The 57671-nt window shown below is 75.0% G+C and carries 49 protein-coding genes and 3 pseudogenes; 23 read left to right on the forward strand and 29 right to left on the reverse strand.

Features of this window, described 5'->3' with window-relative positions:
- A partial coding sequence (locus ABZ340_RS28520) for an FAD-dependent oxidoreductase (RefSeq protein WP_358784709.1) occupies positions 1-1415 on the reverse strand: 1415 nt, incomplete at its 3' end.
- 350 nt (positions 1416-1765) lie between these two features.
- Here ABZ340_RS28520 and ABZ340_RS28525 point away from each other — a divergent pair.
- Positions 1766-3205 (forward strand): MFS transporter, encoded by a 1440-nt coding sequence (locus ABZ340_RS28525; RefSeq protein ID WP_358784754.1) that lies wholly within the window; start codon positions 1766-1768, stop codon positions 3203-3205.
- A 70-nt stretch (positions 3206-3275) separates the two neighbouring features.
- Here the strand turns inward: ABZ340_RS28525 and ABZ340_RS28530 are convergent, their stop codons facing one another.
- Positions 3276-3422 (reverse strand): hypothetical protein, encoded by a 147-nt coding sequence (locus tag ABZ340_RS28530; RefSeq protein ID WP_358784710.1) that lies wholly within the window; start codon positions 3420-3422, stop codon positions 3276-3278.
- A gap of 151 nt (positions 3423-3573) precedes the next feature.
- Between ABZ340_RS28530 and ABZ340_RS28535 the strand changes: the two genes are divergently transcribed.
- The gene (locus tag ABZ340_RS28535; RefSeq protein ID WP_358784711.1) at positions 3574-3747 is read left to right on the forward strand and encodes a CsbD family protein; all 174 of its coding nucleotides are present in this window, start codon (positions 3574-3576) and stop codon (positions 3745-3747) included.
- Positions 3748-3987: 240 nt separating this feature from the next.
- On the opposite strand, the gene ABZ340_RS28540 is transcribed toward ABZ340_RS28535, so the two are convergent.
- From ABZ340_RS28540 to ABZ340_RS28550, 3 genes and pseudogenes are all read right to left on the reverse strand, one after another.
- On the reverse strand, positions 3988-6717 hold the full coding sequence (locus tag ABZ340_RS28540) for a SpoIIE family protein phosphatase (RefSeq protein WP_358784712.1): 2730 nt from the start codon (positions 6715-6717) through the stop codon (positions 3988-3990).
- 481 nt (positions 6718-7198) lie between these two features.
- A pseudogene (locus tag ABZ340_RS28545) lies at positions 7199-7833 on the reverse strand (PAS domain-containing protein); the annotation flags it as partial.
- Positions 7834-7971: 138 nt separating this feature from the next.
- A complete protein-coding gene (locus ABZ340_RS28550; RefSeq protein ID WP_358784713.1) occupies positions 7972-8337 on the reverse strand; it encodes a hypothetical protein in 366 nt (121 codons plus the stop codon).
- A 286-nt stretch (positions 8338-8623) separates the two neighbouring features.
- Between ABZ340_RS28550 and ABZ340_RS28555 the strand changes: the two genes are divergently transcribed.
- The gene (locus tag ABZ340_RS28555; protein ID WP_358784714.1) at positions 8624-9052 is read left to right on the forward strand and encodes an ATP-binding protein; all 429 of its coding nucleotides are present in this window, start codon (positions 8624-8626) and stop codon (positions 9050-9052) included.
- Positions 9053-9100: 48 nt separating this feature from the next.
- Here the strand turns inward: ABZ340_RS28555 and ABZ340_RS28560 are convergent, their stop codons facing one another.
- Positions 9101-9466: an STAS domain-containing protein gene (locus ABZ340_RS28560; protein ID WP_358784715.1), complete on the reverse strand. Its 366-nt coding sequence runs from the start codon at positions 9464-9466 to the stop codon at positions 9101-9103.
- Between the two features lie 146 nt (positions 9467-9612).
- Here ABZ340_RS28560 and ABZ340_RS28565 point away from each other — a divergent pair, with 146 nt between their 5' ends.
- Together ABZ340_RS28565 and ABZ340_RS28570 are read left to right on the forward strand one after the other, a co-directional pair.
- Entirely contained in the window at positions 9613-10623 is a 1011-nt protein-coding gene (locus ABZ340_RS28565; RefSeq protein ID WP_358784716.1) for a restriction endonuclease, read from the forward strand.
- Between the two features lie 66 nt (positions 10624-10689).
- On the forward strand, positions 10690-10965 hold the full coding sequence (locus ABZ340_RS28570) for a hypothetical protein (RefSeq protein WP_358784717.1): 276 nt from the start codon (positions 10690-10692) through the stop codon (positions 10963-10965).
- A gap of 205 nt (positions 10966-11170) precedes the next feature.
- On the opposite strand, the gene ABZ340_RS28575 is transcribed toward ABZ340_RS28570, so the two are convergent.
- Positions 11171-12787 (reverse strand): glycerol-3-phosphate dehydrogenase/oxidase, encoded by a 1617-nt coding sequence (locus ABZ340_RS28575; protein ID WP_358784718.1) that lies wholly within the window; start codon positions 12785-12787, stop codon positions 11171-11173.
- Entirely contained in the window at positions 12784-13344 is a 561-nt protein-coding gene (locus ABZ340_RS28580) for a TetR family transcriptional regulator (protein WP_358784755.1), read from the reverse strand. The genes ABZ340_RS28575 and ABZ340_RS28580 overlap by 4 nt, the downstream gene beginning before the upstream one ends.
- Before the next feature lie 263 nt (positions 13345-13607).
- Between ABZ340_RS28580 and ABZ340_RS28585 the strand changes: the two genes are divergently transcribed.
- Together ABZ340_RS28585 and ABZ340_RS28590 are read left to right on the forward strand one after the other, a co-directional pair.
- On the forward strand, positions 13608-15218 hold the full coding sequence (locus ABZ340_RS28585) for an FAD-binding oxidoreductase (RefSeq protein WP_358784756.1): 1611 nt from the start codon (positions 13608-13610) through the stop codon (positions 15216-15218).
- A gap of 68 nt (positions 15219-15286) precedes the next feature.
- Positions 15287-16168: a YegS/Rv2252/BmrU family lipid kinase gene (locus ABZ340_RS28590; protein ID WP_358784719.1), complete on the forward strand. Its 882-nt coding sequence runs from the start codon at positions 15287-15289 to the stop codon at positions 16166-16168.
- Between the two features lie 52 nt (positions 16169-16220).
- Here the strand turns inward: ABZ340_RS28590 and ABZ340_RS28595 are convergent, their stop codons facing one another.
- The 11 genes from ABZ340_RS28595 to ABZ340_RS28645 form a co-directional block, all read right to left on the reverse strand.
- On the reverse strand, positions 16221-16436 hold the full coding sequence (locus ABZ340_RS28595) for a hypothetical protein (protein WP_358784720.1): 216 nt from the start codon (positions 16434-16436) through the stop codon (positions 16221-16223).
- Positions 16437-16551: 115 nt separating this feature from the next.
- On the reverse strand, positions 16552-18825 hold the full coding sequence (locus tag ABZ340_RS28600) for a catalase (protein ID WP_358784721.1): 2274 nt from the start codon (positions 18823-18825) through the stop codon (positions 16552-16554).
- 138 nt (positions 18826-18963) lie between these two features.
- Entirely contained in the window at positions 18964-19212 is a 249-nt protein-coding gene (locus ABZ340_RS28605; RefSeq protein WP_358784722.1) for a hypothetical protein, read from the reverse strand.
- A 206-nt stretch (positions 19213-19418) separates the two neighbouring features.
- Positions 19419-21326, reverse strand: a complete 1908-nt coding sequence (locus ABZ340_RS28610) for a DUF2264 domain-containing protein (RefSeq protein ID WP_358784723.1) — start codon at positions 21324-21326, stop codon at positions 19419-19421.
- Positions 21323-22354: a hydroxyacid dehydrogenase gene (locus ABZ340_RS28615; RefSeq protein ID WP_358784724.1), complete on the reverse strand. Its 1032-nt coding sequence runs from the start codon at positions 22352-22354 to the stop codon at positions 21323-21325. Before ABZ340_RS28615 ends, ABZ340_RS28610 begins: the two co-directional genes overlap by 4 nt.
- An 82-nt stretch (positions 22355-22436) precedes the next feature.
- Positions 22437-23300 carry a carbohydrate ABC transporter permease gene (locus ABZ340_RS28620; RefSeq protein WP_358784725.1) on the reverse strand — a complete coding sequence of 288 codons (864 nt, stop codon included), beginning with the start codon at positions 23298-23300 and terminating at the stop codon, positions 22437-22439.
- Positions 23297-24286: a sugar ABC transporter permease gene (locus tag ABZ340_RS28625; RefSeq protein WP_358784726.1), complete on the reverse strand. Its 990-nt coding sequence runs from the start codon at positions 24284-24286 to the stop codon at positions 23297-23299. Before ABZ340_RS28625 ends, ABZ340_RS28620 begins: the two co-directional genes overlap by 4 nt.
- Positions 24287-24310: 24 nt before the next feature.
- Complete coding sequence (locus ABZ340_RS28630; RefSeq protein WP_358784727.1) at positions 24311-25642, reverse strand: sugar ABC transporter substrate-binding protein; 1332 nt, start codon at positions 25640-25642, stop codon at positions 24311-24313.
- Between the two features lie 118 nt (positions 25643-25760).
- Positions 25761-26921: a substrate-binding domain-containing protein gene (locus ABZ340_RS28635; RefSeq protein WP_358784728.1), complete on the reverse strand. Its 1161-nt coding sequence runs from the start codon at positions 26919-26921 to the stop codon at positions 25761-25763.
- Positions 26922-27172: 251 nt separating this feature from the next.
- Positions 27173-27826, reverse strand: a complete 654-nt coding sequence (locus ABZ340_RS28640; protein ID WP_358784729.1) for a methyltransferase domain-containing protein — start codon at positions 27824-27826, stop codon at positions 27173-27175.
- Between the two features lie 421 nt (positions 27827-28247).
- Entirely contained in the window at positions 28248-28841 is a 594-nt protein-coding gene (locus tag ABZ340_RS28645) for a TetR-like C-terminal domain-containing protein (RefSeq protein WP_358784730.1), read from the reverse strand.
- A gap of 100 nt (positions 28842-28941) precedes the next feature.
- Here ABZ340_RS28645 and ABZ340_RS28650 point away from each other — a divergent pair, with 100 nt between their 5' ends.
- The 3 genes from ABZ340_RS28650 (at position 28942) to ABZ340_RS28660 (ending at position 32834) form a co-directional block, all read left to right on the forward strand.
- Entirely contained in the window at positions 28942-29955 is a 1014-nt protein-coding gene (locus ABZ340_RS28650; RefSeq protein ID WP_358784731.1) for a zinc-binding dehydrogenase, read from the forward strand.
- 247 nt (positions 29956-30202) lie between these two features.
- A complete protein-coding gene (locus tag ABZ340_RS28655; protein WP_358784732.1) occupies positions 30203-30874 on the forward strand; it encodes a lytic polysaccharide monooxygenase auxiliary activity family 9 protein in 672 nt (223 codons plus the stop codon).
- Between the two features lie 193 nt (positions 30875-31067).
- Positions 31068-32834 carry a hypothetical protein gene (locus tag ABZ340_RS28660; RefSeq protein ID WP_358784733.1) on the forward strand — a complete coding sequence of 589 codons (1767 nt, stop codon included), beginning with the start codon at positions 31068-31070 and terminating at the stop codon, positions 32832-32834.
- A 72-nt stretch (positions 32835-32906) separates the two neighbouring features.
- Here the strand turns inward: ABZ340_RS28660 and ABZ340_RS28665 are convergent, their stop codons facing one another.
- Positions 32907-34214: a phytase gene (locus ABZ340_RS28665; RefSeq protein WP_358784734.1), complete on the reverse strand. Its 1308-nt coding sequence runs from the start codon at positions 34212-34214 to the stop codon at positions 32907-32909.
- A 152-nt stretch (positions 34215-34366) separates the two neighbouring features.
- A complete protein-coding gene (locus tag ABZ340_RS28670; protein ID WP_358784735.1) occupies positions 34367-35578 on the reverse strand; it encodes a helix-turn-helix domain-containing protein in 1212 nt (403 codons plus the stop codon).
- Positions 35579-35674: 96 nt separating this feature from the next.
- Between ABZ340_RS28670 and ABZ340_RS28675 the strand changes: the two genes are divergently transcribed.
- From ABZ340_RS28675 to ABZ340_RS28685, 3 genes are all read left to right on the forward strand, one after another.
- Positions 35675-36274, forward strand: coding sequence for a non-oxidative hydroxyarylic acid decarboxylases subunit B (locus ABZ340_RS28675; protein WP_358784736.1), 600 nt, complete (start codon positions 35675-35677; stop codon positions 36272-36274).
- A 91-nt stretch (positions 36275-36365) separates the two neighbouring features.
- Positions 36366-37790 (forward strand): non-oxidative hydroxyarylic acid decarboxylases subunit C, encoded by a 1425-nt coding sequence (locus ABZ340_RS28680; protein WP_358784737.1) that lies wholly within the window; start codon positions 36366-36368, stop codon positions 37788-37790.
- A 49-nt stretch (positions 37791-37839) separates the two neighbouring features.
- Complete coding sequence (locus ABZ340_RS28685) at positions 37840-38124, forward strand: non-oxidative hydroxyarylic acid decarboxylases subunit D (protein ID WP_358784738.1); 285 nt, start codon at positions 37840-37842, stop codon at positions 38122-38124.
- 142 nt (positions 38125-38266) lie between these two features.
- Here the strand turns inward: ABZ340_RS28685 and ABZ340_RS28690 are convergent, their stop codons facing one another.
- The 4 genes from ABZ340_RS28690 to ABZ340_RS28705 form a co-directional block, all read right to left on the reverse strand.
- On the reverse strand, positions 38267-38722 hold the full coding sequence (locus ABZ340_RS28690) for an NAD(P)H-dependent oxidoreductase (protein WP_358784739.1): 456 nt from the start codon (positions 38720-38722) through the stop codon (positions 38267-38269).
- 127 nt (positions 38723-38849) lie between these two features.
- On the reverse strand, positions 38850-39296 hold the full coding sequence (locus ABZ340_RS28695; protein ID WP_358784740.1) for a hypothetical protein: 447 nt from the start codon (positions 39294-39296) through the stop codon (positions 38850-38852).
- Positions 39297-39457: 161 nt separating this feature from the next.
- On the reverse strand, positions 39458-40321 hold the full coding sequence (locus tag ABZ340_RS28700; RefSeq protein ID WP_358784741.1) for a DMT family transporter: 864 nt from the start codon (positions 40319-40321) through the stop codon (positions 39458-39460).
- Between the two features lie 142 nt (positions 40322-40463).
- Positions 40464-41909: a glyceraldehyde-3-phosphate dehydrogenase gene (locus ABZ340_RS28705; protein ID WP_358784742.1), complete on the reverse strand. Its 1446-nt coding sequence runs from the start codon at positions 41907-41909 to the stop codon at positions 40464-40466.
- Positions 41910-42169: 260 nt separating this feature from the next.
- Here ABZ340_RS28705 and ABZ340_RS28710 point away from each other — a divergent pair, with 260 nt between their 5' ends.
- The 9 genes and pseudogenes from ABZ340_RS28710 to ABZ340_RS28750 form a co-directional block, all read left to right on the forward strand.
- On the forward strand, positions 42170-42688 hold the full coding sequence (locus ABZ340_RS28710) for a hypothetical protein (protein ID WP_358784743.1): 519 nt from the start codon (positions 42170-42172) through the stop codon (positions 42686-42688).
- 122 nt (positions 42689-42810) lie between these two features.
- Complete coding sequence (locus tag ABZ340_RS28715) at positions 42811-44457, forward strand: right-handed parallel beta-helix repeat-containing protein (protein ID WP_358784744.1); 1647 nt, start codon at positions 42811-42813, stop codon at positions 44455-44457.
- Between the two features lie 167 nt (positions 44458-44624).
- Positions 44625-45992, forward strand: a complete 1368-nt coding sequence (locus ABZ340_RS28720; protein WP_358784745.1) for an MFS transporter — start codon at positions 44625-44627, stop codon at positions 45990-45992.
- A 91-nt stretch (positions 45993-46083) separates the two neighbouring features.
- Positions 46084-47310, forward strand: a complete 1227-nt coding sequence (locus ABZ340_RS28725) for an ROK family protein (RefSeq protein ID WP_358784746.1) — start codon at positions 46084-46086, stop codon at positions 47308-47310.
- A 276-nt stretch (positions 47311-47586) separates the two neighbouring features.
- Positions 47587-49053, forward strand: a complete 1467-nt coding sequence (locus ABZ340_RS28730; protein WP_358784747.1) for an enolase C-terminal domain-like protein — start codon at positions 47587-47589, stop codon at positions 49051-49053.
- On the forward strand, positions 49050-49895 hold the full coding sequence (locus ABZ340_RS28735; protein ID WP_358784748.1) for an SDR family oxidoreductase: 846 nt from the start codon (positions 49050-49052) through the stop codon (positions 49893-49895). The genes ABZ340_RS28730 and ABZ340_RS28735 overlap by 4 nt, the downstream gene beginning before the upstream one ends.
- Complete coding sequence (locus tag ABZ340_RS28740; protein WP_358784749.1) at positions 49892-50644, forward strand: bifunctional 4-hydroxy-2-oxoglutarate aldolase/2-dehydro-3-deoxy-phosphogluconate aldolase; 753 nt, start codon at positions 49892-49894, stop codon at positions 50642-50644. Before ABZ340_RS28735 ends, ABZ340_RS28740 begins: the two co-directional genes overlap by 4 nt.
- The gene (locus ABZ340_RS28745) at positions 50641-51630 is read left to right on the forward strand and encodes a sugar kinase (RefSeq protein ID WP_358784750.1); all 990 of its coding nucleotides are present in this window, start codon (positions 50641-50643) and stop codon (positions 51628-51630) included. Before ABZ340_RS28740 ends, ABZ340_RS28745 begins: the two co-directional genes overlap by 4 nt.
- 386 nt (positions 51631-52016) lie before the next feature.
- A pseudogene (locus tag ABZ340_RS28750) lies at positions 52017-52562 on the forward strand (methyltransferase); the annotation flags it as partial.
- On the opposite strand, the pseudogene ABZ340_RS28755 reads toward ABZ340_RS28750, so the two are convergent.
- The 4 genes and pseudogenes from ABZ340_RS28755 to ABZ340_RS28770 all read right to left on the reverse strand — a co-directional run.
- Positions 52536-53258, reverse strand: a pseudogene (locus ABZ340_RS28755) (mannitol dehydrogenase family protein); the annotation flags it as partial. The pseudogenes ABZ340_RS28750 and ABZ340_RS28755 overlap by 27 nt on opposite strands.
- Before the next feature lie 18 nt (positions 53259-53276).
- A complete protein-coding gene (locus ABZ340_RS28760; protein WP_358784751.1) occupies positions 53277-54572 on the reverse strand; it encodes a HAMP domain-containing sensor histidine kinase in 1296 nt (431 codons plus the stop codon).
- The gene (locus tag ABZ340_RS28765; RefSeq protein WP_358784757.1) at positions 54569-55330 is read right to left on the reverse strand and encodes a response regulator transcription factor; all 762 of its coding nucleotides are present in this window, start codon (positions 55328-55330) and stop codon (positions 54569-54571) included. Before ABZ340_RS28765 ends, ABZ340_RS28760 begins: the two co-directional genes overlap by 4 nt.
- A 46-nt stretch (positions 55331-55376) precedes the next feature.
- Positions 55377-55949, reverse strand: a complete 573-nt coding sequence (locus ABZ340_RS28770) for a DM13 domain-containing protein (RefSeq protein WP_358784752.1) — start codon at positions 55947-55949, stop codon at positions 55377-55379.
- A 228-nt stretch (positions 55950-56177) separates the two neighbouring features.
- On the opposite strand from ABZ340_RS28770, the gene proS reads away from it, so the two are divergent.
- On the forward strand, positions 56178-57590 hold the full coding sequence (proS, locus tag ABZ340_RS28775) for a proline--tRNA ligase (RefSeq protein ID WP_358784753.1): 1413 nt from the start codon (positions 56178-56180) through the stop codon (positions 57588-57590).
- The last annotated feature ends 81 nt before the right edge of the window (positions 57591-57671 follow it).

Raw genomic sequence — 57671 nt, forward strand, 5'->3', positions numbered from 1 at the left:
GGTCGCCGCCTTCTGCTCCTCCGAGCCCGACGCCGGCTCCGACGTCGCCTCCATGCGCACCCGTGCCGTGTACGACGAGGCCAAGGACGAGTGGGCACGCGCTCGCGGCCCTGCGGCTCGCCCAGCGCCTTCTCCGCGGCGTCGAGGCGGTACCAGCCCTCCCAGGTGGTGAAGCGGATGTTCCGCTCGGCCAGGAAGGCGTCCACGGCCTCGGGGCCGGGGGAGGCGGGGGTGTGCAGCCGCCCGTTCGCGAAGTCGTCCAGCAGGTTCGCCACCGTCTCGTTGGCGTCGCCCTTGGTGTGGCCGATCAGACCGATGGGTCCGCGCCGGATCCAGCCGGTGACGTACGTGGACTGCAGGTGCTCGCCCGACTCCTGGACGACGCGCCCGCCCTCGTCCGGAACCGTGCCGGACTCCAGGTCCCACGGCAGCTTGGGCAGCTTGTCCGACAGGTAGCCGACCGCGCGGTACACCGCGGTGACGTCCCAGTCCGTGAACTTCCCCGTGCCCTTGACGTTGCCCGTGCCGTCCAGGGCGGTGCGCTCGGTGCGCAGGCCGACGACCTTGCCGTCCTCGCCGAGGATCTCGGCGGGCGACTCGAAGAAGTGCAGGAACAGCTTGTGCGGCCGGTCGCCGACGTCGCGGATGGCCCAGTTCTCCAGCGTCTTGGCGACCATGTCGGCCTGCTTGTTGCCGCGCCGGGTCGCGATCGAGCCGTCGTCGTAGTCGATGTCCTCGGGGTCGACGATGACCTCGATGTTGGGGGAGTGGTCCAGCTCGCGCAGCTCCATCGGGCTGAACTTCGCCTGCGCCGGGCCCCGGCGGCCGAAGACGTGGATCTCCTTGGCCCGGTTGGCCTTCAGCCCGTCGTAGACGTTCTGCGGGATCTCCGTCGGCAGCAGCTCGTCCGCCGTCTTGGCGAGGATGCGGGCCACGTCCAGGGCGACGTTGCCGACGCCGAGCACGGCGACCTTCTCCGCCTCCAGCGGCCAGGTGCGCGGCACGTCCGGGTGGCCGTCGTACCAGGAGACGAAGTCGGCGGCGCCGTAGGAGCCGTCGAGGTCGATGCCGGGGATCGACAGGGCCCGGTCGGCCATCGCGCCGGTGGCGAAGATCACCGCGTCGTAGAACGCGCGCAGGTCGTCCAGGCTGATGTCGGTGGGGTAGTCGACGTTGCCGAAGAGGCGGATCTGCGGCTTGTCCAGCACCTGGTGCAGGGCGGTGATGATGCCCTTGATACGGGGGTGGTCGGGGGCGACGCCGTAACGGATCAGGCCGAACGGCGCCGGCATCCGCTCGAAGATGTCGATGGACACGCCGGGTTCGGCGGCCACCTCGGACTTGAGCAGTGCGTCGGCGGCGTAGATCCCGGCCGGGCCGGATCCGACGATGGCTACCCGCAGAGGGCGGGGCATGATCAGGTTCCCTTCGAGCGATGACAAGCGTCTCGCCGGGAAGCCTAAGTTAAGGCAAGCCTAAGTCGGTACGCGGGTCCCGTCTATGAGCTCATAAGGCAGGCTTATGGGATCTCCCGGGGAAGGTTTGAACCGTCCGTCACGGGTGACGCAGGCGTCAGACATGCGTCCGGACATGCGTCAGGCAGGCGTCAGGACGGTCCGACCTCGCGAGGGAGCCGGGTGTGAACGGGGACAGGAAGACCGGCGGCCACCGCCGGGACCAGGACCACGACGGTGGCGGTGCCGACGGCGGCGCCGGCGCGCGGACGGACGACGGCGGCCCGTCGGATCCGAACCGGTGGCGGGCCCTGTGGGTGACACTGGCCGCCGGGTTCATGAGCCTGCTCGACGTCACCATCGTCGCCGTGGCCCTGCCGTCCATCCAGCGGGACCTGCACGCCTCGGCGGCGTCCGTGCAGTGGGTGGTCTCGGGCTACGCCCTGGCGTTCGCCCTGACGCTGGTGACGGCCGGGCGGCTCGGCGACGCGTTCGGCCGGCGCCGCCTCTTCCTCGCCGCGCTGGCGGCCTTCATGGTGTGCAGCGCCGCGGCGGGCGCCGCCCCCACCATCACGCTGCTGGTCGTGGCCCGGCTGGCCCAGGGAGTCGCCGCCGGCGCCCTCGCCCCGCAGAACTCGGCCCTGATCCAGCAGATGTTCCACGGCGCGGAACGCGCCCGCGCCTTCGGGCTGTTCGGCGCGACCGTGGGCGTCTCCAGCGCCGTGGGCCCGATCACCGGGGGCCTGATCCTGGCGCTCGCCGACGGACCGCAGGGCTGGCGGTGGATCTTCTACGTCAACGTGCCCGTCGGCGCGCTCGCCCTCCTCCTCGGCAGCCGCCTGCTGCCCCGCACCGCGCCCGGCCGCCCGGGGCGCCTGGACCCCCTCGGAGTCGTCCTGCTCGGCGCCGGGATCCTGGCCCTGATGCTGCCGCTGGTGCTCGCCGAGGCCGGCGGGCTCGGCCGCCTGTGGTGGCTGTTCCCGGCCGGAGCGCTGATCCTCGCCGGGTTCGTGCGGTGGGAGCGCCAGCTCGCCGGCCGCGGCGGGGCCCCGCTGCTGGATCCGCGGCTGCTCACCGACACGCCGGGCTACGCCACCGGCGCGGTCCTGGGCGCCCTGTACTTCATCGGCTTCAGCGGGGTCTGGCTGGTCTTCGCGCTGTTCTTCCAGAACGGCCTCGGCTACTCGCCCCTGTGGTCCGGGCTGGCGGTGACGCCCTTCGCCGTCGGCTCCGCCGCCGCGGCGGCCGTGGCGGGGCGGCTGGTCGGGCGGCTGGGACGGCTGCTGACCGTCTGGGGGCTCGTCGCCGTCATGGCGGGGCTGGGCGGGACGGCGCTGGTGCTGTGGCTCGCCCCCGCCGGCCACGCCGTGTGGATCGCGGCCCCGCTGCTGCTCGCCGGTGGCCTCGGCAGCGGCTGCGTCATCTCCCCGAACATCACGATGACACTGCGGGACGTCCCGGTGCGCATGGCGGGCGCCGCGGGAGGCGCCCTGCAGACCGGGCAGCGGCTGGGCGCCGCCGTCGGGACCGCCGCGCTGCCCGGCCTGTTCCATCTCGCCCTGCACGCCACGCACGACGACTACCGCGCCGCCGTGGCCGTCGCCGTCGGGTCCGGTGCCGCCGCCATGCTGTGCGCCCTGGCCGTCGCGGTCCTCGACCGGCGGCGGGAGCGCTCCGGCGACGGCCCGGGCAGCCCGCCTCGGCCCTCCCCCGGCTTCGTCCGCGCGCACCAGGACCGGTGCGGCGGCTGACCCGACGGCGTCGCGGCCGATCCTGCGTCCCGGCCGGCCCCGTGCGCCGGGGCCGGCCGCGACGCCGCGCTCAGTGGCGCTTGCCGAGCTTCCGCAGCATCTGCTGCGCCTGGGCGCGGCGGCGGGGGTCCGCGGCGGCCCGGCGCAGCTGCTCGGTCGTGCGGCGTCCCTGCGGGCTGCGCGCGAACTGCTTGATCCGGTCCAGCATTCCGGCCATGACGTACCTCCGGTTCGACGACGGATCCTGTCCTGCCGGTCTCCTACCCGGTCACCAGGCGCTCAGCCGTGGGACCGGGCATGTTTGCGCCCGTCCGGGCGGGCAACCCGGCCCTTCCTGGCACCGAGACGAACCGCTGAGGTGAGCAGCTGTGAGCGGCAACGAGAAGGCCAAGGCGAAGATGGAACAGGCCCGGGGGAAGGCCAAGGAAGCGGCCGGGCGCGCGGTGGGCAACGAGAGGCTCACGGCGGAGGGCCGCACCGAGCAGACCAAGGGCGACGCCCGCCAGGCGAAGGAGAAGGCGAAGGACACGTTCCGGCACTGATGCGTCATCACGGTTGACCGAGCCGGCCCCCGTGCCGGCGCACCGCGGGGCCGCGGAACCCGGCGTACGGCCGTTCCGCGGCCTTCACCGTGCCCGACGCCTCTCGCGCCGTGCCTGACGGCTCCCGGCAGCCCGGCACCCCGGTAGCTCAACCGCCCGGCAGCCTGGTAGCTCGATCGCCCGGCAGTCCCGGAAGCCCGGTAGCCCGACCGCCCGGCCGCTCGCGCGGCGCCGGGCCCGTCAGGGAATCGGTTGCTCCGCCCAGATCACCTTGCCCTCGGGCGTGTAGCGGGTGCCCCAGCGTTCGGCGAGCTGGGCGACGAGGAACAACCCGCGTCCGCCCTCGTCCGTCATGGCCGCGTACCGCAGATGCGGCGAGGTGCTGCTGCTGTCGGCCACCTCGCAGATCAGCGCCCGGCCGCGCAGGACACGGACGCGGATGGGCTCCCCGCCGTACCGGATCGCGTTGGTGACCAGCTCGCTCAGCAGCAGCTCCGTCGTGAACGACAACTCCTCCAGCCCCCACTGCGCCAGCCGCCGGGTGACCCGGGCGCGCACCTCGCCGACGGCCGCCGGATCGGACGGCACCGCCCACTCGGCGACCCGGTCGGGACCGAGGGCCCGGGTACGGGCCACCAGCAGGGCGATGTCGTCGCCCGGCCGGGACGGGAGCCGCGCGTCCAGGGCGGCCCGGCACGTCTCCTCGGGCGACCCGCCGGACGCCGCGAGGGCGTCGCGCAACCGCTCCAGCCCCTCGTCGATGTCGTGCCCCCGGTCCTCCACGAGCCCGTCGGTGTACAGGACCAGCCGGCTGCCCTCCTCCAGCTCCAGCTCGGCCGTCTCGAACGGCAGGCCGCCGAGGCCCAGCGGGGGACCGGCGGGCACGTCGGGGAAGCCGACCGTGCCGTCCGGCCGGACCAGCACCGGCGGCGGATGGCCGGCCCGGGCCGTCACACAGGTCCGGGAAACCGGATCGTAGATCGCGTACAGGCAGGTCGCGCCGGTGACCGGGACGGCGCCGTCCTCGGCCGCCTCGTCCTGGTCGATCCGGGCGACCAGCTCGTCCAGCAGGGTGAGCAGTTCGTCGGGCGGCAGGTCCAGCGCGGAGAAGTTGTGCACCGCCGTCCGCAGCCGCCCCATGGTGGCCGCGGCGTGCAGCCCGTGCCCGACGACGTCGCCGACCACCAGCGCGACGCGGGCCCCCGACAGCGGCAGCACGTCGAACCAGTCGCCGCCCACGCCCGCCTGCGCGGGCAGGTACCGGTAGGCGATGTCCAGCGCGTCCTGCTCGGGCAGGCTGCGCGGCAGCAGACTGCGCTGGAGGGTCACCGCCATGCTGTGCTCGCGGGTGTAGCGGCGCGCGTTGTCGATGGAGACGGCGGCCCGGGCGACGAGTTCCTCGGCGAGGGCCAGCTCGTCCGCGTCGAACGGCTCGGGCCTCGCGGCGCGCCAGAAGCTGACCACGCCGAGCAGGAGGCTGCCCGCCCGCAGGGGCACGGTGATCAGCGAGTGGACGCCGTACTCCAGCACCCGCGCGGAGCGCTCCGGGTCCTGCGCCTGCCAGCCGCGGGCCCGGGCGAGGTCCGGTTCGAGCACCGGCCGGCCGGTGCGCAGGCTGTGACCCTGCGGAGAGGACGCCACGAAGCGGATCTGATGCCCCACCGGGTAGAGCGGGACATCCCCGCGGACACCGCTCAGGGCGGTACGGCGCAGCGGGGTGACCTCCTCCGGCCGGCCGCCGGCGAGGACCGCGTCGAACAGGTCCACGGTGGCGAAGTCCGCGAACCGGGGAACGGCCAGTTCCGCCAGCTCCTCGGCGGTACGGGTGACGTCCAGGCCGGTGCCGACGCCCATACTGGCGTCGTACAGCAGCTCCAGGCGCTCCCGGGCGGTCTCGGCCCGGCCGGACAGGGCGCGCAGCTCCGTGGTGTCGCGCAGGGTCGCCACGCTGCCGGGCGGCCCGCCCTGGCTGCCGGTGGACCGCTGGCTGACCGCCAGCAGCCGGTCCTTGACCAGGTGCACCTCGTCCGTGGCCAGGCGCCCGGAGGCCAGCAGCTCCGCCATGTCGGAGGGCAGCCCCAGATCGCGCACGTGCCGTCCCTCCGCGTCGCCGGGCAGACCGAGCAGACGGTGCGCCTCGTCGTTGGCGAGCAGCAGCGCGCCCTGGCCGCCGACGATCAGCACGCCCTCGTGGACGGCGTGCAGGACGGCGTCGTGGTGCTCGTACATCCGGGTCATCTCGTGCGGGCCCAGGCCGTGCGTCTGGCGCAGCAGCCGCCTGCTGACCAGGGCCGTGCCGGCCGTCGCCAGGACCAGCGCCACGCCCGCGGCGGACAGCAGCAGCGGCAGGTGCCGGTCGGCGGCACCGCCCACGTGGTCCTTGGTGACGCCGGCCGACACCAGGCCCACGACCGAGCCGTCCGCCGCCTCGACCGGCACCACGGCCTGCACCAGCGGCCCGAGGGTCCCCTCGACCTCCTCCGTCACGGTCCGCCCGGCCAGCGCGGAGGCGATCGTCCCGACGAACCGCTCGCCGATGCGGTCCGGCTCGGGGTGGGTGTAGCGCACCCCGTCGGTGTTCATGACGGTGACGAAGTCGACCCCGGTCGCCCTGCGGGCCGCCTCCGCCCGCGGCTGCAGCAGCGCCGTGGGATCGGGACTGCGCAGCGCCTCCCGCACGCCCGGCCCCTCGGCGAACGCCGCGGCCACGGCGACCGACCGGTTGCGGGCCTCGACGGTGCTGTCGTGGCGGACCTGGAGCACCAGCGCGGCCACGGCGGCCACCACCAGCAGCAGCACGATGACGATGTGCAGGACGAACACCTGTCCGGCGACGGTGCGCCCGGCCAGCGCCGCCCGCACCCCCGCGGCCCGCCCTCGCCGAAACCGGCCCGCGTCCCGCCGCCGGCCGGGCGGACCGCCGGGGCGACGGGCTGACCGGGCTCCCGATCGACCCATCAGCCGGACCATGTGCCCATGTCTACACTGCCGGGCCGCGGGAGGCGAGACACGTCCGCCCGGGCGCCGGGGCGCCCCCGCGCCGCCCGGTACGGCACGGGCGGGGCCGCTTCGGCCATGAGGGAGCGGCGGGTCCATACGGACGTCCCCGCGAGGGCGCGCAGGACTCCTCCCGGGCAGGTCACGGCCGGGCGCCTCACCGCGGGCCCCCGGGGCCGGGCCGGCGGGCGGCGAGCAGCAGGGCGGTGCCGTCGGGACGGTCCACGGCGTGCCGGGCCCGCGCGGTGAGCCGGCCGGCCACGGCCGCCAGGGAACCGCCCGGCGCGGGCGAGGCGGGGGCGCCGTACCGGGCCCGGGCCACCCGCAGGGCGCCGATACCGTCGTCGATGTCGGTGCCGGGCCGCTCCACCAGCCCGTCCGTGTACAGCGCCAGGAGGGCGCCGGGCTCCACCTCCTCGAAGGGGCGCGGCGCCGTCGCGGGGCCGGGACCGGCCGGGCGGCGGACGTGGAAGCGGACCGGGTCCGGGGCCGGCCGGGCGCCCCGCAGGTGGTCCTCGCAGGCGGCCCGGCCGGACCACGGCACGGCGTCCCACAGCGCGTGGCCGAGGAGCGCCGCCCGCGACCGCCCGAGCAGCCGGGCGGCGCGCGGATTGACGTACACGATCGTCCCGAGCCGGTCCAGGCCGAACACGCCGTCCGGCAGCAGGTCGGTCACGGCGTCGGCCACCGGACCCGGTCCCGGATCGCGCACCGAGCCCCGTACCGGCCCGGACCCGGGCGGGGCGGCGGACGGCCGCCACAGTTCCACCGCCACGCCCCGCCGGAAGGCGTCGGCGACGGGGAACGGACGGCCGACGTGCAGCCGCCACCAGGGGCGGAACAGCGGCCCGGGCAGCCCCGCCGGCACGGACAGGAGCAGCACACCGGGGGTACGGGACCGCAGACAGCCCCCGCCCGCGTGGCCGCCCGCCGCGCCGATCGCCTCCGCCGAGGCGTCGATCAGCAGCGTCACCGGCCGCCCGGGTTCCCGGTGTGCGTCCTCGGTGCCTGACGTCATCGGCCCACCTCGTCCGTGCCCCGTCACGCGGCGACACAGCCAAGGATGCGCCACGGGAACCCGGCACGCACCCGGGCGGCGCCTCGGCCCCCGTGGCGGGCCCGGGGCCCCGGCGGTCTCCGGGCCGCCCCTCGCCCCGGCACGCCCCGTCCCGTCCCGCCCTCGTCCCGCCTCCGCCCCCGGGGCCGTGACGGGCGCGGGCGCCGGGATCAGGTTCCGGAGACCTCCGGCCGGGACGCGTCGGGTGCGAGGGCGGGGGCGTCGGTGTCGAGGTCACGGTGGCAGCCGCGCAGCTCGTACCGTGCGCGGAGCACGGCGGCGGCCTCCTCGCGGGGCACCGACGTCAGGCCGAAGTGCTGGTGGGCACAGGCCAGTACGTCGTCGACGGTGACCCGGCCGCGCGGCGACCGCTCACCGGTGTGCTCACCGGCGGCGTCCCCCCGCTCCGCCAGGGCACGGCGCCGCGCCCTGATCGCGATGTCGGCCGCCACCCCGAGCTGTGCCCGGAAGTGGCGTGCGCGGCGCGCCGCGGCCTCCCGCGCGGCACGGCTCCTGCGGCGAACCAGACGTTTCATCGCTGCCCCCTCCTCGTCTCCGGCCGCCGTGCCGGGCGGCAGCCCCTGGTGAGTGAAGTCGTGTCAAGTCCGCTTACCCGTCGAAACGATGTTCAGACGCCGACGGCCGTGGCCCGGTACCCCCGCGTCCGCGGGGGTACCGGAACCCGGTCCATCATGACCAAAACGCTGCGGGACCAGCGGAACTTCGCACAAAACAATGGGGGGTACGGGTCCGATGCGTATCGTGAGGGACCAGGGTCCTTGCTTCCAAGAACGGGCCCAGGACCGGACGGTGAGGCTCCACATGACTCCGGCGCACAGGTCTGATGCCGTTGACCGTTCCGCGCTGTCCACGGTGGTGGACTTCGACGGCGGTACGGAGGTGATCCCTGCCGCCCGGGACCTGGTCCAGGACTTCGTCGTCCGGCTCGGTGAGGCGGGGGTGAAGACGGCCGACACCCTCCTGGACGTGGCGCGGCTGGTGGCCAGCGAACTGGTGACGAACGCCCTGCGGCACGCGCCGGGGCCGTGCCGGCTGCGGATGTCCGTGGTGGACGGCACCGTCGAGATCGCGGTGTCGGACACCGGCGACGGGTTTCCGACGTTCCTGCCGCGCGACCCCCGGCGGGTCGGGCAGCACGGGCTGGAGATCGTGACACGGCTGTGCGACCAGGTGATCACCAAGCCCGACGCCACGGGCAAGACCGTCTACGCGCGGCTGCCCCTCACGTGAGGCCGCGCCGCCCCACCGGGCCCGTGGGGCGGCGCGGATGACGGCGTGTCAGGCGGCCAGGGCCGCCTCCACCGTCGGGTAGCTCGGGATGAGGGCGTCCACCCCGACGAGCTGCAGGACGCGCTGCACGGCCTGCTGCGGCGCGGCGAGACGGAGCCAGACGCCGCCGGCCTCGGCGGCCTGGTGCGCGGTGATCAGCGCGTTGATGCCGCTGGAGTCCATGAAGCCCACGCCGCCCAGGTCGACGACCGCGCCCCGCCCCGTTCCCAGACAGGACAGCAGTACGTCGCGGAACCGGACGCTGCCGTCGAGGTCGACCTCTCCTGCGACGGTCACGAGACAGGCGCCGTCGTCCGTGGTGGTGCGGGTGATCAGCAGCCGCTCGGGCATCGCCGTTCCCTCGGTGTCCGCCACACTTCCTCACTTCCGCTTTCCGTCTCCGGACGTGGTCGGTGACCATGATGGCAGGGCTTTGCGCAGGTGCGGAGGGCGATGAAGAGTCCGGTCCGGGGCAGACGGCGGGAGTGATCTCCGCAGCGACCCGAGGAGGCGTCGTCACCGTGGCCAGCCCTGCCCGCCGTATACGAACCGACCAGCGCCGGCACCCGTTCGACCTGCGCAGGACCGCCGTGTTCTTCGGCCTGCTCGCCGCCCTCGTGATCCTTGCCGGGTTCGCGGCCCGCACGGTGGCCGACCTCGTCGAACGGCGCCCGGCCTGGGCGTCGGTACTGGTCCTGGCCGGCGGCGCGGGCGCCCTGTCCCTGTGGCGCCGCCGTCGCCGCCTCTCCGTGTCCCGCGCCGCGCGCCGGGCCGGAGCCGCGTTGGACGAGGCGGCGCGGACGACGGTCGCCGCCTGGGACGGCATCCCCTCCCACCCCGGAGGGGAACCGGGCGCGCCGGGGGAGACCGCGGACCGGTGGACCACCAGGCCCGCCGAACCCGCCGGCCGGGCCGGCGCCCTCGGCCGGGCCGAGCCCGCCGTCGCCCAGGACACCGCCGCGGACGGGGCGATCGCCGGTACCGGCCGCGTCGCCCCGGATCCGGCCGAGGACGAGATCCTCGGCCCGGACGAGTACGACGCCCTGGGCCCGGACGAGTACGACGCCCTGGGCCCGGACGAGTACGACGCCCTGGGCCCGGACGAGTACGACGCCCTGGGCCCGGACGAGTACGACGCCTTGGGCCCGGACGAGTTCGAGCACGCGGTGGCCGCGCTCTGCGTGCGTGACGGGTGCCGCGAGGCCGAGGTGGTCGGCGGAGCCGGTGACCTCGGCGCCGACGTCCTGGCCGTGGCCCCCGACGGACGCCGCGTCGTCATCCAGTGCAAGCGCTACGGGGACGGCACCACCGTCGGCTCCCAGGACGTCCAGCGCTTCGGCGGCACCTGTTTCGCCGTGCACCGGGCCGATGTCGCGGTCGTCGTCACCACCAGCGGCTTCACCGCACCCGCGCTCGACTACGCCGGGCAGTGCGGGATCGTGTGCCTGGACGGGCGGGACCTCAGGGCGTGGCGGGACGGCACGGGGCCGCGGCCGTGGGAGGTGCGTGGCACCGACGACCGCGCGCGCTGACGGCGGGGTCCGGCGGCACGGCTCTCGGCGCGCGGAATGACGCTCCGCTGACTAGGGTTTTCTGGTGTGGCTAGCACTTTCGAAGAGCTCGTGGCGAAGCGGCGCGCGGCCGACCAGGCACACCAGCGGGTCGAGGAGCTGCGCCACTCGTACGGGCCGCCCACCCAGAGCCAGTGGACCCCGCGGCAGTCCCACACCTACGAGACCGCCGTGCGGGCCTGGCGCGACCTGGACCGTGACGCACAGGCCGCGGTGACCGGCTACGCGAAGGAGCAGGGCCAGGCGCGGGACGCGGTGGAAGGGAAGGTCCGGGAGGCCGCCCAGGGCGCCGAGCCGTCCTGACGGCCCGGGACGCGCCCCGCCCGTCCGGCCTCCCGTCCGGTTCTCGTCCGGCCTGTGGTCCTGCCCGGTCTCCCGTCCGGTTCTCGTCCGGCCCGTGGTCCTGTCCGGTCCTCGTCCGGCCTGTGGTCCTGCCCGGCCTTCAAGGGCGCCGGACCGCGTCCCGTCCCGGCGTCGGGCGTCAGCGCCGTCAGGACGGGCAGGACGGTCAGAACGGCCAGGGCGGCGTCTCGCCCAGCAGTGCGTGGACGGCGGCCAGGGCCATGTCCCGGTCGCCGGGGACCAGTCCGATGCGGGTGCGCCGGTCGAGGAGGTCGGACTCGTCGAGGGCCCCCTCGTGGCGTACCGCCCACAGCAGTTCGGCCCCGGTGACGGGGTGGCCCGGCAGGAGCGGCTCGCCGAGCCGGGGGTCCCGCGCGGCGAGCGCGTGGACGTCCGGTGCCTCGGTGCCGTAGCGACGGACCAGGCGGCGCGGTGCCCGCAGCGTATCGAGGACGTGCGGCGGCGCGGCGCCGACCAGCGGGAGCCGTGCGGTGGGGGAGGGGCCCGCGCCGAGGCGGCGGGCGGCGACGGCGGCGTCCACGGCGTCCTCGGCCATGCGGCGGTACGTGGTGAGCTTGCCGCCGACCACGGTGATCACGCCGTCCGGGGAGGTGAGGACGGCGTGCCGGCGGGAGAGGTCCGCGGTGCGGGGCCCGCCGCCGTCGGCCGGCCGCGCCGGCGAGACGTCCAGCAGGGGCCGCAGGCCCGCGAAGGCGCCCACGACGTCGTCGCGGTGGACGGGGGCGTCCAGGACGGAGTCCAGGACGTCGAGCAGGAAACCGATGTCCGCCTCGGGTGCCTCGGGGACGTCCGGGACGTCGCCTTCCACGGGTTCGTCGGTGAGCCCCACGTAGACCCGGCCGTCGCCCTGGGGCAGGACCAGGACGAAGCGGTTGGTCTCCCCGGGGACCGGGATGTGCAGGCCCGCGGGCAGCGGGCCGAACCGGTCCGCGCGCAGCACCAGGTGGGTGCCGCGCGAGGGGCGGATCCGCAGGCCGTCCACGAGGCCGCCGGCCCACACACCGGCGGCGTTGATCACCACGCGGGCGCGGATCACGCCCTCCTCGCCGGTGAGTTCGTCGCGGACCCGGGCGCCGGACCCGGTCAGTTCCAGCGCCCTGACCCGGGTCAGGATCCGCGCGCCGTGCGCGGCGGCGGTCCGGGCGAGCGCGGTCACCAGACGGGCGTCGTCGGTGAGCCGGCCGTCCCAGGACAGCAGGCCGCCGCGCAGACCGGCGGGACGCAGCGCCGGGGCCAGGCGGCGGGTCCGAGCGGCGGACAGCCGGCGGGGCGCGGGCAGCGTGGCGCGCGCCGTGCGGGCGGCCAGGCGCAGGGTGTCGCCGGCCCGGAACCCGGCCCACGCCAGCGCGGCCTGGCCACGGGAGACCAGGGGCGTGAGGGGCAGGACGAACGGCTGGGCGCGCACCAGGTGCGGAGCGGTGCGTTCCATCAGTACGCCGCGCTCCACCGCGCTTTCGTGGGCGACGTCGAACTGGGCCGCGGCGAGGTAGCGCAGCCCGCCGTGGACCAGCTTGGAGCTCCAGCGGGAGGTGCCGAAGGCCAGGTCGTGCGCGTCCACGGCGACGACGTCCAGGCCCCGGGCCGCGGCGTCCAGGGCGGCCCCGGCCCCCGTCGCGCCGAGGCCGACGACCAGGACGTCCACGGCGGGGCCGCCGACGGTGGCGGCCAGTTCCCGCGCGCGCCGCGCGGCGGACAGCGAGGACCGGGGAGGCCGCGGGGAACCGGGGGACCGGTGGCCGGCCCGGGGAGCGGCGGGGCTCATGGCGTGAGGGTCCTCTCCAGGATGATCCGCAGCTCCGCGAGGAAGGCCGCCTCGCTCAGGCCGGGGTCGTCGGCGTCGGCCATGGTGCGCAGGGACAGGGCGAAGGACTGGACGACCAGCAGCACGGACCGCGCCTGCCGCTCGGGGTGGGCCACGCGCACCGACCCGTCGGCGTGCCCCTCCCGCAGCGCGTCGGCCAGCAGGCCCAGCAGGGCCTCCTGGCTCGCCCCGCGCCGCTCCAGCACGTAGGGCAGGAGCAGTTCGGGGTCGACGTCGACGATCTTGCGGAACAGCGGGTGGGCGCGGAAGGCCGCCACTGCGGCCACGAGGCCCTCGACGAGCCGGGCGCGCGTGTCCGTCCCCGGGCGCCGCTCGGGCATCGCCCCGGTGGCCACGGCGATCCACTCCCGCGTCATCAGGTCGCCGACCAGGGACCGCACATCGGGCCGGCGCCGGTACAGCGTCATCCGGGAGACCCCCGCGCGGCGGGCCACGTCGGTCATGGTCGTCCGGCGGACCCCGACGGCCAGGACGCAGTCGCGCACCGCGTCGAGCACCGCGTCGCCGTCCGACGGGCCCGGCCGTCCCGGCGGACCGGACCGTCCCGGCGAACCGGCCTCCTCCGACTGGTTGTGACGTTTAGTCGTCATGTGTAACAGTGTAACGCCCGTGAGGTCACGCGGGCGGCATCACCCGATCACGACCGGTGAGGACGGCAGTCATGACGGGCGCGACGGACAGGGCGGACGGGATGAACGGGACGGATGGGCCGGATAGGCCGGATGGGGTGGACGGGAGGGGTGAGGCGGTCGGGACGGGCATGCGCTGGAACGGCTGGGGCGACCCGGCCAGGGCCACGCCGCTGCCCGCCCCGGTGACCGGGCTGCTGCGCGACTGGCTCGGCGTCCGGCCGCGCGGCACGCGGGCCGCCCGGCTGGAGGAGATCGCCGTACCCGGGCCCGCCCTCGACGAGAGCGCCCGCCAGGCCCTGCTCTCCGCGGTCGGCGGCCGTACCGAGTACGTACGCACGGACGCGGAGACCCGGATCCGGCACACCCGCGGCAAGTCCACCCCCGACCTGCTGCGGATACGGTCCGGCGACGTCACCGACGCCCCCGCGGCCGTCGTCCTGCCCGACGGCCACGACGAGGTCCTCGCCGTGCTGCGGGCCTGCGCCGCGCACCGGGTGCCGCTCGTGCCGTTCGGCGGCGGCACCTCCGTCGTCGGCGGGCTCGCCCCCGGCCGGCGCGGCCCCTTCGTCGCCCTGGACCTGCGCCGCATGAACGCCCTGCTCGACCTCGACCCGGTCTCCCGCACCGCCACCTTCCAGCCCGGCCTGCGCGCACCCGAGGCCGAACGGCTCCTGAACGCGCGCGGCTTCACCCTCGGCCACTTCCCGCAGTCCTACGAGTGGGCCACCCTCGGCGGCTTCGCCGCCACCCGCTCCAGCGGACAGGCCTCCGCCGGCCACGGCCGCTTCGACGACATGGTGCTGGGCCTCACCCTCGCCACCCCCGAGGGCACCCTGGACGCGGGCCGCGCCCCGCGCTCGGCGGCCGGTCCCGACCTGCGCCAGCTCGTCCTCGGCTCGGAGGGGGCCTTCGGGGTCGTCACGTCCGTGACGGTCCGCGTCCGCCCGGTGCCGCGGGTCCGCCGGTACGAGGGCTGGCGCTTCGCCTCCTTCGAGGAGGGGGCGGAGGCGCTGCGCCGGCTCGCCCAGGACGGCCCGCGCCCCACGGTCCTGCGGCTGTCCGACGAGACCGAGACGCTGATCGGCCTCGCCCGGCCCGAGGCCCTCGGCTCCGCCGGCGTCCCCGGCGCCGGACAGCCCGCCGGATGCCTCGCGGTCGTCGGTTTCGAGGGCACCGAGGAGGACACCACCCGGCGCCGGGAGGACGCCGCCGCCCTCCTGCGGGACGGCGGCGGGACGTACGAGGGCGAGGAGCCGGGACGGCGCTGGGCCGACGGCCGTTACTCCGCCCCGTACCTGCGCGACTCCCTGCTCGACGCCGGTGCCTTCGCCGAGACCCTGGAGACGGCGGCGTACTGGTCCCGGATCCCCGGGCTGTACACCGCCGTCCGCGAGGCGCTCACCGCCACGCTCGCCGACGCCGGCACCCCGCCGCTGGTCATGTGCCACATCTCCCACGTCTACGAGAACGGCGCCTCGCTGTACTTCACCGTCGTCTGCGCCCAGGGCGACGACCCCGTGGCGCACTGGGCGCGGGCCAAGCACGCCGCGAGCGAGGCGATCCTCGCCGCGGGCGGCACCATCAGCCACCACCACGGCGTCGGCACCGACCACCGGGACTGGTACGTCAGGGAGGCCGGCCCCCTCGGCGTCGAGGCCCTGCGCGCCGTCAAACGGTGCCTGGACCCGGCCGGGATCCTCAACCCGGGCGTCCTGCTCCCCGCCGATCCCGGCGCGTGACCCCGCCCCTCACCGGCCCGCCGGATTCCCGCCCGGCACCACCGTCCCGCCAGCCCGGAGGCACACCGATGCGACAGTTCACCGCCGTCGTCAACCCCACCGCGGGCGGCTCCGCCGGTGCCGCCGCGCTGCTGCGGGTGGCGCGGCTGCTGCGGGAGGCGGGAGCGGAACTGGAGACCGAGTACAGCCGCAGCCTGGCACACGCCGGGGAACTCGCCCGGCGGGCCGGGGAGCGCGGACGCGTGGTGCTCGCCGTCGGCGGGGACGGCATCGCCGGCCGGATCGGCGGAGCCCTCAGCGGAACCGGCACACCGCTCGGCCTCGTCCCGGCCGGCCGCGGCAACGACTTCGCCCGCGCCCTCGGCCTGCCCACCGCCCCCGCCGCCCTCGCCCGGGTCCTCCTCGGCCACGAGCCGCGGCCCGTGGACACCATCGAGGTCGAATCGGCCGCCCACGGCCGCACCGTCGTGCTGGGCAGCGTGTACGCGGGCGTCGACGCGCTCGCCAACCGCCACGCCAACCGCGCGCGTCTGCTGCGCGGCACCGCCTCCTACTACGCCGGCGCGCTGCGCGCGGTCACCACCTGGCGGGCGGCGCGCTACCGCGTCACCGTCGACGGCCGGGTGCACGAGCACCGCGGCTACACCGTAGTGGCCGCCAACTCCGGTTATTACGGGTCGGGCCGTCTGATCGCCCCGGGCGCCCGGGTGGACGACGGCCTGCTGGAGGTGGTGATGATCCGTCAGGCGCCGCGCCTGCTGTTCTTCGCCCTGATGAACGAGCTGAAGTCCGGCCGTCACGTCCACCGGCCCCAGGTCCGGGTGGTCCGGGGCAGCGAAGTCCGGGTGGAAGCCGACCGGGACGTGCCCTACGGCGCCGACGGGGAGGTCGAGGCCGTGCTGCCCGTCACGGCGCGGGTGCTGCCGGGCGCGCTGCGCGTCCTGTACTGAGCACCGGGCCCGTCCCGCCGCCCCCTTCCGCGCCGTCGGGCGGGTGGTCCGCTCAGGTGTCCGAGCCGCCGTCGAGGCCGCCCGAGCCGCCGTCCCTTCGGGAGGTGCCGTCCGACCGGCTCGCCACGCGCGCCAGTTCCCCGGCCGTCAGGGTCACCGCCGCCACCGCGCGTACCCGGCGCGGGCCGCCCCGAGCCGCCCACACCACGCAGACGCACCCGGCGACGACGAGCGTGAGGACGCCGGACATGACGAGTATCCCGGTCATGGTGAACCCCCTTTGTGACACGGTCCGCGTCATCATCACATCCCGGGAGCCAGGGGTGCCAAGGGGCGCCGGCGGCCGGGCGGAGTCCACCGCCGCCCGGCCGCCGGCCTCCCGGTCAGGCCGGTGTCGCGAACCGCTCCCACACCCGGTGGCGGCCCAGCAGGCGGGTCACCTGCTCCAGGGCGGCCGTGGCGGAGTCGGCGACGACCACGCCGGGCGCGTCGGTGGGCACCCCGGCCGCCTCCAGGGCGGCCGACCCGTCCGACCACACGCCGATGGCCTTGCCGTGCCGGAATGCCTCCGACAGCATCAGGGCGACGCGCGGGTCGCACGTCGTCGGCCCGGCGGGCGAGGGGGCGGACTTCGCGTCGCGCGCCGTGTAGGCGTCGGGACCCACACCGGGCGCACCGGCCAGCAGGACGGCGTCGAACTCGACCGAGCGCGCGGTGGCGTAGCTGCGCTGGGCCGTCACCGCGCCGCCGCCCGAGCCGAGCGTGCCGCCGGTCGGCGCGACCACCAGCGGGACCATGCCCGCGTTCAGCACCGCCTCCCGCACGGCCCGCACCCCGTCCAGGTCGCCGTCCGCCCCCGTGACGATGCCGACGATCCGCCCGGCCGTGGGCCAGGTCCGGCCGACCTGCGACAGCGCCGGGCTGGGCTCGACGTCGGCGAGCGGCACGGTCGGCTCCGGCGCCGGCAGGCCGAGACCGGCGGCGACCTGCTCGCACAGCTCGGGGTCGATGTTGGCCAGCACCTGCAACTGCCGTTCCTTCACCGCCTGCTCGTAGCACTTGCCCAGCTCGAAGGTGTAGGCGCCGATGATGTGCTCGCGTTCGACGGGGCTCATGCTCAGCCAGAACCGGCGGGGCTGGCTGAAGTGGTCCGCGAACGACTCGGGAGCCTGCCGCACCTTCGTCGCCTCCGGCACCCGCACCGGCGTCTCGACGTAGGCTCCGGCGTCCGCGCCCACGGTGAACGGGCAGCCGCCGTCGAGGGAGTTGGGCCGGTAGGGGGCCACGCCCCGGTGGACGGCCGTCTGGTGCATGCCGTCGCGCAGCATGTCGTTGACCGGGGCGTGCGGCCGGTTGACGGGCAGCTGCGGGAAGTTGGGGCCGCCCAGCCGGGTGATCTGCGTGTCGAGGTAGGAGAACAGGCGGCCCGCGAGCAGCGGGTCGTCGGTGATGTCGATGCCCGGGACGAGATGGCCGACGTGGAAGGCGACCTGCTCGGTCTCGGCGAAGAAGTTGGACGGGTTGCGGTCGAGCGTCAGCAGCCCGACCGGCTGCACCGGGGCGAGTTCCTCCGGGACGAGGTTGGTCGGGTCCAGCAGGTCGATGCCCTCGAAGGTCTGCTCCGGGGTGTCGGGGAAGGTCTGGATGCCCAGCTCCCACTGCGGGTAGGCGCCCGCCTCGATGGCGTCGGCCAGGTCCCGGCGGTGGAAGTCCGGGTCGACGCCGTTGATGAGCTGCGCCTCCTCCCACACCAGGGAGTGCACGCCCAGCTTCGGCTTCCAGTGGAACTTCACCAGCGTCGTCGTGCCCTCGGCGTTCACCAGCCGGAAGGTGTGGACGCCGAAGCCCTCCATCATCCGGTAGGACCGCGGGATGCCGCGGTCGGAGATGTGCCACAGGGTGTGGTGGGTGGCCTCGGTGTGCAGGCTGACGAAGTCCCAGAAGGTGTCGTGGGCGCTCTGCGCCTGCGGGATCTCCCGGTCCGGATGCGGCTTGACGGCGTGGATGACGTCCGGGAACTTGATGGCGTCCTGGATGAAGAAGACCGGGATGTTGTTGCCGACCAGGTCGAAGACGCCCTCGCTGGTGTAGAACTTCGTCGCGAACCCCCGGGTGTCCCGCACGGTGTCGGACGATCCCCGCGAGCCCACCACCGTGGAGAACCGCACGAACACCGGCGTCTCCACGTCTTCGGCGAGGAACGCCGCCCGGGTCACGGAGGCCGCGGTGCCGTAGCTCCGGAAGACCCCGTGCGCCCCCGCGCCGCGGGCGTGGACCACGCGCTCCGGGATGCGCTCGTGGTCGAAGTGCATGACCTTCTCGCGCAGGTGGTGGTCCTGCAGCAGCACCGGCCCGCGCGGCCCGGCCTTCAGCGAGTGGTCCGTGTCGTACAGCCGGGCGCCCTGCGCGGTGGTGAGGTACCCCCCGCCCTGCGCCACCCGTCCCTGGTCCGCGCCGGTCGGCTGCCCGGTCGGCGACATGGTCTCCGGCCCGCTCTGGTCCGGCTTCGGCGGCAACGGCTCGCGCGGCTCGGACGGTTCCGCCACGGACGGCGACTCGGGGCCCGGCTTGCCGGGAATCCCGTCCTCCGGTCCGCCGCCCTGCAAGCTGTCGGCGACCTTGTGGGCCATCCGCTTGAGAGGGTTCGCCTCGCTCATACGTCCTGCTCCTTGGGCTTTCGTCGTCGGGTGGGGCCGCCCCGCGGGGCGTGCGGGCAAGCGGGTACCCACGTCCGTGCGGAAACACGGGGACGGATGTGAGGGGCCGGTGGGTCCGTCCCGCCGGCCACGGCACGGTCAGACGACCGGCCGGCCGTCGTGGACCCCGCCCTGGCAGCGCGCGACGAAGGAGCCCGTCCCCCGGTCCAGCTCGATGACGAGGGCGCCGCCGCCCTGGAAGCACTCGGCCGCCGTGACACCGCCCGGCGCGGGAACGGCGCCCCGCCTCGCGGGATCGGACACCTCGGCCACGGCCGCCACCGCGGGGGCGGCGGACAGCACCGACGCGGCCAGGGCCGCGAGCAGCACGCACGACGACTTGTTCATGGCGACTCCTTCCCACCGGGTCCCTACCAGCGTCACCGGCCCCGGCTCCGGCCGCGACCGGACACGGGCGCCCGGGCGACCCGGGGCACCTCCCGCGCCGGGCAGCCGCCCATCGCCGTCCCGCGCCCGGCCACCGTCCGGCGCCCGGGCGGACGTCCTCCGCGCCCTGCCGCGCGGCGGCTCCCGGCCTCCCCCCGGCCCTCTCCCTACACTTCCTCCGGATCCGCCCCGTGCGTCACCCGCACCGGATCGAAGCGGACCCGGGTCCGCACACCGCCCCCGGCCCAGACGACCACCACCTCCGTGTCACCGGCCACGACCTCGGCGACGGCCTCCGCCAGCGGCCCGGGGCCCGGCCCGGTGGTGAGGGCGGCCAGGCAGACGTGCACGGAGGTGCCGCCCGCCGCGCCGGTCAGCCGGGGCACCGTCGCCCAGCGGGTGTACGCCGTTCCCCGGGGCGCGCGGACCCGCTCGGGCTCCGGCTCCCAGCCGTGCAGCCCGTGCAGCGCCGACACCAGCGGCTCGTCCGGGCCCGTGGCCCATCCGGTGTGCGTCACCCGCGCCCCGGCGGGCGCCCCGGTCACCCGGTGCACCCGCAGCTCGTACACGCCGTACGCCACCGTCACGCTCTCCACCCGCAGCCCCGGCACCATCGGGGGACCGGCGGCGAAGACGGGCCGGTGCCAGGACGCCGCCCAGCCCCAGCCGTCGCCGTGCCCGGTCCCGAGGGGGTGGACGCGGCGCCGCACGCTGGGCCGGCCGCCCACCTCCACCGACAGGTGGTTGTCGGCGACGTTGCCGGGCGCGGTCGGGCCGGTCCGCGTCGAGTACGCCTGGCGGCCGTAGTGCGGGTCGTCCGCGGCGGCCGACTCGCCCTCGTGCGGCCGGACGTGGTCGCTGCCGTGGTTGTGCAGCCGTACGATCCCGTCCCCGCGTGTCGCCTGGAGCAGCAGCCCGGGGGCCGGGAGGGCGAGGACCCGGTCGGCCTCCTCCACCGGCGCGGGCTCCTCGGTGGCCGTCCACAGCGGATGGCCGGCGGGCGCGAGCAGCGCCACGAACGCCTTCGACGCCCAGTACGGGGACGCCGGACCGGAGTACGGCTGCACGGTGGGCTCGTGCGGCCCGTGCCAGCCCAGGCTCAGCAGCCCGTCGGCGGTCAGCGCGCCGCGGTCCAGGAAGTGGCGCAGGCTGCCGCTCGCCAGCCGCCGGGAGGCCCCCGGCGTCAGCGGCGTGTGCCCGGTCAGCGCGCCCAGGCTCACGGCGGCCGAGGCGGCGAACCGGTACGTCAGCGACCGGCCGAAGTGCAGCGGTGCCCCGTCCGCGCCGAACATCAGCGCACAGCCCTCCAGATGGGCGCGCAGCCGGCCCCCGTACCGGGCGCCCGCCTCGGTGTCGCCGGCGAGGTGGGCGTCGAGCACCGGATACAGGTGCAGGGCCCAGCCGTTGTAGTGGTCGAAGGCGCGCCCGTCCCCGTCGGCGTACCAGCCCCCGCCCCGGTACCAGCCCTCCAGCAGCTCCAGCGCCCGCCGGCGGGCCGCCGCCGTGTCCGCGTCCCCGCGCCCCACCGACTCCAGGAACCCGGCGACCGTGTACGGGAACAGGTACCAGTTGTTCGGGGCGGGCGTGTGCCGCAGCGCGCCGCGCAGCCACTCCTCCACCCGGTCCCGCACGCCCTCGTCGAGGTGCTTCCACAGCCAGGGGGCGGTCAGCCGCAGCCCCAGCGCGACCGACGCCGACTCCACCATCGGCTGGCCCTGCACGTCGTGGTCGAGGATCAGCGGCCAGGACTCGGCGTCCTCGCGCCCCGGGGAGCGGGTGCCCGCGGCCAGGCCCCGCGCGTACCGCTCCAGCCAGCCGTGCGGATCGTCGCCGCCGGCGCCCGCCACCCGGAAGGCGGCGGCGAGGAAGGTCCGCGCGAAACCCTCCAGCCCGTCGGAGCGCACCCCCGAACGCGAGGGCCGTCCGGGCAGGTCCAGCAGGGCGCCGCCGGGCGTGCTCCAGTGCCACGCCGCCGCCAGCAGCCCGTCGGCCACCGCCTCCCAGTGGGCCCGGGTGTAACCGGTGTACGGGCTCCTCGCCCGGTCGGCGGCAGGCAGGTCGAAGGAGATGCTCATGCCAGGAAGGCCAGCCTTTCGCGTCGTACGGGATGGAGGAAACCGGCACCCGAGGCCCAGCGGGCGGTCTCGGCGAGGGCGTGCTCGGCCAGGCGGCGCCACTCGTTGCCCTCCGAACCGGCGAGATGGGGGGTGATCAGCACGTTGTCGCACTCCCACAGGGGGTGGTCCGGGGGCAGCACCTCGGGATCGGTGACGTCGAGGACCGCCCGGATCCGGCCCGCCAGGACGGCGTCGGTGAGCGCGTCCTGGTCGACGACCGCGCCGCGCGAGGTGTTGATGAGCACGGCGTCCGGCCGCATCGACTCGATCAGGGCGCGGCCGACCAGGCCGCGGGTGGCGGGCAGCAGCGGCGTGTGCACGCTGACGGTGTCGCAGCGCGCGAACAGCTCCGCCAGCCCGACCCGCCGGACACCGAGCGCGGCCACGTCCGCGTCGGTGACGTACGGGTCGTGCAGCAGCACCTCGACGTCGTGCGGGCGCAGCAGCTCCACGACCCGGCGGCCGATGAGCGACGCCGACAGGATGCCGACCGTGCGGCGGTGGTTGCCGACGGTGCGCGGGGTGCGCAGCCAGTTCCCGCGCCGGCGGGCCGCCCGGTAGTCGCGGGCCCGCTCCCACACCCGCTTGCCGGTGAGCAGGATCATGCCGAGCGTGTACTCCGCCACCGGCACGGCGTTGGCCGCGGCGGCGGAGGACACCTCGATGCCGCGCTCCCAGCAGGCGTCGGTGACATGCCCGCGGACGCTGCCCGCGGTGTGCACGACCGCCCGCAGCCGCGGCGCCGCCCGCAGCACGGCGGCGTCCAGGGGCGGACAGCCCCAGCCGGTGATCAGCAGGTCGGCGTCGGCCAGCAGCGACCGGGCCCGCGGTGTGGTGAGGTCGTCCAGCACCGGGAGCGGGGCGAGGTCGCACAGCGCACGGAACGCGGCGAGCGTCTCGGGGTCGAGGACGGCCTCGGCGGCGTCCCGCGACATCGCCACGGCGGCGCGGGGACGGAAGCCGGGGCCCGGCGTTGACACGGTCATGCGGGGGATCGGACTCCTCGCTCGGGGACGGGGCGGGCGGGCCGGACGCGGTGCCGCCCTCCGGCGCGCCCGGCCGCCGCGGTCACTTGACGGCTCCGGCGGTCAGACCGCTGCGCCAGAAGCGCTGGAGCAGGACGAAGGCGGCGACGAGCGGCAGGACGGCGAGCAGCGAACCCATGACCACCACGGGGTAGTACTCCGGTGACACGGTCGCGGCGCTGTTCCACGCGTACAGCCCGAGGCTGACCGGGTACAGGTCCTGGTCGGACAGCATCACCATGGGCAGGAAGAAGTTGTTCCAGATGGCGGTGAGCTGGAAGAGGAAGACGGTGACCAGTCCGGGGCCGAGCATCCGCAGCGCCACCCGGACGTATGCGGTCAGCTCCCCGGCGCCGTCCATGCGGGCCGCCTCCAGCACCTCGTCGGGGACGTACCCCCGGCTGAAGATCCGCCCGAGGTAGACGCCGAACGGGTTGAACAGGACCGGGACGAACACCGCCCAGAAGGTGTTGACCAGGCCCGCCTCGGAGGCCATCAGATACAGCGGCAGCGCCAGCACGGTCTGCGGGACCATCACCGCCGCCAGCACCAGCCCGAACAGCTTCTCCTTGTGCCGGAAGCGGTACTTGTCGAAGGCGTAGCCGCAGGCCACGCTCACCAGGGCGCCGACCGCCGCGCCGAGCACGGCGTACAGCAGGCTGTTGACGTACCAGCGCCCGTACAGGCCGCCGTCCATGGCGAACAGGTCGCGCAGGTTCTGCGTGAACGAGAAGCCGTCCGGCGACAGCAGATCGCTGCGGAACAGCGCGTCCCGGTCCTTGGTGGAGGCGAGCACCAGCCACAGCACGGGCAGCAGCGTGTAGAGGACGGAGACGGCGACGACGGCGTTGACGGTGGCGCGGCCCAGCAGCCGGGGGCGCAGGGCGGCGCTGCCGGTGGTGCTCATCGGTCCTCCTCGGGGGTGCCGGCGCGGGTGGTGAGGCGGGTGACGCCGTAGGACAGGGCGATGGTGCACACCAGCAGGACCACCGAGGAGGCCGCCGCCAGGCTGTAGTTGTTGCGGTTGAACGCCGCGTCGTAGATGTACATGCTCGGCGAGAAGCGGGAGCTGATCATGGGGGAGGACTGGCTGAGCAGCATCGGCTCGGTGAACAGCTGCAGCGCCCAGATCAGGGTGAACAGCGCGACCATGACGATCGAGGACCGCACCATCGGCGTCTTGATCAGCAGCGCGGTGCGCACCGGTCCGGCGCCGTCGACGACGGACGCCTCGATCACCTCGCGGGGCACGGCCTGCAGGGCGGCGTAGAAGACCACCATGTTGTAGCCGAGGTTGCTCCACAGGGCGATGTTCACGAGGGAGGGGAGCACCGTGTGCACGCCGAGGAAGTCGATCGTGATGTCGGCGCGGGCGAACAGGTCGATGACGGGGCTGATCCCCGGGGTGTACAGGTACAGCCAGATCAGCGCGGCGATGATGCCGGGCACGGCGTGCGGCAGGAAGAGCCCGAGCTGCGCGAAGGCGCGCAGCCGCACCACGCCCGAGTCCAGCAGCAGGGCCAGGGCGAGCGCGCCGGCGACCATCAGCGGAATGTAGATCACGCAGTAGAGGGCGACGGTGCCGAGCCCGCCGAGGAACGTCGGGTCGGTCAGGACCGCCGCGTAGCCGCGCAGGCCGACGAAGACGGTCCGCTCGGGCCCGAAACCGAGGCCCGGCTGGTCGTCGCTGCGGAAGCTGAGGTAGACCGCCGTCCCGACGGGGATCAGGAACACGGTCACCAGCAGGGCGAAGAACGGCGCCATCAGCACGCCGCACGCGGCCGTCTGCCGCCGCCTCGCCGCCCGGCGCGCCCGCCGGGCGGCGGCGGCCGGGGCGCCGGCGCGCGCTGCGGCGGCCCGCACCGGCCGCGGCTGCGGAGTGGTCGTGGTCATGGGTGTCACCTGCCTTTCGACGGCTCAGGTGCTGCGCTGGGTGGTGGACAGGCCGAGGGCCTTGAGGTCGGGCATCGTGCCCTCCTGAGCCGTGCGCAGGGAGTCGGTGAGACTGCCCTGGCCGCCGCCGACGCGGGCGAAGGAGTCCTGCATCACCTTCTGGGTCGCGGTCATCCGCGGACCCCACAGCCAGCCCTCCCGGATCGTGGCCGCCTCCTGCTCGAACAGGCGGTAGATGTCCTGCCCGCCGTAGTACGACCGGTCGAACGCGGCGCGGCCCACGGACACCAGGCCGGGAGCGGCCGGGTACTGGCTGCTGGTGCCGCTGGACAGGCGGGCGCGCAGCGCGTCGGGGTGCGACACCTGCCACTCGATGAACTCGAACGCGGCCTCCGGATGGCGGCTGTCCTTGGTGACCGCGAACGTGGACCCGCCGTGCGTGCCGACCGCCGGGCGGCGGGTGTCCCACTGCGGCAGCGGCGCGATCCGCCACAGGCCCTTCTGCCCGGGCCGCGCGTTCATCTGCGCACCGGCGTCCCAGGCGCCGGTGAGCCGGGTGAGCACCAGCCCGTTGCCGATCTGCGCGTCGGACTGCCGGCTGTCGACCGCGTTCACGAAGACCACGTCGTCGTCGATGAGCCGCTGCCAGTACGCCGCCACGCGCCGGCTGGGCGCGTCCGCGAGGGAGACGTTCCACGCGCCCTCGGAGATGTCGAACCACTGCGCCCCCGCCTGCCAGGCGTACGCCGCGAACTGGGTCATCCCGTCGGTGGGGAAGAGCACCAGCCGCCGGCCGCGGGCCTTGCGGCGCACGGTGTACGCCAGCTCGGCGAACTCCTCCCAGGTGCGCGGGACGCTCAGGCCGTAGCGGTCGAACAGGTCGGCGCGGTAGTGCATCACCATCGGCTCGACGTCCAGCGGCACGCTGAACACCCGCCCTCCGAAGGTGGTCAGCCCCAGCGCCTGCGGCAGCAGTGTGCGGCGCAGGGAGTCACCGACGAGGCCGGTGATGTCGCGGGCGACGCCGTCGATGGCGTACCCCGGCACCTGCGGATACTCGATCGTGGCGACGTCGGGGGCGTTGCCGGCCCGGGCGGCGTTGCTCAGCTTGGCGTAGCCGCCCTGCCCGCCGGAGGGGATCTGCTGGAAGTCGACCTGGATGTGGTCGTGTGTGCGATTGAAGGCGTCCACCACCTCCTGGCTGCCGCGCAGCGCGGACCAGAAGGTGATGCGTGTGGTTCTCCTGCCGCCGCGCGACCGGCCGCCGTCCGGCCCGCTGCAGGCGCCCACGGCTCCTGACAGCGGTACGGCGGCCATCGCGGCGAGCACGGACCGACGACTGCGTCGACCGGGCATGGCGCCTCCCGCGGCTCCTTGCGTGTCGGGGACACGGTTGTTCGGGACACGGGAATAGTCGATGCCACGACGGAAACGGTCAATAGATCGATCAGAAGAAAATGAAACGCTCAAACGCTCATTCGTGATTGCCGTCCCTCGTGCCGCCGTCCGTGCCGCCGTCCGTGCCCCCGCTCCGCCCGGCCGGGGCCGCGCCGACGGGCCGGGTGGAGCCGCGCACCGTCAGCCGCGGCAGCAGCTCGACGCGCCGCACGGCCCATCCGGCGCCGGGCGCCTCCGCCAGACGCTGGAGCAGCACCTGGGCGGCGACCTTTCCGACCTCCGCCTTCGGCGGGGACACGGCCGTCAGCGGCGGCGCGCCGAGCCCCGCCACCACGTCGTCGTAGGCCACGACCGAGCAGTCCCGCGGCACCCGCACCCCCTCCCCGGCCAGCCGCTGCACGATCATCAGCGCGTCCACGTCCCCGTGCAGCACCAGGGCGGTCGCGCCCGTCCTCCGCAGCAGCACCGGCAACTCGGCCGTCTGGTCCGCCGAGTACGCCCCCTCGGCGCCGGCCTCCGGCGCGCTCAGCGCCCAGGCCCAGGACTCCACCAGCGGATGCGCCCCGGCGATCTCCGCGAAGGCGGCCCGCAGCGTGCGCGCGGTGGGGCTGTCGTCCCGGGTGGCGAAGACGATCCGGCGGTGGCCGAGCCCCACCAGGTGCTCCACCGCCAGGTGCGCGCCGTACCAGTGGTCCGAGCACACCGAGTCCAGGGCGTGCAGGGCGCTGCCGCGCCGCGGCCGGCGCTCCATCAGCACCGCCGGGACGTCCAGCGCGGCCAGCCAGCCGTAGTCGGCCTCCTCGGCGGCGCGGCTGGTCCACCGGGGCGCCAGCAGCAGGCCCCGCGCGCCGTCCGCGAGCGCCCGCTCCACCAGCGGGCGCTCGGCGCCGGGGACCTGCGGGGCGATGTGCAGCGCGATGCGCAGACCGGCCTCCTCCAGCACCGTACGGGCGCCGTACAGGGTCTCGGTCAGGTACGAGTGCCGCTCGGGCACCACCACCGCCACCCGGTCCCCGGCCGCGACCTCGCCGCCGGGCAGCTCCCGCGCGGGCAGGGTCGACCGGACGACGCCGTGCCCGCGGCGCAGTCTCCCCTCGCGGGTCAGTTCCTCCACGTCCCGGCGCACGGTCACCACCGAGACGTCCAGCTCGGCGGCGAGGTCGCGCACGCGGGCGCTGCCCCGCGCCTGTACCGCGGCCAGGATCCGCTGCCGCCTGAGCTCGACCGGCTCCCTCATCTGGCCTCCCGCCCCGGAGATGTTCGTTTGAACGTTTCGCGTCATCCTAGCGATCGCTCCGGCGGAAGGCGGGGCGGACGGAGGGGGCCGGACGGAGTGGGGTGGACGGAGGGGGTCGGACGGAGTGGGGTGGACGGAGGGGGCCGGACGGAGAGGAGGGACGGGGGCGGACGCGACCGGCCGACCGGGCGGGGTGGGGCGGGGAGCCTCGCGGTGACGACCACGGGGCACGGGCCGGGAGCCCCTGTGGGTCAGCCGGCCGGCGGGGTCGCCCGGCGGCCGTGTACGAAGAGGTGGGGTTCCGGCACGGCGTCCGGGTGGGCGGGAGTGAACAGCACCTCCTCCCGCGCCAGCACCTCCAGGCCCGCCTCGCGGGCCAGGGCGGTGACGCCGTCGGCGGAGAAGCTGGTCACCCGGACCGGCTGCCCCATGAAGACCCCCTCGGCGTCCTCCACGTCCAGCGGCACGGTGGCCAGCGCCATGAGGCCGCCGGGGCGCAGCGCGCGCACCGCGCGGCGCACCACGGAGGTCTGCTCCGCCCGGTCCATCTGGAGCAGGGAGAAGTACACGCAGACCGCGTCGAACGAGCCCTCCTCCAGGGCGACGTCACGGATGTCCGCCCGGCGGAACACGGCGCCGGGCACCTGCCGTGCGGCGAGCTCCACCATCACGGAGGAGACGTCGACGCCCAGCACCTCGTGCCCCGCCGCCGCGAGTGTCTCGGCCGTGGGCCGGCCCGTTCCGCTGCCCACGTCCAGCACACGGCTGCCCGGGGCGAGCCGTCCGAGCAGCCACCGCAGCGAGCGCCGGTGCGCCTCGGACCCGGCGAACGCCTGCTCGTAGGCCGCGCCCAGCGCGTCGAACACGGCGGCGGCCGGAGGCGGGTGCTGGTCGTCGGCGGTCACGGCGTTCCCTTCCCGGCGTCGGCGTGCGGGTGCCCGGCATCGTTCCACCGGGGGCGAACCGCCCGCAAGGCCGGCACGCGACCGGCGTACGGCCCGGCGCCGGACCCGCAGGCGGCCTGTACGGCCCGTACGGCCCGGCGCCGGACCCGCAGGCGGCCCGTACGACCCGGCGGCTCGGCGCCCGCCGCCGTCCCGCCGTCGCCGGTGTGCGGCCGGTCCGCGGTGGGCGGCGGCCTCGGCGTGGTCCGGCGGCACCCGGCCGCGGCCACTCCCCGTGCTCCGGTCTTTCGGCCGTGAGGCCGTACACCGGGTGCGGGACAATGCCGGAGAACCAGGAGACCTCCCGTCCGGTGAAGCGGGCCCGGCCGCCCCGGGCGACGGGGCGACGGCGGCCCGGAGCGAGCCGGTCCCCGTCTCGCGGTCAGTGCCGCGGGCGGGGCCGGGCCCCGTCGAGCGCCAGGTCGACGAGGCCCGCCACCAGCGCTTCGTCGAGCGGCGCCCCGCTGAGCAGGACCCGGACGAACAGCGGGCCGCTGACGGCCTCGATCAGCAGGCCGGGGTCGGCGTCCGCGGCCAGCTCGCCGCGCTCGACACCGCGCCGCACCATCACCCCGGCCCGTTCCAGGCGGTCGCTCCAGTAGGGGCCGCGGCGGTCGTCGAGGGTGCCGTCCCGCTCGACGCTCAGCCGCAGCAGCGCCCGGCCCTGCGCCGTGTCGAGCAGCCGGGCCAGCGCGGTGAAGAAACGCAGCAGGTCCTCTCGTACCCGCCCGGTGTCCGGCAGGGGCAGCGCGGAGTCGAGCTCCGTGGTCAGCGCGTCGAGGATCAGGTTCTCGCGGGTCTTCCAGCGGCGGTAGACCGACGTCTCGTGGACGCCGGCCGTACGGGCCACGGCGGCGACGGTCGCGCCCGCCAGCCCCTGGGACGACAGCAGCTCCACCGTGGCGGCGAGCACGGCTCGCCGCATCCGCTCCCCACGGCGGCGAAGGGGCGGCGCGGCGGGCTCGGAAGAGGTCATGACCTCAGCCTAAAGCAACTCGACTTGCGTTGGGTGTACGGTTAACGCAAGTCAACCTGCGATATAGCGCAGAGGCGCCACCGCCCCAGGAGGTCCCGTCATGGCGCAGATGCTCGCCGCCCGCCTGCACGTCCCGAGCCGCACGCTGCGTGTCGAGGAGGTGCCCCGCCCGCAGCCGGGGCCGGGGGAGGTGCTGGTCAAGGTCGAGGCGGCCGGGGTGTGCCTGTCCGACGTGCACCTCGTCGACGGCACGCTCACGCCGCTGTTCCTGCGGGGCGACACCGTCACCCTCGGCCACGAGGTCTCCGGCACCGTCGCCGAGACCGGCGAGGGCGTCACCGCCTGGACGGCCGGACAGCGGGTCGTCCTCCACGCCGGCGAGGTCCGCGACGGCGTGACCTACACGCGGGGTGTCGACTACGACGGGGGCTGGGCCGAGTACGCCCTGTCCGCGGCAGACGCCCTGACCCTGCTGCCGGACGCCATCCCCTTCGACCAGGGCGCGATCATCCCCGACGCCGTGTCCACGCCGTGGGGCGCGATCACCGAGACCGGCGCCGTCCGGCCCGCCGAGGCGGTCGGCGTGTGGGGGGTCGGCGGACTGGGCGTGCACGCCGTCCGGCTGCTGCGCGCGATCGGCGCCTGCCCCGTTGTCGCCGTCGATCCCAGCCCCGTCGCCCGGGACCGCGCGCTGGCCGCCGGCGCCGACCTCGCCCTGGACTCCGCCGACCCGGGGCTGCGCGAGGCCGTCGGGGTGGTGACCGGCGGGGCCGGGCTCGCCGCCGCCTTCGACTTCGCGGGCGTACCGGCCGTGCGCGAGCAGGCGGTGTCGGTCCTCGCCCCCAAGGGGCGGCTGGTCCTGGTGGGCCTGACCGACAAGCCGCTCACCCTCGCGGACGGCACCCGGTTCAGCTACCTCCAGCAGCGGATCCTCGGCCACTACGGCTCCGACATGCCGGTGGCCCTGCCGCAGCTCCTGCGGCTGATCCAGGGCGGGCGGCTGGACTTCTCCGGCTCCATCAGCGGCGTACTGCCCCTGGCCGAGGCCGCCGAGGCGGTCGCGCGACTGGAGAAGAAGGAGGGCAACCCGATCCGGCTGGTGCTGCGCCCGTGAGGTGAGGCCCGGGGGTCCGCGGGGCGGGAGCGCGGCGGCGGGAGGGGCGGCGTTCTGCCGCCGTCCCCTCCCGCCGGGGCGTGCGCGGCAGCGGATCGCACGCATCCGGCGCGTCGAACGCATCGAACACGCCACCATCGGTGCGGAAGTGGCGCAATCACATGTTGCCGCTCTGTTTCCCGGCGCGCAGCCTGTGCGTTGGGAGCGCTCCCACCAGACTGTGTCCCCCCACCGGAAGAAGGAGACCATGCCTTGTCATGATCGCGTCAGATATGTGCGGCGCCGGGTGACCCTCGCCCTGAGCGTGCTCACCGCGGCCCTGCTCAGCCTCATCCCCTGGAGCGGTACCGCCGTCGCCCACGGCTCGGTCGTCGACCCGGCCTCCCGCAACTACGGCTGCTGGCTGCGCTGGGGCAGTGACTTCCAGAACCCGGCCATGCAGCAGCAGGACCCGATGTGCTGGCAGGCGTGGCAGGACGACCCCAACGCCATGTGGAACTGGAACGGCCTGTACCGCAACGGCTCCGGAGGCAACTTCCAGGCCGTCGTCCCCGACGGCCGGCTGTGCAGCGGCGGCCGGACCGAGGGCGGCCGGTACGACTCCCTGGACGCCGTCGGCCCGTGGAAGACGACCGACGTCGGCGGCACCTTCACCGTCAGGCTGCACGACCAGGCCGCCCACGGCGCGGACTACCTCCTGGTCTACGTCACCAAGCAGGGCTTCGACCCCACCACCCAGCCCCTGACCTGGAACGACCTCCAGCTCGTCGCCCGCACCGGCAAATACGCCCCCGGCCAGGACTACGAGATCCCCGTGAGCGTCTCCGGCCGCAGCGGCCGGCACGTGGTCTACACGATCTGGCAGGCGTCGCACATGGACCAGACGTACTTCCTGTGCAGTGACGTGAACTTCCGCTGACCCGGCCCGCCCCGGACCCGCCGCCCCGCCGAGCCCGACGTGCCCGGCGGGGCGGCGGGTCCGGGGGCGCGCGCCTTTGCGGTCGTACCACCGGGCGTGCCGGAACGCGACCCCGTGGCGCGATGCGGGCCGAGGGCGTCCGTGGGACGGTGGAGAACTCCCCGGGCGGCAGCGGCACGTTCAGAAGGCGGCCATGGACGACAGCAACGGCGTGGACGACAGCAACGGCGTGGACGACGTCGACGGCACGGACGGCAGCGACTCCTACGACTACGACCTCGGCGCCCACGGCCGCCCCGTGACGACCTCCTCCCCGCGGGCGCAGACCTGGTTCGACCGCGGGCTGGTGTGGACGTACGCCTTCCACCACGAGGAGGCCGTCTCCTGCTTCGAGGCCGCCGCCGCGGCGGACCCCGGCTGCGCCATGGCCCACTGGGGCATCGCCTACGCACTCGGGCCCAACTACAACAAGCCCTGGGAGGCGTTCGACGACCGGGAGCTGGCGCGGACCGTGGACCGCACCCACGCCGCCGTGGAGCGTGCCCACGACCTGGCGGCCGGCGCCACCCCCGTGGAGCGCGCCCTGATCGGCGCGCTGCGCGCCCGCTACCCGCAGGCGCGCGCCACCGCCGACTGCTCCGTCTGGAACGCCTCCTACGCCGACAGCATGCGCGCCGCCTACGACCTGGCCCCCGACGACCCGGACGTCGCCGCCCTCTACGCCGACGCCCTGATGAACCTGACGCCCTGGCAGCTGTGGGACCTGCGCACGGGCCGGCCGGCCGAGGGCGCCCGCACCCTGGAGGCCAAGGCGGTCCTCGACCGCGCCCTCGCCTCCGAGGCCGGCCGGCGGCACCCGGGCGTCCTGCACCTGTACGTCCATCTGATGGAGATGTCCGCCACCCCCGAGGCGGCCCTGACCGTCGCCGACCGGCTGCGCGGCCTGGTCCCCGACGCGGGCCACCTCCACCACATGCCCTCGCACCTGGAGGTGCTCTGCGGCGACTACCGGCGCGTGGTGGCCGACAACGACGCGGCGATCGCCGCCGACGAGAAGTACCGGGCGCGGGCCGGGGTGATGAACTTCTACACCCTGTACCGGGCGCACAACCACCACTTCAAGATCTACGGCGCGATGTTCCTCGGCCGGTACCGCACCGCCCTGGACGCCGCCGCCCGGCTGGAGGCGGCCGTCCCCGAGGACCTCCTGCGGGTCCAGAGCCCGCCGATGGCCGACTGGCTCGAAGGCTTCCTCGCCATGCGGGTGCACGTGCTGATCCGGTTCGGCCGCTGGGCGGACATCCTGCGCCTGCCGCTGCCCGCCGACCGCGAGCTGTACTGCGTGACGACCGCGATGCTGCACTACGCGCGCGGCGTCGCGCTCTCCGCGACCGGCCGCGTCAGCGAGGCCGAGGCCGAACGGGAGGCGTTCCGCGCGGCCGTCGCCCGCGTCCCGGCGAGCCGCACCCTGTTCAACAACACCTGCGCCGACATCCTGGCGATCGCCGCGGCCATGCTCGACGGCGAGCTGGAGTACCGCAAGGGCGACCACGACACCGCCTTCGCCTCCCTCCGGCGGGCCGTCGAACTGGACGACAGCCTCCCCTACGACGAGCCGTGGGGCTGGATGCAGCCCACCCGGCACGCCTACGGCGCCCTGCTGCTGGAACAGGGGCGCGTCGCGGAGGCCGAGGCGGTCTACCGGGCCGACCTGGGCCTGGACGACACCCTGCCGCGCGCCCTCCAGCACCCCGGCAACGTCTGGGCGCTCCACGGACTCCACGAGTGCCTTCGGCGCCTGGGCCGGGCGGGCGAGGCGCGGATCATCGGGCAGCAGCTGAAGCTCGCCGCCGCCCTGGCGGACGTACCGGTCACGGCCTCCTGCCTCTGCCGCCTCGACACCGCCCCCGCCCCCGCCGACGCCGGCTCCACGGACGGCTGCTGCGGCCCGGACCGGTGAACGGGACCCGGGCCGCGTGCCCCGTCGCGGCGGGAGCAGGCGTCAGCCGTCGTCAGTGGTCGTCGGCCGCCGTCAGTCGTCGAGGGCGGACGTGACGTCGGCGAGGTCGACGAACTTGAAGTTCGTGGCGTCCCGTTCGCCGTCCCCCGGAGCGTCGTGGCCGTCCTGCACGACCAGCAGACCGTGGGGGAAGCGGGAGCCCAGCGGCTGGGCGAGCACCGCCGCGCCGTCGCACTCCTCGGAGCCGTCCAGGGACGGCGAGGCGGCGGCGACGCGGAAGCCGCCCTCGTACTCGTTGTTGTCGCCCACCTCGCGGTCGTAGGCGGCGAAGGTGTCGTCGCCCTGGCTGGAGGCCAGCAGCAGGCCGTCCCCGTCGGACTCCTGAAGCAGCGTCAGCCCCTCGACGTCGGCGGTCAGCCGGGTCCCGCCGTAGCCGGGATCGTCACCGGCGGTGCACTCCTCCGTGGCCTCGTCGTACACCGCCGCAACGCCGTACTCCCGCACCTTGTCCAGGAGCCGGGGCGTGCCGGTGAGGTCGGCGCGCAGCCGCCAGATGCCGACGTCCTCCTGGCCCGCGTACAGCGTGCCGTTCGCCGGGTCGACGACCATGCCCTCCACCTGCGGCAGCTCGCCGGGCTCGCCGCACGGCGACCAGGAGGTGCCGTCGGGCAGCCGGAAGGAGGAGGGCAGGTCCAGGGAGCGGACCGTGCGGTAACCGACGCCCCCGGACGCGGTGGGGACCAGCTCCAGCAGCGCGACCGTGGTGCGCTCGCGGCGGCTGACCAGCGCGTAGGAGCGGCCGGTGGCCCGGTCCGTCCAGGTCGCCAGGCCGTACGCGGTGCGCTGCTCGTCGATCTCCTCCTGGCCGCCGGAGAACACCGGCGGCGCGGCCGCCGGGTCGGTGACGTCGGTGAGCGGCCGGCCGCCCGGCGCGGACGGGTCGATGCGGTAGAAGCGCAGGCGGTCGCTGCCCCGGTCGGTGGTGACCGCGATGTCGGCGCGGCCGGTGGACAGCCGCAGGCCGTGGACCAGGTCGACGTTGTTGAAGCGGCCGGGCGCGTCGTCGGGGCCCGGGGCGGGCGGCGCGGGGACCGACTGCACCAGCCGCGCGTCGAGGTCGTAGACGCGCAGCCCGCCCTCCTTGGCCGTGGCGACGACGAGACTGCGGTCGGGATCGGCGGCGTTGCGCCAGATGGCGGGGTCGTCGGCGTCGGCGTTGCCGCCCGCCTCGTCGTCGTACAGGGAGGGCGTCTCGGCCCGCGGCCGCACCTCCGGCAGGGTCCCTTCCTCCCGGGCCGCGGCCGGTGACCCGGGCAGGACGGCGGCGACGGCGACGGCGAGGGCGCAGACGGCCCACGGCCGCAGACGGTGTCCGGTCACGTTGGTGCTCCTAAGGTCGAAGACATGACAAGCAACAACCGGTGATCTTGCGGAGGCCGGGGGACGGAACGGGGCCCTTCCGGTGACCGGATGGTCTCGTGGAGGCGAACAGCGCGTGGATGCCGTGCCGCCGGGCGGCGGAACGACGCGTGTCAGCCGCCGCCCGGCGGGATACCGCCGCTGCCGCTGCCTCCGCTTCCGTCCCTGCCCCCGTCGCTGCCCCCGTTTCCGTCCCTGTCCCTGCCGCTGCCCCCGTTTCCGTCCCTGTCCCTGCCGCTGCCCCCGTTTCCGTCCCTGCCTCGGTCCCTGTTTCCGTTTCCGCCTCGGTCCCTGTTTCCGTCTCTGCCTTGGTCCCTGTCTCCGCTTCCGTCCCCGGCCGCCGTGCCGCGCGCCGCCGCGCGGAAGGCGAGCGGCGTGCGGCCGTCGTGCTTGCGGAAGAACGCGCCGAAGTCGCTGGGGTCGTCGAAGCCCAGCCGGCGCGCGATGTCCGCGGCGGTGGCATCGGTGTGCACCAGCAGGCGTTTGGCCTCCAGGACGATCCGCGCGTCCAGGTACGCCTTCGCCGTGGTCCCGGTGGCGGCCTTGACGGCACGGGTGAGGGTGCGCGTGCTGTAGCCGAGCGCGGCGGCGTAGTCGGCGACCCGGCGGGTGCGGGCGAAGTCGCGTTCCACGGCGGCGCCGAACCGCCGGAAGGGACCGTCGGGCGGGACCGCGCCGCCGGCGGCCGGCGGGCAGGCGTGGGCCAGCCGCAGCAGCAGCACCGACAGCAGCATCCGCAGCGTCCTGTTGTGCGCCTCGAGCGGGAGCGCGCCCAGGTCGTCGTACTCGGCGACGAGGTGGTCGAGGGCCAGGCGGACCAGCCGGCCGTGCGTGCCGGCCGGCATCACCGGCCCCTCGGCGTGCGGCGGGTCCTCGGGCACGAAGCCCGGCCGCCAGATCACCATGACGCCGCGGGCCCGGGTGAGCGGCCCGCCGGGTTCGGCCGCGTACTGGTGGACCTGGCCCGGCCGCACCCACAGCCAGCCGCCCGGCGGGACGACGTGACGGGAGAAGTCGACGGTGTGGGGGAGCGGCGGCGAGTGCGGGGCGAGGTGGATGAGGTGGTGGAAGTCCGGCCGCTGCGGACCGGACAGGTCGATGCCCCGGCGCCGCGCCCGGTCGCGCACCTCCTCGAATCCGACGACGTCCATGCCGATCGGGGCGCTCAGCGAGGGCCGGTAGGCGACGTCGGTGATCGCGGCGGCACCGGCCGCGCCGGGCCGTCCCGACCGTCCGCCGGCCCGCCCGCCGGCCTGTCCGCCGACGCGTCCGTCCCTGCGGCCGACCGCTCGGCCCGGCTCTCGTTTCTGTCCGGAATTCCCCATGGTGTGTCCCGAGCTTACCGCCGGCCCACCCGGGCCGCTTCCTAGCGTGAGAGGTGCAGACGATGCCGCGATGACCGAAAAGGAGCAGGTGCGACCGTGCGACTGATCGTGGGGATGACGGGGGCCACCGGGGCCGTGTTCGCGGTGCGGCTGCTGGAGCGGCTGGCCGAGCTGCCGGACGTGGAGACGCACCTGGTGATGAGCCGCTGGGCGCGGGCCACCGCCGAGCTGGAGACCGGCCGCACCCTGCGGGAGATCGGCGCGCTGGCCGACGTGACGCACCCCGCCGGGGACCAGGGCGCCACCATCTCCTCCGGGTCCTTCCGCACGGACGGGATGGTGGTCGTCCCGTGCTCCATGAAGACGCTGGCCGGTATCCGCGCCGGTTACGCCGACGGCCTGGTGGGCCGGGCCGCCGACGTCACCCTCAAGGAGCGCCGGCCGCTGGTGCTGGTGCCGCGGGAGACGCCGCTGAGCGAGATCCACCTGGAGAACATGCTCGCCCTGGCCCGCATGGGCGTGCGCATCGTGCCGCCCATGCCCGCCTTCTACAACCACCCCCGCACCGTCGACGACATCGTCGACCACATCACCACCCGCGTCCTCGACCAGCTCGACCTGCCCGCACCCGCGGCCGAGCGCTGGTCCGGCCTGCGGGCGGCCCGGCTCGACAATCCGCGGGACACCGGCTCCTGACGGCCCGCCACCGCGCCGCGCCCCTCCGCCCTTCCCCCTTCTTCCCCCTTCCTGTTCCTGCGACGTACGCGACGTACACGAGGAGACATCCGTGCCCTACGACGATCTGCGGTCCTTCCTGAACACCCTGGAGAAGGAGGGCCAGCTGCTGCGCATCACCGACGAGGTGCTCCCGGAACCGGATCTCGCGGCCGCCGCCAATGCCGCCGGGCGGATCGGAGAGGGCGCGCCCGCCCTCTGGTTCGACCGGGTCAAGGGCTTCACCGACGCGCGGATCGTGATGAACGTCCACGGCTCCTGGCGCAACCACGCCCTCGCCCTCGGCATGCCCAAGGAGACCTCCACCCGCGAACAGGTCGAGGAGTTCGCCCGCCGCTGGGACGCCTTCCCCGTCCCGCCCGAGCGCCGCGAGGACGCCCCCTGGCGGGAGAACACCGTCACCGGCGACGACATCGACCTGTTCGACATCCTCCCGCTGTTCCGCCTCAACGACGGCGACGGCGGCTTCTACCTGGACAAGGCCGCCGTCGTCTCCCGCGACCCCGACGACCCGGACCACTTCGGCAAGCAGAACCTCGGCACGTACCGCATGGAGGTCGTCGGCCGTGACCGCCTCGCCCTCCAGCCGGTCCCGGTGCACGACATCGCCCAGCACCTGCGCACGGTGGAGGAACGCGGCCAGGACCTGCCGGTGGCGATCACCCTCGGCAACGACCCCGTCGTCCCGATCGTCGCCGGGATGCCCCTGCGCTACGACCAGTCCGAGTACGAGATGGCGGGCGCCCTGCGCGGCGCGCCCATGCCGATCGCCACCGCCCCCCACACCGGCCTGGACGTCCCGTGGGGCGCCGAGGTCGTGATCGAGGGCGTCGTCGAGTCGCGGGTGCGGCAGATCGAGGGCCCCTTCGGCGAGTTCACCGGCCACTACTCCGGCGGCCGGCGGATGCCCGTCATCCGCATCGAGCGCATCTCCTACCGCACCGACCCGGTCTTCGAGTCCCTCTACCTCGGCATGCCCTGGACCGAGTGCGACTACCTCGTCGGCCCCAACACCTGCGTGCCGCTGCTGAAGCAGCTGCGCGCCGAGTTCCCCGAGGTGCGGGCCGTCAACGCGATGTACACCCACGGGCTGCTGGTCATCATCTCCACCGCCAAGCGGTACGGCGGCTTCGCCAAGGCGGTCGGCATGCGCGCCATGACCACCCCGCACGGCCTCGGCTACGTCACCCAGGTCATCGTCGTCGACGAGGACGTCGACCCCTTCGACCTGCCCCAGGTGATGTGGGCCCAGTCGGCGAAGGTGAATCCCAGGGAGGACGTCGTCATCATCCCGAACCTGTCGGTGGTGGAACTCGCGCCCGCCTCCCAGCCGGCCGGCGTCACCAGCAAGATGATCATCGACGCCACGACGCCCGTCGCCCCCGACGTCCGCGGCAACTTCGGCACCCCCGCCAAGGACCTGCCCGAGACCGTCGAGTGGACCGCACGGCTGCGCTCCCTGCTCGCGCAACGCTGACCGCCCCTCCCGCCCCCGCCCCTCACCTCGTCCAAGGAAGGAACCACCCATGCACTCCAGCGACAGCGACAGCGGCAGCGACCGGTCCGAGGCCCCCGGCGCCTCCCCGATCTGCCCGCGCTGCGCGGACGCCGGCGTCTCCACCGTCGCCCACTCCCCGCAGCCCGGTGTCTGGCAGGTGCTCCAGTGCGCACGCTGCCTCTACATGTGGCGTACCACCGAACCGGCCCGGCGCAGCCGCCGCGAGAACTACCCCGTCCGGTTCCGCCTGACGGAACACGACATCGCCACGGCCACCGAGGTACCGGCCGTGCCCCCACTGCGCACCCGGTGACCTGCGGGCGCCGCCCCGGTACGCCGGGCGGCCGAGGTGCTCCGGGCCGGCCGAGATGCTCCGGGCGGCCCGGGCCCACGATCCCGGACCAGGCGACCGGGCCGACGATCCCGCAACGGGCGGCCGGCGTACGGTCCGCGGGTCAGCCGTCCGTCAAACCGGCGGCGAGGGTCGCCCCCAGCTCCCAGCACGCCTCCAGATCGGCCTTGCCCGGCGCACCGGACACGGTCACCGCCGGGGCCGTACGGCGCCAGCCCAGACCCGTGGTGACCGACTCGACGGCGCGCACCGCGCCCGTGGTGTCGCTGCCGCCGTGCACGTAGAAGCCGAACGGCCGGCCGCGCGTCGCGTCCAGGCAGGGGTAGTAGACCTGGTCGAAGAAGTGCTTGAGCGCGCCGGACATGTACCCCAGGTTCGCCGGCGTGCCCAGCAGGTAGCCGTCGGCCTCCAGCACGTCGACCGCGGTGGCCGCCAGGGCCGCCCGCCGCACCACCCGCACGCCCTCGATCTCCGGGGCGCCCGCCCCGGACACGACGGCCTCGAACAGCGCCTGGCAGTGGGGCGACGGTGTGTGATGCACGATCAGCAAAGTGGCCACGGCCGAAGCCTGCCCTCCCGGCGCCCGCCCCGCAAGAAACCCGGCGCGGGCCGCCGGCCGTGCGGTCTCCCGCCGTCCGTCCCGGGGACGGTCCGCGCAAGGCGGTTCGGCACCGGGCCCGGAGCCGTCAGCCCCACAGCGGATGGGTCACCGTACGGGCGGATCCTTCGGGCCGGTCACCGGTGTACGTCAGCGTCATCCGCGTGTACTGCCGCTGGTCCGGCTGCTTCTCCCAGGACCGCGGAAGGTCGAGGCGGACGACGACGGGATACGAGCGGAACGTGCCCGCAGCGCAGTAGGGCCTGCAGTCGTTGACCACGTTGACGCCGGCGGCCGTCGCGGCGGTCGCGTCCCACCGCTTCCACTCCAGCGAGGTCAGGCGGCTGTTGCCGTCCCCGCAGGCGAGGAGGAAGCCGGCGGGGCGGACGCCGGGCCGTCCCTGGCAGTCGACGAGCACCGGGTCCGGCGCCTGGTGGTGCGCCGTCCGCTGCGGCGCCGGCTCTCCGCCCGGCGACGCGGCCGTCGCCGTACCGAGGGTTGCTGCGAGCGAGGCGACGGCGCACAACGTGACCATCGCCCTCCTGCGAACTCCGCCCATGTCTGCTCCCGCCCGTCCTCTTCGGGGCTTGTGTCCGTTCCGAGGCTACGGCCGCGCCCGGCATCGCACCACTCGTACGGAGCAACGCCCCCACGGCACACGCCTGCGGCCTGCGGGTACGCCGTTCCCCGCCGTGGTCACCGGCCGGTCCGCAGATCGAACCCGCGCCGGGCCAGAGTGACCACGCCCACGGAGACCAGGGCGACACCGGCCGCCTGCGGCAGGATCCACCAGCCGGTACGGACGTCCTCCCGGTACAGGAGCAGGCCGAGCAGCAGGCTCACCGTCGCGTCCCCCAGCGTCAGGGCCGGCTGGGAGGCGATGAGCGGGCCGCCCTGCAGGGCGTGCTCCAGCAGGAGCACGGCACCGGCTCCGGCCGCGGCGAACCCGTACGTCTGCCACGCCGACAGGAAGCCGGCGACGCCGTCCGTGTCCAGGACGCGCATGGAGTCCTTGATCAGCCCGGCCGTCAGCGCGTAGCAGATGGCGGTGGCCGCGCCGAGGCAGCCGGCGCGGGCCTTGCCGACGGGCCGTCTCAGTCCCGCCCCGGCCAGCAGGAAGACCGCGGCTGCGCAGGCCGCCAGGACCGGTACCCAGCGGGCGAGGGACACCTCGGTGACCCCGCCGGAGGGCGCGGCCGACGCCAGCGCCAGGCCGAGCCCGGCGACCACCACGGCCACGGCCGCCCACAGCGTCCCCGGCAGCCGACGCCCCGTCACCCACGAGGCCAGCAGCAGCGCCAGCGGAAGTTCCAGCACGAACAGCGGCTGGACGAGGGAGAGCGGGCCGGTCGCGAGCGCCGCCGCCTGGCCCACGCCGGCGACGACCACCGCCAGCATCCCGCCCAGCCAGACCGGCTGCCGCAGCAGATCCAGCACGAGGCCCGGGCGCAGTCCCCGGGCCTGCGGCACGTCCAGCGCGGCGCGCCGCTGCAACACGGTGGCCAGCGCGTTGCTGAACGCGGCCACGCACGCGAGGAGGACCGGCAGTACGACACCCATCCACCGATCCTCGCGTCCCTCGCCTCCCTTCGCGCGCCGCCACGACGGCCCGCGGGCCGGAGAAAGACCCGCAGGCCGGAGGAAGACCCGCGGGCCGGAGGAAGACCCGCGGGCCACAGGGCCGGGCGGACCGTCCGGTGGGTCAGACGGCCGGGGCCGGGTAGGTCGGGTACTCCACGCCCGACACGTGCTGCACCACGCGGACGACCTGGCAGGAGTAGCCGAACTCGTTGTCGTACCAGAGGTAGAGGATGGCGTTGTCGCCCTCGACCTTGGTGGCGCCCGCGTCCACGATCGAGGCGTGACGCGAGCCGATGAAGTCGCTGGAGACCGCGTCGGGGGCGCTGATGAAGTCGATCTGGCGCTTGAGCGGCGAGGTCAGCGACACCTCGCGCAGGTGGTCGAGGACCTCCTCGCGGGTGGTCTCGCGGGCCAGCTGGAGGTTGAGGATCGCGATCGAGACGTCCGGCACCGGGACGCGGATGGAGCTGCCGGTGATCTTCGCCTTCAGGTCGGGCAGCGCCTTGGCGACGGCGGAGGCGGCACCGGTCTCGGTGATGACCATGTTGAGCGGCGCCGAGCGCCCGCGCCGGTCCGACTTGTGGTAGTTGTCCAGCAGGTTCTGGTCGTTGGTGAACGAGTGGACGGTCTCCACGTGGCCGCGCAGCACGCCGTACTCGTCCGCCATCGCCTTCAGCGGCGGGACGATCGCGTTGGTGGTGCAGGAGGCGCAGGACAGGATCTGCTCGTCCGGCTTGATGGTGTCGTGGTTGACGCCGTGCACGATGTTGGGGACGTCGCCCTTGCCCGGCGCGGTCAGGACGACCTTGTCGATGCCGGGGCGCAGGTGCTTCGACAGGCCCTCGCGGTCGCGCCACTTGCCGGTGTTGTCGATGAGGATGGCGTTCTTGATGCCGTACGCCGTGTAGTCCACCGTCGTCGGGTCGTCCGCGTGGATGACGCGGATCTCGTTGCCGTTGGCGATGATCTTGTTGTTCGCCTCGTCGACGGTGATCGTGCCCTGGAACTGGCCGTGGATGGAGTCCCGGCGCAGCAGCGAGGCCCGCTTGACGAGGTCCTGGCCACCGCTGTCGCGGACGACGATGGCGCGCAGCCGCAGTCCGTTGCCGGAGCCGGTCTTCTCGATGAGCAGGCGGGCGACGAGGCGGCCGATGCGGCCGAACCCGTAGAGGACGACGTCGCGCGGCTCACGGCGTGCGATCTTGCCGGCGCCCGTGGCGCCGGCCACGGCCTCGGCGGTGAACTCCGCCACCGACAGGCCGCGGTCGTCGGCCTTGTAGGTCGCGGCGAGCATGCCGATGTCGATCTGGGAGGGGCCGAGATCGAGCGTGGTGAGGGCCTGGAGGAACGGCAGGGTCTCGGTGACCGAGAGCTCCGCGCCGGCGATCTGACGGGCGAATCGGTGGGTCTTGAGGATGCTGACCACCGACTTGTTCACCAGGGAGCGGCTGTGCAGCAGGACCGTGACGTCCCGCTCGCGGTGCAGCTTCCCGATCATCGGGATCATCGACTCCGCGATCTCCTCGCGGCACTTCCAGTTGGTGAACGAGTCGTCGTTGACAGTCACGGGTATCTCTTTCGAGCTAGGTGGCGCTCATATGCTAACCCCTCGCTCCTTTGAGCGATCAAGCGGGTGAACGAGCATGAGAAAGCACCCGAGCGGGCGACGGCCCGGCGCGGCGGCGGCGCGTAAACTCCCCATCCCCTCCGGCCCCGGACGCGAAGGACCGCACCCTCATGACGACACCCGCTGCGAAGGACCGGACGAGGCGTACGAGGCGTACGAGGTGCGCGAGGCGTACGAGGTGCGCGGGGCGCGGCGGGCCGATGGCGGGGAGCGTGGTGCTGCTGGCGCTCCTCGGGCTGACCGCGGCCGGGTGCGGCGGCTCCGGCGAGTCGTCCGGCGGCGCCACCCCGCCGCCCTCCCGCCCGGACGGCCGTTCCACGAGTGGTCCGCCCCCTGCCGCGAGCCCGTCCCCCTCCGGGGAGGCGGCGGACGGCGACGACATCGGGGCCTGCGGGGACGGAAACTGCGAGGTGCTGGTGACCGAGCCGGTGACGGTCCGCTTCGAGGGCCCGGACGGCCCGGTGAAGCTGTCCGTGACCAAGGTCGGGCGGAACGAGATCGGCTACACGGCGACCTCGGAAACCGGCGCGGGCGGCGGGCAGGTCTCCGGGGAGACGAGCGGGGCGGGCCATGGCTGCACCGCCGTTCTCACGAGCGCCGGCGGCACGGGCTTCTGCGGACCGGTGGGCGCGCCGCCGCGCGAGCGGGCCGGAGCGGTGGTGATCCACCTGGAGCCGGGCGGCGACGGCGCGGCGGTCCTGCGGATCATCTCCGGCTGAGACCGGCGGCATGGCGGTCCCGTGGCTCGTCTCCGCCTGATGCCCGGCACATTCGTGCACACCCTCTTGACAGCACGTCTCCGGGCATTACTTTCTTGCAGAACACAAAAAAGGAGGAGCAGGTGTCGTCCTTCCCGGCCTTCTCGCTGCGCCGCACCACCTGCGCGCTCGCGGGTCTTCTCGCCCTCTCGTCTCCGGCCGTTCTGGCCTCCATCCCGACCGCTCCCACGGCCACGGCCGCCCCGACCGCTCCCACGGCCACCCCCGCCGCCACGGCCGCCGCTCCCACGACGTACCACGTGGACTGCTCGCGCCCCACGGCCGGTACGGGGACGAGCACGTCACCGCTCAACTCCATGCCCGCCGTCAACGCCGTCACCCTCCGACCCGGCGACAGCGTCCGGTTCCGCCGGGACACCACCTGCAAGGGGCAGCTGTACCTGCGCACCTCCGGAACCGCCGACGCGCCGATCACCGTCGGCGCGTACGGGGACGCGGGCGCCAAGCCCCGGATCGACGCGAACGGCAACCTGGCCGCCGTCTGGCTGAAGAACGCCTCCCACGTCCACGTCGCCGACCTGGACCTGACCGCGCCGGGCGACAACACCACCGCCCGGCGCGGCGTGTGGCTCCAGGCCGTCGACTCCGGCGACCTGGACGGCGTCACCCTGGAACGGCTCGACATCCACGACGTGCGCGGCGTACTGCCCGCCAGGACCGGCGGCGCGGCGGGCAACGGCAAGTACGCGGGCGCCTCCGGGGGCATCGTCGTCGAAGCCCTCGGCACCACCACCCCGTCCGCCTTCCGCGGGCTGACCATCCGGGACAACACCCTGCGCTCCGTCGACCGGGCCGGGATCTACTTCTGGTCCAACTGGTGCCGCCGCCCCGACCTCGCCACCTTCTGGAACGCCTACTGCACCGCCGCCTGGCACCCGCACACCGACCTGCTCGTCGAGAACAACGCCCTGTCCGACGTGGGCGGCGACGGCCTGGTCGTCAAGTCCAGCAGCGACGTCCTGGTCCAGCGCAACACCCTGGACGGCTTCAACATGCGCGCCGGATCCGTCAACGCCGGGATGTGGACCGCCAACAGCGACCGGGTCACCTTCCAGTACAACCGCTCCTCCGGCGGCAACACCGACAAGGACGGCCAGGGCTACGACGTCGACCACTCCACCAACCACGTGACGTTCCAGTACAACGTCTCCTCCGACAACGACGGCGGCTTCTTCCTGCTCTGCCCCTACGGCGCCGACGTCCCCGGCAACGCCAAGGACTTCACCATCCGCTACAACCTGTCCGTCAACGACCGCACCCGCACCTTCCAGGTGTGCAGCGGCGGCCTCCAGCGCGGCCGGATCCACAACAACACCATCCAGCTCCCGGACGTCCCCTCCGGCACCACCCACCACGTGGTCCTGGAGAGCGCCACCAAGGACGGCGCGCTGGACGTGCAGTTCCGCAACAACCTCCTGCGGGCGGGCGGCACGGCGGGCACCCTCGCCTGGACGCTGAACGACTCCGCCTTCGTCGTCGACCACAACCTGCTGTACGGCACCCCGGTCCCCGCCCGGGCCACCGCCACCCTCACCGCCGCGCCCCGCCTCACCGCCCCCGGCCCCGGCACCGACGATCCCGCCGGCTACCGGCTGCTCCCCGACTCGCCCGCCCTCGGCGCCGGGACGCCGATCGCCGACAACGGCGGCACGGACTTCTTCGGCACCGCACTGCGCACCCCGCCGAGCATCGGCTTCCACGACCACTGACACGACCACCGGCAGATCACCGGCACGGCGCCGCCGCTCCCTGACGCCCCGCGCACGGCCATTCACGCACGGCCACCCACGCACGGCCACCCACGCACGGCCACCCACGTACAGCCCATCCGCGCACGGCCATCCCCGCATCTCCCCGGAAGGACAGGGCCACCCGTATGACCAGCACCAGCCAGGACCAGGAGCACGGCATCGCGCCGGCTGCACCGCCGGCGCCGCCGAGAGTCAGAACCGAGTTCACCCGGAGATGGACCTCCCGCCTCGTCGCCTTCGGCGAGTTCATCGACGGCTACGACCTCCTCGTCATGGGCGCGGCCCTGCTGTTCCTCAAGCCCGACTTCGGACTGACCGCCACCGAGGTGGGCTGGCTCGGTGCGATCGCCTTCATCGGCACCGCCGTCGGCCTGGTCGTCTTCGGCGACCTCTCCGACCGCTTCGGCCGAAAGGTCATCTTCGTCGTCAACCTGGTCTTCTTCGTGGTGGCGTCCCTCGCCTCGGCCTTCGTCACCGAGGTCTGGCAACTGATGGTCGCCCGCTTCTTCATCGGCGTCGCCGTCGGCATGGACATCCCCACCTCGCACGCCTTCCTCGCCGAGATCGCCCCCAAGGCCCGGCGCGGCCGGGTCGCCGGCAGCCTGCCCAACCTGATGTGGCTCGGCGGCGCCATCACCAGCGTCCTGATCGCCCTCGCCCTCGGCCCGCACCTCGGTCACGACACCTGGCGCTGGCTGTTCGGCCTCGCCGCGCTGCCCGCCCTCGCCGTGCTGATCGCCCGTCAGTTCCTGCCCGAGTCGCCGCGCTGGCTCAAGGCCCAGGGCCGCCACGAGGAGGCGAAGGCCGTCTTCGAGGCCCTCGGCGTCGAGGAGCCCAAGAGCGCCGTCCCGCAGGGCAAGCGCAGCTACCGCGACCTGTTCACCAAGGGCGCCGCCGTCCGCCTCGCCGTCGTCACCGGCTTCTTCGCCTTCCAGTCCTTCGGCGGCGCGGTCGCCACCGTCGCCGGGCCCCTCGTCATCGAGTCCACCGGCATCGGCACCGAGAACTCCCTGTACTTCTCCCTCGCCGGATTCTGCGTCGGCTTCCTCGCCGTCGCCCTCGGCGCCCGCGTCATCGACCGGATCAACCGCCGCGCCCTCGGCATCTGGGCCTGCCTCGGCGTCTTCACCGCGGGCGTCACCCTCGGCCTGTTCGGCGGGCGCAGCGCCACCGTCCTGCTGATCGCCTACGTCTGCTACTCCTTCCTCACCTGGTTCGGGCCCGGCGTGCTCGCCTGGGTGTGGAGCTCCGAGGCGTTCCCGACGCAACTGCGCGGCCTGGGCTCCGGCATCGCCCAGTGCGTCACCCGCCTGATGATCGCGCTCAACATCGTCCTGGTGCCGACGCTGCTGGAACGGCTGGAGCTGACCACCATCACCCTGTACGCCTGCTCCTACCTGATCTGCGCGGCCATCGTGGCGCTCTCCCCGTTCCTGGCCACCACCGGCCGCGAACTGGAGGAGGTCAACGCGCCGCGGTCCGTGAAAGCCTGAACCGCACCACCGGAGCACACCGCCGAAGAGGCGGCACCGAAGAGGCGGCACCGAGCAGTACCGAAGAGAAGAAGCAGTGAGGACGCAGCACGTGACCGAGCACCCACGATCCGGCGCACCCCGGGACCTGCGGCGGGCCAACACCGCCGCGGCGCTGCGGTCGGTCCTGGACGAAGGGCCCCTGCCACGCGCCGACCTGGCCGCCCGGCTCGGCCTGGCCCAGGGCACCATCAGCCGGATCGTGGGGCCGTTCGTCGGCGCGGGCGTGCTGCGCGAACTGCCCGCGATGACCGGCGGCGGCGGACGGCCCCGGGTGCCGCTCGACCTCGCCCCCGCCGCCCGGCTCACCGTCGGCCTGCACATCGGCCGCCAGCGCACCAGCGCCGGACTGGTCGACCTGCGCGGCACCGTGCGGGCCTGGCTCACCCACGAACGCGGCGGCCCCGCCGCCCCCGAGGACCTGATCCCCGGCGCCGCCGACCTGGTGCGCCGGCTGCTGGCCGAGGCGGGCGGCACCCCCGTGCTCGGCATCGGCGCGGCCACCGGCGGCTGGGTCGACCCGGTCCGCGGCACGGTCGTCGACAACGAGGCGCTCGGCTGGCGCGACGTACCGCTGCGCGCCCTGCTCACCGAGGCCACCGGCCAGGACACGTACGTCGACTCCGGCGCACGTGCCCACGCCACCGCCGAGGTCTGGTTCGGCCGCGCCCGCACCGCCGGCTGCTCGGTCCACCTGTTCACCGGCAACGTCATCGACGCCGCCGTCGCCATCGGCCGCCGCGTCCATCCGGGCGCGCGCTTCGCGGCCGGTACCGTCGCCCACCTCCCCGTGACGGGCCTCGACGGCACCGCCGGGCCGGGCGACACCACCGCCGCGTGCGCCTGCGGGCGCCGCGGTGTCCTGCAGGCCGTGGCGACCGACAGCGCGGTGCTCGCCGAGGCCACGCGCCGGGGACTGGCGACCGGGGGCGAGGACGGCGCCCCCGGCGGGCTGCCACGCCTGGCCGCGCTCGCCCGGCAGGGCGACGAGGCCGCCGACGGCCTGCTGCGCGCCCGCGCCCGGCACATCGGTACCGCCGTCACCCACCTCGTGGAACTGCTCGACCCCGACCTGGTGGTGCTGTCCGGCGGCGTCCTGGCCGTGCCGGACCATCTGGAGGAGGTGCGCCGGGCCGCCGCCGAACGGCTGGGCCCGTCCTGGGACCCCGAACACGTCCAGCCGACCGCCCTCGGCGCGCACAGTCTCGCCGCCGCCTCGGCGGCGCTGCTGCTGCGCGCCTACTACGACGACCCCTTGGCCTTCGAGGACTTCGGCTGACGCCCGCCGGTCCCACGGGCCCTGCCGGTCCCGCCGGTCCCGCCGGCCCCGCGGGCTCAGTGGGACGCCCTCCTCGCCGTGCGCCCGGCGGTTCCCGCCTCTCGGACCCGGCACCGGCCCGTCCGGTGCCGGTCACGGTGCCACCGGGCACCACGCGCCTCCCAACCACCGCGAGCCGCCGCCCGGCCGGACCGCCGCTGCTGCTCCTGCCGCGGCCCGGCCCCCACGCAAGACCCCACGCAAGAAGGGACATCCCTGGTGACCTCAGGACCGACCGTGCGAGCGACCGCGCGCCCGGACGCGCCCCCCACCGTTCCCCGGACCGCGAGGGCCGCCGCGCGGGGCCCCGCCTCGGCCCCACAGCCGCCGCCACCCGGTGGCGACGGCCCGGGCGGGCGGTCCGCCGACGGCGACCGGATCACCGCCGTCCGGCTGCACACCGTCCCCGTCACCCCGCGCACCACCTGGCTGCTGGCCGAGGCACGGGGCGCCGACGGCACCACCGGCTGGGGTGAACTGTCCGACCTGCCCTGCGGTGACCCGGCCGCGCTGCTGGCCGAGCTCGCCGCCCAGGTCACCGGAGTCCCCTGGGCGGAGGCGGTCGTCTGGCTGGACACGTACGGACAGCACTGGGCCTCGGCACCACCCACCCGGCAGGCCCGCCTGGCCCGCCGCACCGCCCTGGGCGGTCTCGCCACCGCCGTCGCGGACGCCGCCGCGCGCCGGGCGGGCCTCACCCTGGGCGACTGGACGCTCCGGGCGGATACCGCCGTCCCCGCGGCAGCCTCCTCACCGGACTCCGCCGCCTCACCGGCATCGACACGGACACCGGCACCGACAGCGATACCGACACCGGCACCGACAGCAACGCAGACACCGACACCGGCACCGGCCGCCCCGCTCCCCCTGTCCGCGCCCGCGGTCGAACCCGTGGTCGAGCCCGCCTCCGCATCCGCCGGCGAACCCCGCAGCGTGCCGCTGTACGCCAACATCAACCGGGCCATGGCCGCCCGCACCCCCGAGGCCGCCGCGCAGGTCGCCGCCCGCGCCGTCGCGGCGGGGTTCCGCGCCGTCAAGTGCGCGCCCTTCGACGGCCTGCCCGCACGCGACCGGCTCGCCGCCGGGCTGGACATCGCCCGCGCCGTGCGGGACACCGTCGGCGACGGGACCGACCTCCTGCTCGACGCCCACCACCTGGTGACGGTCGCCGACGTCCTGGCGCGCGCGGAGGACTTCACGGCGCTGCGGCTCGGCTGGCTGGAGGACGCCGCCCGCCTGGACGACGTCACAGGGCTGCGCAGGCTGCGCGACGCCCTGGGCATCCCGCTGGCGGGAGGGGAGTTCGCCGGTACGGCACGCGAGGTGCTGCCCGCCCTGCGCTCCGGGGCGCTGGACGTCCTCATGCCCGACGTCAAGCACGCCGGCGGTCCGCTGCCCGCGCTGCGGCTGGCCCGTCTGGCCCGAGACCACGGCGCCGGCGTCTCGTTCCACAACCCGAGCGGCCCCGTCGCCACGGCCGCCACCGCTCACCTCACCGCTCTCACCGGAAGCGGCCTGCCCCTGGAGGTGATGTTCGGCGAGGCGGACTGGCGCCCCGGCTGGTCCTCACCGCCGGAACCCCTCGCCGCCGGCCGGTACACACTGCCGCCCGGCCCGGGCAGCGGCCTGGTCCCGGACGGCGCCCGCCCGACACCCGCCCCGGCACCGGCCGCACGGACGCAGACGCAGACGGAGACCCGGTGAACGCCCACGCCCACCCCGCACCGGACGCCACAAGCACCCCACAGACCCCCGACACCTCCGCCGACCTCGCCGGCACCTCCGCCGTCGTGCTCGGCGCGGCGGGCGGCGTCGGCCGTGCCTGCGCCGCCCGCCTGGCCGCGTCCGGAGCCCGGGTCGTCGCCGTCGACCGGGACCCTGCGGTCCGCGACCTGCCCGGCGTGACCGCCGTCGTCGGCGACGCCACCGACCCGGACCTGGCCGGCCGGGCCTTCGACGCCTGCGCCGCCCGCCCCGCGGTCCTCGTCCACGCCCTTCTGGCGGAAGCCCGGGCGCCGCTGTCCGACCTCACCGCCCGGCAGTGGCGCGAGGTCCTGGACCTGGGCCTGGTCTCCGCCTGGCAGTGGGGTGCCGAGCTGGTGCGCCGCTGCGGCGGCCCCGCCTCCCTGGTGCTGATCGGTTCCGTGCACGCCCACGGCGCCGCCCCCGGCATGGCCCCGTACGCGGTGGCCAAGGCCGGCCTCACCGCCCTGGCCCGCGCGGCGGCGGCCGAGTGGGGCCCGGCGGGCGTGCGCTGCAACGTGCTGGAACCCGGCTTCGTCGCCGTCGACCGCAACGCCCACCGGTGGCGCGACCCGGCCGAACGCCGCCGCATCCTCGCCGCGTACCCGCTGGGCAGGCTCTGCGCGCCGGAGGAGATCGCCGAGGTGGCGGCCTTCCTGGCCGGGCCGCGCTCGTCGTACGTCAACGGGGTGAGCATCCCCGTCGACGGCGGCGCCCTGGCCGTACTGCCCGAGACCAACGTCCCCGAGCCGGCCGCCGGCCCCTCAACCTCCCCCTTCGCACCCGACCGGAAGGCACCATGACCGACCCGTCCCTCCCGCCCGAGCCCGCGCCCGCCGCGGCGTCCCGCCCCGCGCCCGGCCCGGCGGACCGCGCCCTGCTCGGCGCCCTGCGCCGCCAGGGCCTGGTGGCGATCCTGCGCGCCCGCCGCCCCGCGCCCCTGGTCCCCGTCGTCCTGACCCTGCTGGAGGCGGGGGTGCGCTGCGTGGAGATCACCCTCCCGACGCCCGGCGCACTGGAGGCGCTGCGCGAGCTCACCGGGCGCCGGGCCGGCGAACTGCCCCCGGGCACGCTGCTCGGGGCGGGCACGGTCACCGAGGCCCGCCACGTCGCCGGCGCCGCTGCCGCCGGTGCCCGCTTCACGGTCAGCCCCGTCCACGAGCCCGCCGTCGTCGACGCCTCCCGCGCGGCCGGGCTCGGCTCCCTGCCCGGTTGCCTGACCCCCACCGAGGCGCTCGCCGCCTGGCGGCGCGGGGCGAGCGCGGTGAAGCTCTTCCCCGCCGAGGCGCTCGGCCCCCGGGCGGTACGGGCCCTCGCCGCGCCCCTGCCGGAGATCCCCCTGGTCCCGACCGGCGGCGTCGACCTCGACGTCCTGCCCCGGTACCTGGACGCCGGGGCACTCGCCTGCGGCGTCGGCTCACCGCTGCTGGGTGACGCCCTCGACGGCGGATCGCTCACCGGACTACGCGCCCGGGCCGCCGAGTTCGCCGCCCGCGCCACCCGGGCCACCGCTGAGGAGACCGCCGTATGCGCCGAGGAGACCGCCATATGACCGCGCCCGCCCCGTCACACCCCGGCCCCGCCCGGCTGGTCACCCTCGGCGAGACGATGGCCGCCCTGACGCCGGACCGCATCGGCCCGCTGCGCCATGCCCGCACCCTCGGCCTGTCCACGGCCGGCTCCGAGTCCACCGTCGCGGTCGGGGTGCGCCGGCTCGGCCACCGCGCCGCCTGGGTCGGCCGGGTCGGCGCGGACGAACTCGGGGCCCTGGTCACCGGCCGGCTGCGCGCCGAGGACGTCGACGTGCACGCCGTCACCGACCCCGGCGCCCCCACCGGCCTGATGATCAAGGAGCGGCGCACGGCCGCGCTGCGCCGGGTCCACTACTACCGCGGCGGCTCCGCCGGTTCCCGCCTGAGCCCCGCCGACCTGCCCGACGGCCTCGTCGAGAGCGCGGACCTCCTCCACGTCACCGGCATCACCCTGGCTCTGTCCCCGGACGCCGCCGCCACCGTGCACGCGGCCGTCGACCGCGCCGCCGCGGCCGGCGTCGCGGTGGCCCTCGACGTCAACCACCGGGCCCGCCTGTGGAGCGCCGAGGACGCCGCGGCCGCCGTCGGCGCGCTGCTGCCGCGCGTCCGGCTGCTCTTCGCCGGTGCCGACGAGGCCCGGATGCTGCTGGGCCCGGACCACGGCGACGCGGACGTGCCGCCCGCCGAACTGGCCCGCGCCCTGCGCGAACGGGGACCGGACACCGTCGTCGTCACCCTGGGCGCGGACGGTGCCGTCGCCGCCTGCGCCCAGGGCACCGTCGAGGCGGCGGCACGGCCGGTGCCGGAGGTCGACCCGGTCGGCGCGGGGGACTCCTTCGTCGCCGGCTACCTCGCGGCCCGCCTGGACGGCGCCGGCCCGGACGGCTGCCTGTCCCTGGCCACCCGCGTCGCCGCCTGGTCCGTGGCCACGGAGGGAGACTGGGAAGGGCTGCCCACCCGCGCCGAACTCGCCCTCACCGACGCCCCGGGCACGGTGGCCCGCTGACCGCGCACCCGCCGCGGAAACCGGCCGGCATCCGCGGCGGGGTCCTGGCGGCACTCGTGTACGTGCCGTCGGCCTGGCGCAGGAAGTTCACCCCCGCCCGCCCGGAGACCTGACGAGGCGTCCGCCGCTTCCGGCCCCCGGCGGCGGACGGGCACGGATTCCATGAAACACTGCTGGTTCAATTCGTCTCGCCTCGTCGAAGGAGTCGGCCGTGACACTCGGCATGGTTCTGGGCGACCTCCGCTCCTGCGCTTCGACGCGGACGACGCGGTAACAGCAGCCATCTGCCCCCTGTACGCGCACCCGGCCAGTGGCCCGGTGCCGGTTCGCCCCGCCCCCGTCGAAGTGCCCTCGGATCCCGCACGTCCGTACCCGAGGAGCACCCGATGCCCATCCTGCACTGGACCGACGGTCCCGCCCACCGGTCCGCCCGCTGGCATTCCGAGAACGGCACCCCCGTTCCCCGCCGCGTCGTCGTCGCCGACGACCGGACCAAGGCGGCCGACGCCTACCGCCTCGCCTGCGAGGGAACAGCCCTGCTCTGGCAGGGCGACTACCACAACGCCCGCCACCTGCTGCGGGCGCTCGGCCGCCGTATCGACCGCAAGCAGCCCCGGCCCGGGGCCGACGCCGCCGGCTCCTTCCACCTGCACCGCCGCTTCCGCGGCCACCGCGCCCGCATCCTCGGCAAGGTGCTGGTACTGCTGCACGACGACCACACCCTCCGTCTGCGCAGGGCCCCCGACGTCCGCCTCGCCTGCCGGGAGGCCTACGGCCCGCCCCGGGGGCCGTCGGTGGTCTCCCTCAGGGAACTGCTGGGAGTGATCGGCGCTCACCAATGGCGGCGCGAAGGGGTGGAGGTACCGGCGCTCGGCGCGCGGATCCACCCCCACTACGGCGTGTTCTCACCCGTCCGGGGCGAGTACGTCGACCCGGCCGGCCCGGAGCGCCGGCAGCCGGTCCGCGACGGCGGTGGCAAGCGCGCCGTCGTCGGCCAGGTCGGCCGCGCCGACGGCGCACAGCAGCGCGCGTACCGTCTGCGCGGGCGGCTCCCCGGGGCGCCAGCAGGCGGTGAGCGCGTCGGCCGCGGGGTCGGCGAGCGGGGGCGCGCCCGGCCGGGTGCCGTACGCCCAGGCGGCGAGGGCCAGTTCGAGGACCGGGGTGGCCCCGCCGCGTGCGCGCAGCTCGCGCAGGGCGGGCAGCCGGCGCTCCGTGATCTTCAGGGAGGCGTCGGAGCCGATCTGGCGCAGCAGGTGGCGCATGGCGGGGTTGCGGAACCGTACGACGAGGTCGCCGGCGTACGCGGCGGGGTCGGGACCGCCGCCGGGGAGGGCGGCGGCGACCTCCGCGCACAGGGCCCGGACGATCCGCTCGCCCCAGTCGGTCGCCATGGCGTCGGCGATCGTGCCGCATCCCGCGGCCAGGCCCAGGTGGGCGAGGGCCGAGTGGGAGCCGTTCAGCAGCCGCAACTTGGTGAGCTGGTACGGCGTGACGTCCGGGACGAACAGGGCGCCGTCCCGCTCCCAGGGCGGCCGGGGCGCGGCGAAGGTGTCCTGGAGCACCCACCGGCGGTAAGGCTCGCCGGCCACGGGCAGGGCGTCGTACACCTCGAGCGCGGCACTGGCGGCGGCCCGGTCGTCAGCCCTTCAGCCCGTTTGTTCCGGCGGGCGGGCGTCGGCGGCCGGGAGGGTGATCTCGAAGCGGCAGCCCGCCCCGGCGTTGTGCACCGAGGCGTGGCCCGCGTGGGCCTCGACGATGCCGCGCACGATCGCGAGCCCCAGTCCCGCGCCGGTGTCCCCGTGCCGCCGCTGCCCCGCGGCGGTCGTAAAGCTCGTTGCGGCCGTAGCCGTAGCCGTAGCCGTAGCCGTAGCCGTGGCCGTGGCCGTGGCCGTGGCCGTGGCCGTGGCCGTGGCCGTAGTCGCGGCTGTGGCTGTGGCCGTGGTCATGCGCCCGGGCGGTGGGGTGCGGGCCTGGCCGCCGCGCCAGCCGGTGTCGAACACGCGGGGCAGGTCCTGCTCCGGAATGCCGCCGCAGCCGTCCTCGACCGCCACCACCACCCGGTCGTCCCGGCGGTGCGCGCTCACCGCGACGGTCCCGTCGGCGGGCGTCGCCCGGATGGCGTTGACCAGGAGGTTGCCGAGCACCCGCGTGATGCCCTGGCCGTCCACCCGGACCGGGAGGGGCGCGACACCGCCGTCCAGCAGCCGCACCCCCCGCTCCTCGGCGAGTGGCCGGGCCGTGGTCAGGGCGTCGTCCACCAGGTCGTAGACCGACACCCGGGTCAGGGCCAGTTCCAGGGACCCGGCCTGGATGCGGGAGAGCTCGAAGAGGTCGTCGACCATGCCGGAGAGCCGCTCGACCTCGGTGCGGATACGGGCGTGGTAGCGGCCGGGATCCGGGGCGACGCCGTCCTCCAGGGACTCCGCCATCGCGCGCAGCCCGGCGAGCGGGGTGCGCAGATCGTGCGAGATCCAGGCGATCAGCTCGCGCCGCGAGGCGTCCAGCGCCCGCTCGCGGACCTGCGCCGCCTTCAGCCGCGCACCGGTCTCCTCCAGGGCGGCGGCGAGCGCGGCGAGTTCGGCGGTGGGAGGGTCCGCGGGGGCCGCGAAACCGGCGTCGCTGCCGACGGTGAGGGCCGCCGCCGCCAGTTCCCGGCTGCCGGCGGCGATCCGGCGGCCGAACAGCAGCGCAGCGGCGAGGGAGATCGTCCCCGACACGGCGACCACGATGAGCACCACGCGGAAGTCGTGTCCCGACAGAAACATCTCCAGCGCCACCGCGACCGTGCCCGCCGCCATGGCGACGACGGCGAGCGCGGCGACCGCGAACATGGACAGGACGACCGAGCGCCGCCGCAGCAAGGTGACGGCGGGAGCGGCGAGCAGCCCGGCGAGCAGGGCGCCCAGAGCCGCCAGGGCGACGATGACCAGCATGTCGATCACGGCCGGCGATCCCCGTCCCGGGCCCCGTCCCAGGCCCCGTCGAGGGCCTTGTCCCGGGCTCTGTCCCGGGCCCTGCCCTGAGGCGGGTCGAAGCGGTAACCGGCGCTCCACACGGTGCTGATGAGCACCGGTGCGGCCGGATCGTCCTCGACCTTCTCGCGCAGCCGCCGTACGTGCACGGTCACGGTGGAGGTGTCGCCGAACTCCCAGCCCCACACGTGCCGCAGCAGTTCCTCGCGGGAGAACACCCGGCCCGGGTGGCGCAGCAGGAAGACCAGCAGATCGAACTCGCGCCCGGTCAGGGCCAGCTCCCGGCCGCCGCGTTCGGCCCGCCGCGCGGCCGGATCGGCGAGCAGGTCACCCGCCCGCAGCACCGCCGAGGCGGCGGCGGGCGGCGGGGCCTCGGCGCGGCGCAGCACGGCGGCCACCCGCAGCACCAGTTCGCGTGGGCTGAACGGTTTCGTCAGGTAGTCGTCCGCGCCCACCTCCAGCCCGAGGATCCGGTCCGCCTCCTCACCGCGCGCGGTCAGCATCACCACCGGCACCGGCGGCCCGCCGCCCGCCCGCAGCCTGCGGCACACCTCCAGGCCGTCCAGGCCGGGCAGCATCAGGTCCAGGACGACCAGCCGCGGCCGTACGGCCGCCGCCCGTTCCAGGGCGGCGAGACCGTCGGCGGCGTGCTCCACCCGGTGGCCGGCGCGGGTGAGATAGCCGGTGACGACCTCGGCGACGGTCGGATCGTCCTCGACGACGAGGATCCGGCGGGCGGGGCCACCGGCGGGCTCGGGCAGAGCGTTCACCGGATCAGCCTGCCACGGGGGCGAGGCCGGCGGCGCCGAAGGAGACCGAGAACCGCTCGCACCAGATCACGGCGCTGCGGAACCCGGACAGATCCGTACCGGCCGGAACGGTGTAGTTCTGGTTGCCCATGTTGCCCTTGAGCTTCCCGAGTTCGACCGCTCCGTCCCCGAGCCCCGCCTTCACCGCACCGGCGTCCCGGGTCGAGAGGTAGACCCGTACGTCCGGCCCCTCGGAGGTCCTGAGGTCCTCCAGCCGCAGCACCTGGCCGCCGTCCGCGAGCCGGACCGTACGGGCGGTGCCGCGGGTGCCGTGCTCGTGGGTGACGAAGCTGCCCCGGGCGAGATCCTCCGGCCCCCCGCCCCGCGCCGGCCGCTCCCCGCCCTTCGTGCCGGCCCCGTCCGTCGCCGCCGGTCCGGCCGCGGGCTCGCCGGCGGGCCCGGAGACGGCCGGCAGGGCCTCGTTCACCGTGGTGTCGGTGAACGCCGTCCAGGGCTGGAAGAGGAAGAGCCCGACGCCGGCGGCGACCGCCGGCACCATGAGGACGGGTACGACGGTACGGCGGGACACACGGGACACCGAAGCCTCCTGGAAGGGACGAGCGGGCCGGCCGCGACCGGCCGGCCCTGCCATGTGCCCAGCCAACACGCGCCGGCACCGGCCGGATACCGGTGCGCCCACTCCGTAAGACACCGGTAATCCGCTCACCGGTAATCCGCTGATCCGCTCACCGGTCATCACGCACCGGTAAGCACGCACCGGTAATCCGCTCGCGCGAGGACAGGACCGCGCCCTACCCTGCGCGCCATGACGAAAGCACCCGTTCTCACCCCTCGCGCGGACGACTTCCCGCGCTGGTACCAAGAGCTGATCACCAAGGCCGAACTGGCCGACAACGGCCCGGTGCGCGGCACCATGGTGATCCGGCCGTACGGGTACGGGCTGTGGGAGCGGATGCAGCAGGAGATGGACACCCGCATCAAGGCGGTGGGCGCCTCCAACGCCTACTTCCCGCTGTTCATCCCGCAGTCGTACCTCACGCGGGAGGCCGAGCACGTCGAGGGCTTCGCCCCCGAGCTCGCGGTCGTCACGCACGGCGGCGGCAAGGAACTGGAGGAACCGGTCGTCGTCCGCCCCACCTCCGAGACGATCGTCAACGAGTACTTCTCCAAGTGGGTGCAGAGCTACCGCGACCTGCCCCTCCTCATCAACCAGTGGGCCAACGTGGTCCGCTGGGAGCTGCGCCCGCGCGTGTTCCTCCGTACGACGGAATTCCTGTGGCAGGAGGGCCACACCGCTCACGCCACCTACGAGGAGGCCCGGGACTACGCGGCGCACATCCACCGGGACGTGTACGCCGACTTCATGGAGAACGTCCTCGCCATGGACGTCGTACCGGGCCGCAAGACCGCCAGGGAACGGTTCGCCGGTGCGGTCAACACCCTCACGCTGGAGGGGATGATGGGCGACGGCAAGGCCCTGCAGCTGGGAACCAGCCACGAGCTCGGCCAGAACTTCGCCCGGGCCTTCGGCACGCGGTACTCGACGAAGGACGGCCGGCAGGAATACGTCTGGCAGACCTCCTGGGGCTCCACCACACGCATGGTCGGCGCCCTGGTGATGATGCACGGAGACGACGACGGGCTCCGCGTCCCGCCCCGCCTCGCTCCGGTCCAGGCGGTGGTCGTCGCCGTCAAGGGCGACGAGGCGGTCCTGGCCGCGGTGCGGGAGACCGGTGAGCGGCTGCGGGCGACCGGGGTGCGCGTCCACGTCGACGACCGCACCGACGTACCGTTCGGGCGCCGCGCGGTCGACTGGGAACTCAAAGGCGTGCCCGTACGCGTCGAGGTCGGGCCGCGCGACCTGGAGAACGGCGCCGCCGTACTGGTCCGCCGCATCGCCGGCACCAAGGAGCAGGTGGCGATCGAGGCGCTGCCCGCGCTCCTGCCCACGGCGCTGGAGGACGACCAGGCGCTGCTGCTGGCACAGTCCCGCCGGCGCCGCGAGGACCGTACCGCCGAGGTGACCACCGTCGAGGAGGCTGTGGAGGCCGCGGCCACCGGCTGGGCGCGCATCCCCTGGGAGACGCTGGGCCCGCGGGGCGAGGAGCGACTCGCCGAGCAGGGGGTGACGGTGCGGTGCCTGGTCGCCGCGGACGGCTCGGTTCCCGGCAGCGACGACCAGCCGGGCAACGTCGCCGTCGTGGCGCGCGCCTATTGACATGCTCTGACACGCGCTGACCCGCCCTGATACGACTGTCGGCATATGAAGGGCCCGGCGCCCGGCCACCGGCGCCGGGGC

Source organism: Streptomyces sp. NPDC006134, assembly GCF_040628835.1.
Lineage (GTDB): Bacteria > Actinomycetota > Actinomycetes > Streptomycetales > Streptomycetaceae > Streptomyces.

Coding starts and splice junctions, on each gene's coding strand:
- ABZ340_RS28575 (WP_358784718.1), bottom strand. CDS start 12,787: ATGAGCCCCGCCGCTCCCCGGGCCGGCCACCGGTCCCCCGGTTCCCCG.
- ABZ340_RS28635 (WP_358784728.1), bottom strand. CDS start 26,921: ATGAGGGAGCCGGTCGAGCTCAGGCGGCAGCGGATCCTGGCCGCGGTA.
- ABZ340_RS28745 (WP_358784750.1), top strand. CDS start 50,641: ATGACCGCGCCCGCCCCGTCACACCCCGGCCCCGCCCGGCTGGTCACC.
- ABZ340_RS28645 (WP_358784730.1), bottom strand. CDS start 28,841: ATGACCTCTTCCGAGCCCGCCGCGCCGCCCCTTCGCCGCCGTGGGGAG.
- ABZ340_RS28740 (WP_358784749.1), top strand. CDS start 49,892: ATGACCGACCCGTCCCTCCCGCCCGAGCCCGCGCCCGCCGCGGCGTCC.
- ABZ340_RS28650 (WP_358784731.1), top strand. CDS start 28,942: ATGGCGCAGATGCTCGCCGCCCGCCTGCACGTCCCGAGCCGCACGCTG.
- ABZ340_RS28610 (WP_358784723.1), bottom strand. CDS start 21,326: ATGAGCATCTCCTTCGACCTGCCTGCCGCCGACCGGGCGAGGAGCCCG.
- ABZ340_RS28630 (WP_358784727.1), bottom strand. CDS start 25,642: ATGCCCGGTCGACGCAGTCGTCGGTCCGTGCTCGCCGCGATGGCCGCC.
- ABZ340_RS28655 (WP_358784732.1), top strand. CDS start 30,203: ATGCCTTGTCATGATCGCGTCAGATATGTGCGGCGCCGGGTGACCCTC.
- ABZ340_RS28700 (WP_358784741.1), bottom strand. CDS start 40,321: ATGGGTGTCGTACTGCCGGTCCTCCTCGCGTGCGTGGCCGCGTTCAGC.
- ABZ340_RS28550 (WP_358784713.1), bottom strand. CDS start 8,337: ATGAAACGTCTGGTTCGCCGCAGGAGCCGTGCCGCGCGGGAGGCCGCG.
- ABZ340_RS28625 (WP_358784726.1), bottom strand. CDS start 24,286: ATGACCACGACCACTCCGCAGCCGCGGCCGGTGCGGGCCGCCGCAGCG.
- ABZ340_RS28590 (WP_358784719.1), top strand. CDS start 15,287: ATGCGACAGTTCACCGCCGTCGTCAACCCCACCGCGGGCGGCTCCGCC.
- ABZ340_RS28540 (WP_358784712.1), bottom strand. CDS start 6,717: ATGGTCCGGCTGATGGGTCGATCGGGAGCCCGGTCAGCCCGTCGCCCC.
- ABZ340_RS28695 (WP_358784740.1), bottom strand. CDS start 39,296: ATGGTCACGTTGTGCGCCGTCGCCTCGCTCGCAGCAACCCTCGGTACG.
- ABZ340_RS28670 (WP_358784735.1), bottom strand. CDS start 35,578: ATGGGGAATTCCGGACAGAAACGAGAGCCGGGCCGAGCGGTCGGCCGC.
- ABZ340_RS28685 (WP_358784738.1), top strand. CDS start 37,840: ATGCACTCCAGCGACAGCGACAGCGGCAGCGACCGGTCCGAGGCCCCC.
- ABZ340_RS28615 (WP_358784724.1), bottom strand. CDS start 22,354: ATGACCGTGTCAACGCCGGGCCCCGGCTTCCGTCCCCGCGCCGCCGTG.
- ABZ340_RS28660 (WP_358784733.1), top strand. CDS start 31,068: ATGGACGACAGCAACGGCGTGGACGACAGCAACGGCGTGGACGACGTC.
- ABZ340_RS28600 (WP_358784721.1), bottom strand. CDS start 18,825: ATGAGCGAGGCGAACCCTCTCAAGCGGATGGCCCACAAGGTCGCCGAC.
- ABZ340_RS28530 (WP_358784710.1), bottom strand. CDS start 3,422: ATGGCCGGAATGCTGGACCGGATCAAGCAGTTCGCGCGCAGCCCGCAG.
- ABZ340_RS28605 (WP_358784722.1), bottom strand. CDS start 19,212: ATGAACAAGTCGTCGTGCGTGCTGCTCGCGGCCCTGGCCGCGTCGGTG.
- ABZ340_RS28620 (WP_358784725.1), bottom strand. CDS start 23,300: ATGAGCACCACCGGCAGCGCCGCCCTGCGCCCCCGGCTGCTGGGCCGC.
- ABZ340_RS28595 (WP_358784720.1), bottom strand. CDS start 16,436: ATGACCGGGATACTCGTCATGTCCGGCGTCCTCACGCTCGTCGTCGCC.
- ABZ340_RS28710 (WP_358784743.1), top strand. CDS start 42,170: ATGGCGGGGAGCGTGGTGCTGCTGGCGCTCCTCGGGCTGACCGCGGCC.
- proS (WP_358784753.1), top strand. CDS start 56,178: ATGACGAAAGCACCCGTTCTCACCCCTCGCGCGGACGACTTCCCGCGC.
- ABZ340_RS28720 (WP_358784745.1), top strand. CDS start 44,625: ATGACCAGCACCAGCCAGGACCAGGAGCACGGCATCGCGCCGGCTGCA.
- ABZ340_RS28585 (WP_358784756.1), top strand. CDS start 13,608: ATGCGCTGGAACGGCTGGGGCGACCCGGCCAGGGCCACGCCGCTGCCC.
- ABZ340_RS28555 (WP_358784714.1), top strand. CDS start 8,624: ATGACTCCGGCGCACAGGTCTGATGCCGTTGACCGTTCCGCGCTGTCC.